Consider the following 53,167-nt stretch of genomic DNA (forward strand, 5'->3'; position numbering starts at 1 on the left):
TGGCGAAGAACTGCGTGGACAGCACCCCGAAAACGAGCGCGATCAGCGTCTGACCTGCCATCTTGGCGCGACTGCTCAGGCCTTGATTGTTCTGGGTGTAGACCTTGATGAAGTCGTCGAGGAACCCCACCACCCCGCAACCGAGGAACAGCAACATCAGGAGCCAGGCGCTGGCACTCGGCCACCTGCCGGTCAGGAGCGTTGCCGCCAGGTATGCCGCAGCGGCGCTCAGCAGGATGACGAGACCGCCCATGGTCGGCGTACCCCGCTTGACGTGATGTGTGGTCGGCCCGTCGTGCCTGATCGGCTGGCCGAAGCCGTGCCGGACGAACCAGCCGATCGCGATCCGGGTCCCCACCAGCGAGCAGACCACCGCCAACGCGCCGCTCAGCAGTATCGCCCGCACAGACGTTCAGCCCCTCTCGGCCGGTGGAGCCGTCCATTCTTATAGGCCCGAGGGGCGGGTGGCCGGTAGACACGGCGAAGCTGCAGGTTCCTGCAGACTGTGTCAGGGCGGGTAGGGCATCGTCGCTGGGTATGAGCCGCTCGGCCGATCTAAAACCGTGTGCGGGTGGGGTGGAGGGGCTTTAGCCTGCGGGGATGGAGCTGCGCGAGGAACTTGCGGGTGATGGGCAGGCTGTGCGTGAGCTCCACCTGCAGGCGTTTGGTGGGCATGGGGGTGTTGTTTCCGACCTGGTCGACTCGCTGCGGGAGGCGGGTGCGGGGAGTCTTTCGCTGGTTGCTGAGCGGGGCGGGCGGGTGGTCGGGCATGTGATGTTCACCAGCAGCCTGCTGGATGCTCCTCGGCGGCTGGTTGAGGTGCAGGTGCTCAGTCCGTTGGCGGTGCGGCCTGAGTTTCATCGGCACGGGATTGGGTCGGCACTGGTTCGGTACGGGCTGGGGATCCTTGCCGAGCGGGCGGTTCCGCTTGTGTGGTTGGAGGGGGATCCGGGGTATTACTCGCGGCTCGGTTTCGAGGCCGGGGGTGGACTGGGGTTTCGGAGGCCGTCGTTGCGGATCCCTGAGGGTGCCTTTCAGGTCTTCAGGCTTCCGGAGTACGAGCGGTGGATGACGGGGACGCTGGTCTACCCGGATACGTTCTGGCGGCATGATTCGGTCGGCCTCCGGAGCCCCGACGCCTAGTCAGGACGAGGAACAGGCCTGCGGACAGACAAGCTGCGGCGGCGCCCAGGATGAGGGGCCGGTAGCCGGTGACGGTGGCTAGGGCGGCCGCGCCGAGTGGGGCTGTTGCGCGGCTGATGGTGGTGGGGGTGCCGAGGATGCCGGCGATGGTGGCGTAACCGTGGTCGCCGTAGCGGTCGAGCAGGATCGCCGGTGTTGCGATCGAGGCGACGCCGAAGCCGAGGCCGAAGAGGACCAGGCTGATTGCAGCACCGGCGACAGCCCGGCCGATGAAGGGCAGTAGGGCGAGGGCGACGCCTTGCAGCGCGATGATGCCTGCGGCAACAAGATTGATGGGAAGCCATCGCCTGGCCGCGGTGGTGATGATGCGGCCGGTGACGGAGAGCAGACCCAGTAGGCCGGTCAGGCCGGCGGCGGTGGTCGGTGAGTGGCCGAGTTGCGTCAGGTAGGTGACGAGGTGAACCGCCATGACGGCGAGGGCTGCGCTGTGCAGGATGAAGGCGCAGGCGATCAGCCAGAATCCGGCGTCGCGTAGTACTCGGGACTGTGACTTGGGTGCGTGGTGTGTGGGCGCTGCTGGGCGGGTATTGCGGAGTCCGACTGCGTGCAACGGCAGTGTGATGAGCGCGACGACGGCGGCCAGGATGATCAAGGCATTGCGCCATCCGTAGGCCTGGATGAGCTGGCCGGTCAGTGGGATGAAGATCGAGCTGGCGAAGCCTGCCACGAGGGTGATGCTGAGCAGGGCGTTGCCGCGCTTCGCGGGTCCGGTGACGGCAACGATGATGGCGAAGGCCGGTTGATACAGGACCATCGCCGAGGCGGCGCCGATTGCCACGAAGACGACGTAGAGCTGGGCTGCTGTATGTACCTGCGACCAGGCGAGCACGGCGGCGCTCGCCAGCAGGGAGCCGGTCGTCATGACGCCATGGCCGCCGCGGGTGTCGAGCCAGCGGCCGATGGGGATGGCCATGGCGGCGCTGACGAGTACGGCGGTGGTGAGTGCTCCCGTGGCTGTGGTGGTGGAGATCCGGAGGTCGTGGGTCATCGGTGCGAGTAGGGCGCTGAAGGCGTAGTACAGGACGCCGTAGCCAATGGTGGTGGTGATGGCGAGGGCGGCGACTACATCGCGGCGCTGACCGTTGCGGCGATCGCCAAGGCCGATCGCCGCACCGGTGTGGTTCATCAGTTGCAGCAGGTCGACTGGTTCGTGGTGGTTGGGGCGTTGTCGATGACGGTCAGCAGGCCGCCGCTGATTCCGGTGGCCAGGCCGCGGCTGGGTGGTACAGAGATGGCTTGTGGTGTGGGGCCGCAGCAGCCGCCGGCGGCCTCTCCGTTGGAGTCTCCGTATGCGAGGTTGGAGGAGCAGACGCCGGTTTCGGGGAGGTCGAGTTGGAGGTCGCGTGCGGCTTCCCAATCACCGGCAAGTGCGGCGACCACCGACCGGGCCTGCTCGTAGCCGGTGGCCAGCAGGAAGGTCGGCGCCCGGCCATAGGACTTCGCGCCGATCGCGTAGTAGCGCGGCTCCGGGTGGGCGAGTTGGTCGGCGCCGTGCGGCGGTACGGTCCCGCAGGAGTGCTGATTCGGGTCGATCAGGGGTGCCAGGGCGCGCGTCGATCCCATGATCGAATCGAGATCCAGGCGCAGTTCGCTGACCATGTCGTGATCGGGGCGGAAGCCGGTGGAGTTGACCACTATGTCGGCGATGACGTGTTGGTCGCCGGCGGTCAGTTCGATGCTGCCGTCGGGGGTGCGGGAGACGGTTTCGGTGCGGAAGTTGCTGACGAGTTCGACTCGTCCGGAGTGGACGAGCTTCTTCAGGCGGCTGCCGAGGGCGCCGCGGGCGGGTAGTTCGTCGGCGTCGCCGCCGCCGTAGGTACGGGCTTGGTCGGAGCCGCGTACTACCCAGACGATCTCGGTGCCGGGTACCTGCTCGGCGAGTTCGCCTAGGTCGAGGAGGGTGGTGGAGGCGGAGTGGCCGGCGCCGACAACCGCAGTACGGCGTCCTGCGAAGCGGTCACGGTCGCGGCCGAGTACGTCGGGCAGCGCGTGAGCGATGCCATCGGCGACTGAGGCCTCGCCGCGAGCGGGGATGCCGGATCCGCCGAGCACGTTCGGGCGTCGCCAGGTGCCGGCGGCGTCGATGACGGCTGACGCGAGGATTTCGGTACCGTCGGCCAGGCGGATCAGGAACGGTGCTTGCTCGCGGCCCGCGGTACGGAGGCGGTCGAAGCCGACCCGAGTCACCGCGGCGACGGGCGCGTTGTAGCGGATCCGGTCATTCAGCTCGGGCGTTTTGGCCAGGGGTTCGAGGTAGGAGTCGATCAGGTCGCCGCCGGTGGGCAGCTTGGCAAGGTCCGGCTCGAGCCAGCTGGACTGTTCGAGCAGGCGACGGGCGGCGCTGTCGATGTCGTAGCGCCAGGGGCTGAACAGCTTCACGTGCCGCCATTCCTCGATCGCGGCCGCGACGCCGGGGCCGGACTCCAGTACGAGGAAATCCACGCCACGCTCGGCCAGGTGGGCGGCCGCGGCCAAACCGATCGGGCCCGCCCCGATGACCACGACCGGTCCGGTCGGTCCCGCAACGACGGCGATGTCCTGCTCGCTCACGATGGATCTCCTGTCTCGACAACTGTCTAATCAGCGATCCCCACCTTGCCTCTTGATTCGATAAGAGTCAAGATAGACGCATGTCGAAACAGAAGATCGCCGTTCAGGTTGCCGGGGGTTGCTGTGCGCCGATCTCCGAGGCGGCCCTCGATCCAGAGGGTGCGGCCGAGGGTGCGGCGGTCTTCAAGGCGCTCGCCGATCCGATCCGGCTCCGGCTGATGTCGATGATCGCGTCCGCCGACGGCGAGATCTGCGTGTGCGATCTGACCGGGGCGTTCGATGTGAGCGGACCGACCATTTCGCACCACCTGCGGGTACTCCGTGAGGCCGGCCTGGTGGACTGCGAGCGGCGGGGCACCTGGGTCTACTACTGGCCGATGCGCGAACGACTGCAATGGGTTTCCGCCCTGCTTGCCACATCGGTCCAGGCGCCGGCCTAGCTTCAGGTGGCTTGACTTCCCTGGTTTAGCTCAGTGATCATTGAGTCAATGACTACTGAGCGATCGACCTTGACTGCGCGCGCCCGGATCCATGCCGCGCTCGGCGATCCGGCCCGCCTGGCGATCGTCGACACCTTGGTTGCCGGTGACGCAGCTCCGGGTGAACTGAGCGCGGTACTGGACCTGCCGACGAACCTCATCGCCCATCACCTGAAGGTGCTCGAGGAGGCCGGCCTGGTCGCCCGGTCGCGATCCGAAGGCGACCGCCGTCGTACGTACGTGCGGCTGGTCACCGAGGCGCTGGAATCGGTGGCCACCCCATCGCCGGCCACGGCGCCACGAGTCGTCTTCGTCTGTACGCGGAACTCGGCGCGCTCGCAGTTGGCCGCGTCGATCTGGTCGCGGCGAAGCCACATCCCCGCCCTGTCGGCCGGTACGGAACCGGCGGCCAGGCCGCATCCCCGCGCCGTACGGGTCGCCCGCAAGCACGGTCTTGATCCGACCGGTTGGCGTATGGCCCACGTGCGTGACGTGGTGGAGCGGGACGATCTGGTCATTGCGGTGTGCGACATCGCGTACGAACATCTGCCGGCGGAGTCTCGGCCGCGACTGCATTGGGCCGTGTCCGATCCCGCGGCGGTCGACACCGACGCGGCGTTCGAGAACGCCTATGCCGAGATCGCCGACCGGATCGACCGGCTGGCGCCCGTTCTTTCGCCGACTGAAGGCAAGCTCGGCGAGCTCGGCAAGCTTGGCGAGCTTGGCGAGCTGCCCGTGGCGCGCCGGTGAGCAACAGCGCGGCGCTGTGGCGACGAGCGGTCGGGGAAGCAGTTGGTACCGGGCTACTGGTGACCGTTGTCGTCGGGTCGGGCATCGCGGCGTCTGCGCTGTCGCCGGGGGACGTTGGCTTGCAGTTGTTGGAGAACTCGTTTGCGACGGCGCTAGGACTCGCAGTGCTGATCCTGATGTTGGGGCCGGTGTCCGGGGCGCACTTCAACCCGGTCGTGTCAGCCGTCGACTGGTGGCTCGGGCGGCGTACCGGTGCCGGCTTGACGCCACGCGAGTTGGCCGCCTACGTGCCGGCCCAGATCATCGGCGCCGTCGCTGGGGCGGTGCTGGCGAATTTGATGTACGCCAAGGGTGCGGTGTCGTGGTCGACGACGGATCGCAATACCGGGCACCTGTGGCTCGGCGAGGTGGTGGCGACGGCGGGGCTCGTCGTACTGATCTTTGCTCTCGGCTGGTCCGGGCGAGCGGCCGTGGCGCCGGCTGCTGTCGGTGCGTACATCGGAGCGGCGTACTGGTTCACCTCGTCGACCTCGTTCGCCAACCCTGCGGTGAGTATCGGGCGAGCCTTCAGCGACACCTTCGCCGGGATCGCGCCCGGATCCCTGCCCGGGTTCATCGTTGCGCAACTCTTCGGTGCTGTGGTCGGAGTTGGCCTGCTCGCTGTGCTGTATCCCGATGCAGGCAAGGCGGCCGACGAGATCGTCACCCCACATACCGACACCACTGGAGTAACCACATGACCAAGCCTGTTGTCTTGTTCGTCTGTGTCCACAACGCCGGGCGGTCTCAGATGGCGGCTGGATGGCTTCGGTACTTGGCGGGTGACGCCGTCGAGGTCCGGTCGGCGGGCTCCGAGCCGCGCGACCAGATCAACCCGGTCGCTGTTGAGGCCATGCGTGAGGTGGGTATCGACATCACCGGTGCGGTGCCGCAACTGCTCGAGACCGAGGCGGTCCGCGGGAGCGATGTCGTCATCACCATGGGCTGTGGTGACGCATGCCCGATCTTCCCTGGTAAGCGCTATGAGGACTGGCAACTCACCGACCCCGCGGGCCAGCCGATCGAGCTCGTCCGCCAGGTCCGCGACGAGATCCGCGCCCGCGTAGAAAAGCTCGTCGGAGAACTCCAGATCACCTGATCCAGTAGGTCTTTGGGGTTCAAATCGGCCATTCGTTGGATGGCAGGAGATCTCGGAGACGCGAGGTTCGGTCCGTGCCCAGCACTACCTCGGTGTCCAGGTTTGCGGGGTCTATTTGGCGAATGAATTCCCGGCAGCGGCCGCACGGGGGTACCGCGACGACGCCGTCGTGACCTTGGGAGACGGCGACTATTTTGGTGATTCTGTATTCGCGAGCGGTGACCATGGTGGCGATGGCGGCGGTTTCCGCGCAGAAGCCTGTGCCGCAAGGGGTGTCGACGCAGACGCCGACGTACATGGTCCCGATGTCGGTGACCAGGGCCGACGCAACATCGCCGAAGCTTCGGCCGTCGACGTGATGGGGGTGCAGTACGGCTCCAGCGGTTTCGATGAGGGCTTCATTGCTCGGAACAATCATGCTCGGGAACCTAGCAACATCGCTCCGGTGCGGCGATTGAGTTTTCAGCACGCGCGGTGGCAGGCCTCGAAACTACTGCTCTGAGCGCCAATTTGCCTTTGAAAGCCCTGTGATTCAAGCGTTTCATCCCTTGGTGAGGTCTTGCCAGGGCGGTGTGGAGCAAGCAAAATCGAGCACGGTGAGCGATCTGAAGCTCATGGGGGTTGTATCCAACGAGGGGGGAATTTGGCATGCGCTTTTTTCGATCACGTCGGATTGTCGGAGCTGTTGCCGCGGCTGGATTGTCGCTGGGTCTGGTAGCTGCCGGTAGTGGGCAGGCCTGGGCGGCGTACTCGGGGTTCGGCTGGGAGAGCGGTGGCGTCCAGGGGTGGGCGGTCGACTGGGACGGGACGACGATCTCGTCGTCGACTACGTACAAGTTCGCCGGCACCCGCTCGCTGAAGCTTCCGCAGTCGGGCGAGCAGTACGCCGGTTACCGTTCGGGTTCCGACCTGACCGGAATCGGGGTCGGCTCGGTGGTGACTTTCAAGATGTACCTGCCCGCGAGCGCCAACCACCCGATCGAGGCCAAGGGCTACGTGACGGACGGCAACAACGGCTCGTTCATCGAGCGGTTCGGCCAGCACATTGTCCTCACGCCGGGGGCCTGGAGCACGTTCACGCTGACCATTCCGGCCGTCACCAGCATCGAGGGCATCGGCGTAGAGGTGGACAACCCGGGCTGGACCGGCGCCGTCTACCTGGACGCCGTCACCTGGACCGCACCCTGATCCAGAACCAGCTGGACTAACCGCCCCCGGCCGCGCGCACCAGTCGCCGCGACCGGGGGCGGTTCAGCGTCACGTAGTACAGAGCCTGTACCTCAGTATGCTGACGCATCATGCGTGACTGGGATCAGTTCCTCAGCCAAACGCCTTGGTTCCTCGAGCCCGGCGATGTCGCAACGGTTGGCGAAGAGCATCCGTGGAGCGGTGCAGCGGTCGACGGGTTGCCGCAACTCACAGCTCTTCTGGGGTCCGCGACCGTCACACCGGTATCGATCTCCGGTACGCCGTACGAGCTGCTCGCCTGGGGACCGTCGGGCGATCGGCGCGGGTGGCTCGGGTATCCACCGCTGGATGCGGATGTCGAGGTCCATCCCACCCACAGGAGTTTCTGGCGCCTCTCCGGCGGAATCGTCGATCGCTTCGGCGAGCCCCACTCCTGGTGGATGAACCAGAACGAGATCCTCACCGTCGCCGCCGCGCAGCTGTCGGATCTTCTCGCCGACTATTCGTGGCTTTGGCAGGACGCCGACCTGACGCTCCCGATCCAGCCCGACGAGTACTACGTGGTGGCGGTCGAGGCCAACGGCAACCTCACCCTTGCTCATCGGCGTACAGGCCAGCTCCTGCTCTTCGCCCCAGACCACGCCTTCACCGGAGTCACACCGCTTGACGGTTGCCCGCCCTACTCCCTCCACACCTTCGACCGCGAGCCAGACCTGGCCACCTGGATCGAAAACTGCGCGGCCGCCTGGCGAGATGTGTGAAGACGTGGAATCTGAAGAGGTACTGACCGGAGGCAACGTGGCCGCGGAGGTCGTCCGGGTTGGGGCGACTGTGCGGAAGCCCTCACTTGCCCAGACGGTGGGGGTCGAGGCTGTGCTTACACATCTCGCAGAGTTCGAAGGTGCGCCGCCCACGTTGGGGCGGGATGAGCGTGGGCGACATGTTCTCGAGTACATACCGGGTGCTGTCGCCGACACGATGCTTCCGTTCTCGGCGGACGAGTTGGGTCGGGTGGGGAGGCTGATTCGGGAGCTGCACGATGCGATGGAGAGCTTTCAGGCGCCGCCTGACGTCGCTTGGCAGACATTGGTCCCGGAGCCTTCAGGTGGCGATCTGATCGGCCACAACGACCTTGCTCCGTGGAACCTGATCCGCGATGGACAGCGCTGGGTGTTCATCGACTGGGACAACGCCGGGCCCTCATCGCGGCTGTGGGACCTCGGGTACGCCGCAACGGGGTTCGTACCGTTTGCGCCGGGAGGCGATGTCGCGGTGGACGGTCCGCGGTTGCGTGCCCTGGTGGACGGCTATGGGCTCGACCTGGAGCAGCGGCTGGCTTTCCCTGCGCAGATCGCGGCCCGTACTTCGGGATCGTACGAACTGCTGGTTCGCGGCCACCGTACGGGCGAACAACCCTGGGCACGCCTCTACGCAGAAGGCCATGCGGACTACTGGGGCCCGGCCGCCGCATACATCGAAGAACACCACGACGCATGGGTCGCAGCCCTCATCGCGAACTACCCCAGCTCCTAGGCAGTGGGTCAGTTGGTGTCCAGGGGGTTGGTGGTCATTCGGGTGTGGAGGTTGGAGTTGATGGCTCGGGCGGGGGTGCTGGTGGGTTTTCTGGTGGCTTGGGATTTGAAGCAGGTCAGGAATTCTTCGACGAGGTCCAGGCGGGGGTGTCGGGTCAGGACTTCGGCGCGGAAGGCAGGGGTGAAGTCGTCGGTGTTTCTGCCGGCTATGTCCAGGGCGGCTGCTCGGGAGATCAGGTGGCCTTCGGGGTCGGCCGCGGCGTCTACCTCGGGCCACATGTGGCGGACGATGACCTCGGCCAGGCGGTCGCGGCGGGCGGGCGGCCAGCCGGCGCCGGTGGCGAAGACCCGGGCGATGTGGCCGGCCGCGTCTTCGAAAGAGAAGGTGTGGTTGTCGAACTCGGGGACCAGGCCGATGTCGTGCAGCATCGCGGCCACGAACAGCAGCTCCGCGTCGTACGCGATGCCGTGGTCCCGGGCGTAGGCCGCCGCCCAGACGAAGACGCGGTGCGAGTGGCTCTGCAAGGACGGTGACTGGTACGCCGAGGCCAGCTCCAGGGCCGCCGTCGAGGCGGTCGTGGACGGGATCACGAGGTCATTCAAAACGATCATGCTTCGACGGTACGACCGGGAAGGCCTGCCTGACTGGTCCATTCCGCAGCCAGTTCGGTGGGCCATTTACCGCGACAATTGGCCCAGAACAGGCGCCGGCAAGTGGACCACCGATGCTGAGCCAGCGGTGAGTACCGTCGAAGGCAGAAGCAGAAACGACTACCGCAAGGACCATCATGCGTGCCATCACTGTCCGGGATCGCGAGGCCGGTGTCGCCGGGCTGTCCCTGACCGAGCTGCCCTATCCGCACACCGCCGAGAACGACGTCGTCGTGCAAGTCCACGCCGCCGGCTTCACCCGGGGCGAGCTCGACTGGCCGGCGACGTGGACCGACCGCGCCGGCCGCGACCGCACCCCGAGCGTCCCCGGCCACGAGCTCTCAGGCGTCGTCGCCGAGGTCCCGGTCGGTACTACCGGTCTCACCGTGGGGCAGCGGGTCTTCGGGCTGGCCGACTGGACTCGCAACGGTTCGCTCGCGGAGTACACGGCCATCGAAGCCCGCAACCTGGCCCCGCTCCCCGGGGGCGTCGAGCACGTCGAAGCGGCCGCGCTGGTGATCTCCGGCCTGACGGCTTGGCAGGCGCTGTACGACCATGCGCAGCTCAAGGCAGGGCAGACCATCCTCATCAACGGGGTCGGCGGTGCCGTCGGTTCACTCGCCGTACAGCTGGCCAGCGAGATCGGCGCCGAGATCGTCGGTACCGGCCGTGCCGCGACCGAGGACCTCGCCAAGCAGTTGGGCGTCCACAAGTTCGTCGCCGTCGAAGAACTGGAGAAGGCCGGCCAGGCCGATGTCGTACTGGACGTGATCGGCGGCGACGTCCTCAACCGCTCCACGGCGCTGGTACGACCCGGTGGCACCCTCATCACGATCGCCCAACCGCCGACCATCCAGCCCACCGGCGGCCGTGCCCTGTACTTCATCGTCGAGCCGAACCGCGACCAGCTGATCCAACTGGCCGAACGGCTGCGCGACGGCCGCGTGACCCCGCTGGTCAGCAGCGTCCGACCTCTCGACGAAGCCCCCGACGCGTTCGCCGCGCGCGGCCGGACGATCATCAAGGTCACCGAGGACTGAGACACTTGCCGGACGACCGGCGAGTAGTGGAGGCGATCGGATGACCCGTGCGGTGCTTGCCTTGGGCTCCAATCTGGGCGACCAGGAACTCAACCTGCGCAAGGCGCTCGATGGGCTCGACGAGTATCTCGTCGAGGTGTCCGGGACTTACTGGACACCGCCCTGGGGGGATCCGGATCAGCCTGAGTACTTGAACGCGGTGGTGCTGGTCGAGGGGGATGTGACGGCGGGCGGCTGGCTCGAGTTGGCGCACGGGCTCGAGCAAGCCGGCGGCCGGGTCCGGGATCCTGAGCGGAGGTTCGGGCCGCGGACCTTGGATGTCGACGTGATCGCGGTTTGGGACGGCGATGAGCAGGTCGTACAGGATGATCCGGTACTGACCCTGCCGCATCCTCGTGCGCACCTGCGGGCATTCGTGCTGGTGCCGCTCGCGGAGATCGCGCCAGAGGTCGAGCTGGCCGGGCACGGCGCGATCACCGAGTTGCTGAAGACGGACGAGGTCGCCGCGGACGTACCGAACGTACGACCTGGCCCGCCACTCCGATAGCCGCTCCCATCACCTCGCCAACGTGATGATTTCGGCTCCGTCCGGGGTGATGGCGATGGTGTGCTCGCTGTGGGCTGTGCGGGAGCCGGTCGCGCTGCGGAGGGTCCAGCCGTCGTCGTCGGTGACGAGTTGGTCGGTGTCGACCATCACCCACGGCTCGAGGGCGAGCAGCAAGCCGGGGCGCAGTTTGTAGCCGCGACCCGCGCGACCGGTGTTCGAGATGTGCGGGTCCTGGTGCATCGTCGAGCCGATGCCATGGCCGCCGAACTCGGTGTTGATCGGGTATCCGGCCGCGCTGAGGACCGTACCGATGGCGTGGGAGAGGTCGCCGATGCGTGCGCCTGGTTTGGCAGCGGCGATCCCGGCGGCCAGTGCGCGCTCGGTCGCCTCGATCAACGCGACGCTCTCGGCGGGCTTCGAGTCGCCGACGATGAAGCTGATCGCCGAGTCCGCGGCGACACCGCCGAGGAGGACGGCGAGGTCGAGGGTGACCAGGTCGCCGTCGGCGAGGGAGTAGTCGAACGGCAGCCCGTGGAGTACGGCGTCGTTGACGGAGGTACAGATGTAGTGGCCGAACGGTCCGCGTCCGAAGGACGGCTCATAATCGACGTAGCAGGACTGGGCGCCGGCCTCGTCGATCATGGTGTGGGCCCACTGGTCGATCTCCAGCAGGTTGGTCCCGACCGTGGTCCGGCTCTTCGCCGTCTGCAGGATGGTGGCGACCAGGGCGCCGGTGTCCTTGGCTCGGGTCACTTCGCTGGGGGTCAGGATCTCGATCATGTGGCGCCCTTCATCACGCAACCAATAACTATCCCGGTAATAGTATCCCGGTACTATCATTGGATCATGGTCAGACTGCCGCTCACCCCCGGTGAGGTCGAACGCGGACAACGCCTCGGCGCGCTGCTGCGTCGCGCCCGCGGCGAGCGCTCGATCCTCGAGACGGCGCTCGAAGCCCACGTCTCCCCCGAAACCCTGCGCAAGATCGAGACCGGCCGGGTAGCCACCCCCGCCTTCCCGACCATCGCCGCCATCGCCGACGTCCTCGGCCTCTCCCTCGACGCAGTCTGGACCGAAATCAACCCACCCGAACCGACCAGCCCCCAACACGCCACCAGCTTGGCCTCGTAAGTCCTCTAAATTCTCCGGATGGCAACCGGAGATTCGACGACGCGACTGGCGGTACTCCGGGGCAACTCAGGCTCGGGAAAGAGCACGACGGCCAAAGAACTCCGCAGGCGGGTCGGGACCGGAGTGGCCTGGGTCGAGCAGGACTACCTGCGCCGAACCCTCCTGCGAGAACACTGCCGGGACGGGGCCCCGAACATCGGGCTGATCGACCTGGCCGCGCGCTATGCCCTCGACAGCGGGTACCACGTGGTGTTGGAGGGTGGGCTCTACGAGCCGCAGTACGGCGAGATGGTGCGGCAACTCGTGGCGGACCATCTCGGCGTCACCGGCGTGTACTACTTCCAGATCCCGTTCGAGGAGACCGTCCAGCGACATCTGACCAAGCCGTTGGCCAGTGAGGTCATGGTGGAGAAGCTGCGCGAGTGGTACCAGCCGGAGGACTTTCTGGGTGTGCGCGGTGAACAAATCATTGGCGCGGCCAGCACGGTGGAGGAGACAGTGGATCGGATCGTCGCCGATCTCGACTGGCGGAGCGGCGGCGGGGTCAGCAATCCGGTCGAAGGCTAGGAGACGCAGCTGTGGTGCAGGTCGAGTTGAGCGTGCGGGATCTTGTCGACGCGGACCTCGTTGAGTGCGGCTTCGCCGGTACTGCGCTGCATCTGGAGCAGGTTGCCAAGGAGCTCGAGCGGGCTCGGCGTGGAGAGGTCGACTACCTGGCCGTGTGCGCGAAGGCGGACCTGCCGATCGCTGTCGGTGGAGTCGACTACGTGCCCCATCCCGGCGCGGGATACCTGTGGCAGTTCGCCGTTCACCCGGCCCTGCAGTCCTGCGGGATCGGCAGCCTTCTCATCGGGGCGGCCGAGCAGCGGATCAAGGACCGAGGATTGGACCGGGCCGAGCTCGGCGTCGAGCTGAGCAACCCACGGGCCCGGGCGCTGTACGAGCGCCTCGGCTACGTCGCCTACGACGAGCGGCTCGAGGCCTGGGATCAGCAGTCGCCGGACGGTTCGATCACCCGGTACGAGACCCTCTGCACCCAACTACGCAAGCAGTTGCGCTAAGCGCGAGGCAGGACGTACCGGAGCATGCGGCCGGATTCGCCGTACTCCGAGGGGTCGGCGACTGCTTCAAAAAGGAAGCCGGCGCGTTCGGCGGTGGAGCGAGAGGCGGTGTTGAGTTCGTCGATGACGGCTACGGCTCGCGTGATCGGCCAGGCGGTGAAGGCCCAGGTGGTGACCAGGGGGATCGACTCGGCAGCGACGCCTTGGCGGCGGCTGGGTGGGAAGACCACGTAGGACAGGTAGGCGCTGCCTTGGCCGCGGTCTTCGATGTCGATGCCGCCGGCAAGGATGCCGTCCAGCCAGATGGCCCAATGGCGCTTGGGGCCTGAGGTCTCCCAGGAATTGCGTGAGGTTTCGACCAGGCGGACGACGTTCTCTCGCGGTGCCGGGCCGGGAGCCTCGAACCAGCGCTGTTGTGCCTCGTCATCGCCGGCGAGCCACGCGTCGACGTCGGCCATGGTGAGTACCCGCAGCGTCACCCGCGGACCGGTCAGCACGGGCCAGCTCACAGGAACTCCCTCGAGACGGCAGCAAAGGTAGGCATGCTTTCAGCCCCCTCCGCCTCGAGCAACCGGATTAGCTCGTACCCGATGGGGCCACCGTTCTTCGAGGTGTTCGACGATCGCGTCGACGGTCGGCTCGGCGGCGAAGAGATGGGTCTCTGCGCGGCCGATCATCGAGCGCGTCCCCGCGCCCGCCTCCAGAGCCCGTCGGGCCAACTGGCCGACCGGAAGTTCCTCGGAGTACGGCAGAACGCCGTAGAAGGTATCGATCGTGGTGAACTCCCGCAAACCTGTCTGGGTTGGCATCTGGTAGGTGCGCCGCCGCTTGCCGGGGACATCGGCGATGGCTTCGGCGTGATGGCTGAGGGTGAGTTTGTCCAGCGGGGCTCCGAGCAACAGCGCTTGGCCCTTGGCGGCCACGAGCCGTCCGAGCGGACCGTCCTTGCCCCAGGGATCTTGCTCGTCGCTCGCCGCGAGAAGGCTGGACGCTTGCGGGCCGATGGCGGCGAAGCTGACCTCCGGGTGGGTACTGCGAAGCGCGCCCGGCCAGGTCCGGAGTCGCTCCGGGAAGCGGCCGAAGTCGCGGCGTGATGACGAGGTCTCGGGGTCGAAGGCGGGCATTTCGGCGTACGCCGTCTGCCACCGTTCGGGCCAGAGGTCAACGTGGTAAGGGCTGTCGTCCCAACCGCAGAAGGCCATCAGCGTCCCATCGGGTCCGACGGCATCTCGCAATGCATGGACGACGGTGTCGATTCCGCCGACCACCCAGCCGAAGGCCGACAGCCGGACGTGCACCATCAACGTCCCGCCCTCGACCACTCCCGTGTCGCGCAGGCCTTGGGTCAGCTTGCTTCTGGTGATGGGCGAGAAGCTTGCGTCTTGCAACAACTCGGCACTCGGGAAGGCCATGCCGGCCATCTCATCACAGGCCGGGGACCGCTGAAGCGGAGCACCGAGGCGACGAATCCAAGGAAGCCCCGGTGCTCCGCGTGTTTCCCACGATGCCCCCATCCGTCCCACAACGCAAAACGCGGCGCGGGTGAGTCGCCACCTGTCCGGAGCGTCGCAGGCGGGGGAGTCGATCAGTTCCGGGCGACACCTAGTGCGGTAAGGAGGTCGTCGACAACCTCCTCCACCGGGCGGTCCGCGTCGACGAGGTGCGCCCCGAAACGGGCGTTGGCGGACTCCGCTCCTGTATGCCGGCCGAGAACGCCTTCGAGTTCAGCACCTGCCGACCCGAAGCCACCGCGCTGGATCAGCCGGCGCCGCAGCGTGTCGGCGCCGACGGTGAGGAAGGCCACCGCCGTGAACAGATCCCAGACCTCGCCCTCGTTACCGGTCGACCCGCAGATGAACCCCGCGCCGTCGCCCACTTCTGCCGCGATCCGCCGGACCGTGCTCGGCGGCAGGCGCAGTACGCCGTCGGACCAAGCTGAGAGCTGGTCCAAGTCCGTGTCGTAGGCGATGAAGCCCCGACGGTTCAGCTCCGCGCAGGCGGTCGACTTCCCGGCGCCAGGGGAACCGTTGACCAAGTACAGGGGCATGGGGTGATCCTCCGATGTGCCGCTGGGGTGGAACATCTCGGGGGTGGGCGGGGTTGGTGGCAGAGTGGGGGTAGGTATGGGTGACGAGACGGGAGCAATGGTGAGCATTCGGGTCGGGTACAAGGCGTCTGCTGAGCAGTTCGGACCGCGGGATCTGGTGGAGTACGCGGTACGGGCGGAGGAGCTCGGGCTCGACAGTGTGACGGTTTCTGATCATTTCCTGCCGTGGCGTCATGAAGGCGGGCACGCTCCGTTCGCGCTGTCGTGGATGGCTGCGGTCGGCGAGCGGACGAATCGGGTGCTGATCGGCACCTCGGTGCTGACGCCGACCTTCCGGTACAACCCCGCGGTGATCGCGCAGGCGTTCGCGACGATGGGGCTGCTCTACCCGGGCCGGATCATGCTCGGCGTCGGTACCGGCGAGGCGCTGAACGAGATCGCCGTCTCGGGACGCGAGTGGCCGGAGTTCAAGGAGCGGTTCGCGCGGCTGCGGGAGGCGGTCGAGCTGATCCGCAACCTGTGGACGCAGGACGAGGCTGTCAGCTCCGACGGACCGTTCTACAAGCTGGTCGACGCGTCGATCTACGACCGCCCGGAGACCCCGGTCAAGGTGTACGTCGCGGCCGGCGGCCCTGTCGTCGCCCGGTACGCCGGTCGTACCGCCGACGGCTTCATCGCCACCTCGGGCAAGGGCATGGACCTGTACACCGAGAAGCTCATCCCGGCCGTCAAGGAGGGCGCGGAGAAGGGCGAGCGGTCCTTCGACGACGTGGACCGGATGCTCGAGGTGAAGATCTCGTACGACCGCGACCCCGCGCTCGCGCTGGAGAACACCCGGTTCTGGGCGCCGCTGTCGCTCACCCCGGAGCAGAAGCACAGCGTCCAGAGCGCGACCGAGATGGAGCGCCTGGCCGACGAGCTGCCGATCGAGCAGGTCGCTCAGCGCTGGATCGTCGCCTCGGACCCCGAAGAGGTCGTCCGCCAACTGCAGCCGTACCTCGACGCCGGCTTCAACCACCTGGTGATGCACGGCCCGGGCCACGACCAGGAGCGCTTCCTCACCCAGTTCACCTCCGACGTCCTGCCGCTGCTTCGTAAAATCTGACACATGGAGCGCTGGGCGGATACGCAGTACCGGGTCGGGATCTCCGGTTGGCGCTATCCGCCTTGGCGCAAGGTGTTCTACCCCGACGGGCTGCCGCAGCGGGCCGAGCTGGAGTACGCCTCCCGCCGGCTCAACTCGATCGAGCTCAACGGGTCCTTCTACTCACTGCAACGACCGACGTCGTACCAACGCTGGTACGACGAAACCCCACCCGGGTTCGTCTTCTCGGTCAAGGGCCCGCGCTTCGTCACGCACCTGAAGAAGCTGGCCGACGTGGAGGCGCCGCTGGCCAACTTCTTCGCCTCCGGCGTGCTCGCGCTGGCCGACAAGCTCGGTCCGGTGCTGTGGCAACTTCCGCCGACGCTCGGCTACGAACGCGACCGGCTGGCAGCGTTCTTCGAGTTGTTGCCCAGGTCAACAAAGGAAGCGGTGAAGGTTGCCAAGGGCCACGACGAGCGGATGGAAGGCCGGAGCCTGCTGACCAGTTCGGTCGACCAGCCGCTGCGGCACGCGTTGGAGATCCGGCATTCGTCGTACGAGAACGAAGAGTTCCTCGAACTGCTGCGCGAGCACGACATCGCCGTCGTCTGCGCGGACACGGCGGGCAAGTGGCCGATGATGGACTCGGTCACCACTGACTTCGGGTACGTCCGGCTGCACGGCGCCGAGGAGCTTTATGTCAGCGGCTACGACGACAAGGCGCTCGACACCTGGGCCGAGAAGATCGTCGCCTGGCAACGACCCGTCTACGTGTACTTCGACAACGATGTGAAGGTCCGGGCGCCGTTCGACGCCGAAGGACTGGCTCGACGATTGGGGATCGGTTGACGGTCGAGGTTGTACGAGACGACGATCCGCGGTGTGCGGAGCTGGAGGCTGCGGGGTATCGGGTCGTCGGGGAGTCCTGGGCTGCTCGGTTGCGGGACCCGGATCCGGCGGTGCTCGAGCAGGCCGTACTCCGAGCGGCCGGCGTGACCGTCCGTGAGTTGGGACCCGAGTGCGCCGCCGCGTGGCACGAGTTGGAGACAGCAAACGAGAAGGACTACCCGTACACGCCCGCCACCCATCGCGTGGTGCAGCCGGTCGACGAGTTGGCTGAGCTGTGGACGACCGGGCGGGTGTTCGGCGCCTTCGACGGTGAGCGGCTGGTCGGGGCGACGTACATCAGCCTGCAAGGCGACCCGCCGAGAGGCGAGACTGCGTTCACCTCGGTGCTCGACGGGTACCGCGGACGAGGGATCGGGCAGGCCGTGAAGGCGGCGTCGATTCTCGCGCTGTACGCGGACGGCGTACGGGTCTTCGGTACCGGCGGCGCGGCGCTCAACGAGGGCAGCCTCGGCGCCAACCTCGCCCTCGGCTACGTCATCACCGAACGCTGGCGAAGCTACGCGCCACCGGCGGGCGGCGACGGTTAGGTCGGGATGCTCTTCGGCCACCACGGCGGTACGTTGGCGGGGCAGATGCCGGGCAGCGTCGCCGGCGTACCGGCCCAGGAGAAGAGGGCGAGGTCGGCGATCGCGATGGCGATCAGTGCGGCCAGCAGCGGCATCGTCCATCGGCCGCCCTTGCCGCGGCGCATGAAGCGGAACACGATGTTGAACAGCCCGATGTTGACCACGAGGGCGACCGGTACGCCGACGAAGAACAGCGTCGGCCCGTTGCCGACCGGCCCGGTCAGGTCGACATGGCAGACGTCCCAGGCCCGCCGGGTCAGCACGAGCAGCCCGAACCCGGCCGCCCCACCGATCACCACCGACAGGAACGTCTCGCCCTTACTACTTTTCGCCACGCCGTCACCCTAGAGCGTCAACGGTGACAGTTCTCGCGAGAACCTGGCCCGGGGTGTCGCATACCCTCCGATCATGACGGCCCGTACGCCCCAGTCCTACGCGCGCGGCGAGCTCGTCATCGTGCTCGATGCGGCTGATCTCGAGCGGGCGGCGGACTTCTGGAGTCAGGTGCTCGGGTACCGGAGAGCGGGCGCGTCCGGCAAGTACCTGAGTCTGATCCCGGCAGACGGGGTCGGGTGTGAACTGGTGGTGCAGCGGGTGGACGACGTCAAGCGCGAGAAGAACCGGCTGCACCTCGACCTGCGGACGGCCGACCTCGAGGCGGAGGTCGCCCGGGTGGTCGCGCTCGGGGCGACGGTGCTGACGGCTGAGCCGATCGTCGAGGACGGCTGGCGCTGGCACGTGCTCGGCGACCCCGATGGGAACGAGTCCTGCGTGTTGCAGCCGCCTAGGTAGTGATGGTTACGGGGCGGTTCGGGGGGTTGAGGGGGTCGGCGGCCAGGCGGGCGTGGCGTTCTACGTCGTAGCGGGCGCCGTCGTAGGTGAGGCGTTGGCGTTCCAGGCCTTCGTAGAGGAAGCCTGCGCTGGCGGCCACCCCGCAGGAGGCCGGGTTGTTGGTGCGGTGGCCGAGTTCGAGGCGGAACAGGCCGGCATCGTGGTGGGCCCAGTCGACGAGGGCGCGGAGGGCGTCCCGGGCGATTCCCTGGCCGCGGACCTCGGCGATCGTCCAGTACCAGGTCCAGCCGACCTGATGACGGTCGATGTTGGTCACCGCGACGCAGCCGACGGGGTGGTCGTCCGCATCCGCAACGGCATACACGTGCCCGTTGTCGAGGTCCGCCACCCGGCCGATCCAGTCCACCGCGCTCGCGGTGTCCCGGATGCCGCCCTGGTTGGCCATGTCCGGCTCCCGATGGGCGTCGGTCAACCGCAATGCGTCAGCTACCCGCCACCGCCGCAGATCCAGCCTCGACACGTCATAGCCCATCCATCGAGGCTACCGCCGCCTACGCCACCGCAAACGTCCACACGGCGCGTACTCACAACCCTCTAACCAGTCACAGCCAGTGCGATCCCCGCCGCGTCGACCAGCGCGACCACGCCCAGTACGACGTACTCCGCCCGCGGCTTCTTGCCTTCGTCGACGTCATAGGTGGTGTCCGGGTCGAAGATGAACGTCACGCCGGAGCTCACCGCGTAGGTCAGGAACAGGCAGCAGCTCGCCCCGACCGCCAACCCGATCGGCGCCGCGACCCGCGTTCCCGTCGCGGTCGTGGCGATCACCAGCGCCAGCAGCCAGGTGCCCGCACAGACGAGGATGAACCGGGTGCGCACTCGCGAGATGATCGCGGCGACCAGGGCCGCGACCGGCCATACGGCATACAGGGCGATCAGGAGGCCGGTGCGCATGAGGCTCACCCTAGGGTCCCGAGCCGGATGCTTCGGTGCCTAGGGTTGGGCGTATGGGTTTTCTTGATTTCAGGGATCAGGTCGTTCTTGTCACCGGTGCCAGCAGTGGGATCGGGGCTGCGGCCGCGGTCGGGTTCGCTGAGGCCGGGGCGACGGTTGCGTTGCACTACCACTCGAACGAGGAAGGCGTGCAGCACACCGCGCAAGCAGTGAGCACTGCAGGTGGTACTGCGACAGTGCACCAGGCTGACCTCGCTGTCACCGACTCGGCCGCCGCGCTGGTCGACGAGGTGCTGGCGAAGCATGGCCGGATCGACGTACTGGTCAACAACGCCGGCGACCTGGTCAAGCGCACGCCGGTGGTCGACGTACCGGACGACGAGTTCCACCGGATCATGGACGTCAACCTGACCTCGGTCTTCGCGATGAGCCGGCGGATCGTCCCGGTACTCCGTGCGCAGGGCGGCGGCGCGATCGTCAACGTCACCTCGATCGCCGGCCGGCACGGCGGAGGCGGCGGCTCGGTCGTCTACGCGGCCAGCAAGGGCGCCGTCAGCACCTTCACCCGCGGCCTCGCCAAGGAGCTCGCGCCAGACGGTATCCGCGTCAACGCGATCTCACCCGGGGTCATCCGCACGCCGTTCCACGACCGGCATACCGGTGAGGAGCAGCTGAAGGCGATGCTCACGACGATCCCGATGGGCCGGACGGGCACTCCGCACGAATGCGTCGGCACCATCCTCTACCTCGCCTCCGACCGGATGTCCGGGTACGTCACCGGCCAAATCATCGAGGTGAACGGCGGCCAATTGATGCCGTGAGCACAATGGGCTCCATGGACGACGACATCGAGCCGGTTCAGCTGGACCGCTCGGGCTGGGTCGACTGGGACTGGTTCGCCGGCGGCGACGGCGGCGAGATCGCCGTCTTCGTCTTCATCCTGCTCTTGGTGCCCGCGACGCTCCTGGTCAATGTCTTCACCCATTTCGTGGTCTTCCGCGGCGGCTGGACGATCCGGGTGAATGTCGGAGAGGTGTTCTGGAAGACCCGCTATCCCTCGAAGAAGGCTGCCCTGGCCGACCTCGATCGGCAGCGCGAGCTCGCGGCCGCAGTACCGCCGGTGGCACCCGTGGTGCCGACCCGGCTGCCCACCCGCGGCGGAACCCTCCGCCGCCACTGGTAACCGGCCCGCGACCGGCTGATCAGCGGAGTGAGTGGCGGCGGAGGACTTCGCGGTCGGTGCGGTCGGGGCGGAACAGGGTGTTGTGGTCGAAGGTGACGCCGGTCGAGCGGTAGCCGAGTTCGTCCAGCGCTGTGTGGAGCCGACGCCTGAGGGCGGGGTTCTTGTCTTCGACCAGTACCGCGCGGGGCTTGAATCGGACGAGCGTCCTGGTCGCCCCGGCCAGCGCAGCAGCCTCGGATCCCTCGACATCCAGCTTGACCACGTCCACCCGGTCCAGCCCCTGCTCGCGAACCCAGTCGTCCAGCCGGATCACCGGTACGTCCTGGACGACCTCGCCATCCGCCTGCAGCGACCGCACGCCGGAGTCGGCCGGGTCATACCGGGAGTCCGCATGCAGTGCTGCCTGGTACTTCCGTTCGCCGAGCGCGACGGGCACCAGCGTGATGAGATCGGCCAGCCCGTTGAGCTCCGCCGCCGCCCGCAGCTTGTCCATGGAGTCCGCCGCCGGCTCGAAGGCGATCACCTTGCCGCCGCCGAGTTCGCGCAACTGCCTGGCCGCGCCGAGGCTGTGCAGCCCGATGTTCGCCCCGATGTCGAGTACGACGTCGTCCGGCTTCAGCTCGGCTCGCAGGAAGCGCGTCACGGCCGGCTCGTAGCGGCCGGCGTAGTACAGGACCGCCTGCAGGTTGTCGCGCAGGTCGAGTCGCCAGCGCAGGCCTTGCCGGCGTACTGCGATGTCCGTTGCCGCCCACTCCGGGGAGATCTTCACCAGCCGCGGATTCTGGTCCGCGACCCGCGGCGAGATCCGGTTGGCGATCCGGGTGACGCCCGCCTCGGTCAGCCCCTCCGCGGACCCCATCAGCCGTGCCAGCCGACGGGCCGAGGAGCTCCCGAGCGACCGCCCGGCAGCGTGGGGAACCTCCCACGCCGCCCGGCGGACGACTCCATCGCGATACTCCATCCCCCATCGTTACCCGTTTACGGGCAGAATTACGCACTTATCCGGGTAAGGATCAGTACAAGATCCGCAGCGTGGCCTGAGGTTGCTCAGCGCGACAACCGGCGGAAGCGGACTGCCGACAGCGGCAAGAAGATCGCAGTCAGCAACAAAGGGCCGATGATCGCTGCCGCCAGCGCGTGGTCACCGATCCAAGATGCCGCCGACGGATCCGGGTTGCCGAACAGCGATCTGGCCGCGGTCGCCGTCGCCGAGAGCGGGTTCCACTGGGCGATCGTGCCGAGCCAGTCCGGCATCGTCGAGGTGGCGACGAACGCGCTGGACAGGAAGCCGATCGGCCAGACCACGACCTGCACGGCGACGATGCTCTGCGCGTTCTTCACCGTGAGCCCGATGAAGATCCCGATCCAGAGCAACGCGAACCGCAGCGCAAGCAACAGCCCGAACGCCGCCACCGCCTCGACCACACTGCCGTGCCACCGCCAGCCGAGCGCGAGCCCGGCGCCGCTCAGCACGATCAACGTGACGGCCGAGTCGATCAGATCCGCGATGCACCGGCCGAGGACGACGGCCGCCGAACTCATCGGCAGGGAGCGGAACCGATCGGTGATCCCCTTCGCCACGTCGGTGGTGACCGCCGTCATCGTCGACTCGAGTCCGAACAACATCGCCAGCGCGAAGATGCCCGGCACCAGCAGCTCGTAGTACGAATCTCCGGACGGCATCTCGATCGCGCCGCCGAGCAACGCGCCGAACATCAGCATCATCAGCACCGGGAAGAGCCAGCCGAAGATCACCGGCCCGGGCTGCATCCGCCAATGCAGCAAGGCGCGCCGCGCGATCGTCCAGCCGTCCGCCAGGGCCCAGCCCAGTCGCGCCGTCATTCCGGCACCCCCGCTCCGGTCAGGTGCAGGAAGACCTCGTCGAGGGTCGGTCTGCGCAAGGTGATGTCCGCTGGTTCGATCTTTGCCTCCTGCAACATTGTGGCGACCTCCACGAGGGCTCTCGTGCGGTCCTTGACGGGGATGCTCACCTTCAGATCGTCGACCTGGACATCGCCGTCGGCCAGCCGCTCGGTCAGTTGCAGGACCAGCGGTACCTGATCTGTTGCCGTGAGCACCAAGTCGAGCCAGTCCGCGCCCAGCTGGGCCTTCAGCGCGTCCGGCGTCCCCTCAGCCACGACCTTGCCCGCCTTGAGCATCGAGATCCGGTCGGCCAACTGATCTGCCTCGTCCAGGTACTGCGTGGTCAGCAGCACCGTCGTTCCTTGCCTGACCAGCTCCCTGATGGCTGACCACACCCCAGCGCGGCCGGCCGGGTCGAGCCCGGTGGTCGGCTCGTCGACGAACAGCACCTTGGGCGCGACGATGAGGCTCGCGGCCAGGTCGAGTCGCCGGCGCATCCCGCCGGAGTACTTCGAGGCCGGCAAGTCGGCCGACTCGGTCAGGCCGAACCGCTCGAGCAACTCGTCGGCCCGGCTTGCTGATCTGGTGTGGCCGAGATGGTTGAGCCGGCCGAACATCACCAGGTTCTGCTTCCCGGTGAGGATTTCGTCGACAGCGGCGTACTGGCCGACCAGGCCGATCGTGCGCCTGACCTCCGCGCCCTGCCGGCTCACGTCGTACCCGGCGATCCGCGCCTCGCCGGACTCCATCCTGAGCAGGGTCGCCAGGATCCGTACCGCCGTCGTCTTGCCCGCTCCGTTCGGCCCCAGCAGGCCGGTCACCGTGCCCGCGCTCACCTCCAGGTCGAATCCGTTCAGCCCCGCCCCCTCCGTGCCTCCGGCGTAGTTCTTCCGTACGTCGAACGCCTCGATCATGCGCTCAGTCGTCACGTGCCACCTCTCGTCCGGGTCTGCGAACCGTAGACTGTACCGTACAGCGTACGGCTCAGGTACGATCGGGTCAACGACGACCGGCTGGAGTTTGTTCCCGTGAGCGGAGCTCTATGAGTGGCAAGAGGGTGGCGCCACCCGACCCGGCGCGCAGTCTGGCGCTGCTGTGGGGCAGTCACACCAAGCCGGGCAGATCCGGGCTGACGGTGCGCGCGATCGTCGACGCCGCAATCGAACTGGCCGACTCCGGCGGGCTCGAGGCGCTGTCCATGCGGCTGGTCGCCGAGCGGTTGAAGGTCGGCACGATGTCGCTCTACACGCACGTACCGGGCAAGGGCGAGCTGACCGACCTGATGTTCGACACCGTCTACGCCAACCTGTACGCCGACGCCGACGAGCCTGGCAGGCAACCGGGTGGCTGGCGAGGGGCGCTCGAATTCATCGCCCACCGCAACTGGGACGTACTGACCAGCCATCCCTGGCTCCACGACGTGCCCGCCGGCCGGATGGCCCTCGGCCCGAACATCACCCTCAAGTACGAAGCCGAACTCCGCCCCCTGGACGGCCTCGGCCTGACGGATGTCGAGATGGACTCGACCCTCTCCCTGGTCCTCACCCACGTACTGGGCACGGCCCGGGCAGGCGCCGAGCAAATCCGCACCCAACAGGAATCCGGCCTCTCAGACCAGGAGTGGTGGCTCAACACCGCCCCGGTTCTCGAGCGCTACATGGCAGGCCTGGCCGACCGCTTCCCGGTCGCCGGCCGAGTAGGCACCGCAGCCGGCGAGCACTACCAAGCCACCGTCGACCCAGCCCACGCCCTAACCTTCGGCCTCACCAGAATCCTCGACGGCACAGCCCTCCTGATCGCCGACCGCAAGTAGATCCCCCACGCAGCCTCCGGCGCCTGCTCCTGCGTCGCATGCTCGTTCTCCCGCTCCGCCCGCCCCGGTGTCTTGGCGCTCATCCGTCGCGCGGTGCGACCGCATTGCTAGCTAGCCGGGCTTGGTAGGCGGGATGTGGTGGGTCGGCCCGAGCTCAGATCGCGCATTGATCGGTTTCCTGCGCCGAGCCGATCTGGTCTGCCGAGGCCGGCCCATATCCGGAGCGCGAGGAGCTGATCGGCGCGGGTCCCAGCGAGTGCCTCTGCCGTACAGGCGCCGGGGGAGAAGCTGGTGAGAAACTCTGCCAACGACCTGTCGGATCCGGAGTGCGACGTTCGTAGTAGGGGTGACCTGCGGCCGGCGAAAGGCCGCCGGACTGACAGAGAGGCGTGCGCCATGCGGAAACTGATCTACGGCATGAACATGACCCTGGACGGCTACATCGCCGCGCCCGGCGACGACCTCGGCTGGAGCGCGCCGAGCGACGAGCTGTTTCAGTGGTGGCTCGACCAGGAGTTGGCGATCGGGATGTTGCTGTACGGGCGCAAGCTGTGGGAGGCGATGAGTTCCCACTGGCCGACCGGCGACCAGCAGCCCGACGCCACCCCGGCGCAGATCGAGTTCGCGCGGAACTGGCGGGACACGCCGAAGGTGGTGTTCTCCTCGACGATCGACAAGGTCGACTGGAACACCCGCCTGGTCACCGGCGACGCGGTAGCGGAGATCACCCGGCTCAAGGCGGAGAACGGCGAGCCGATGAGGGTCTGTGGCGCCACGCTCGCTGGGGCGGCCATGCGGGCCGGGCTGGTGGACGAATACGAGATCGTCACCCACCCGGTGCTGGTGGGCGGGGGCACCCCGTTCTTCACCGCGTTGCACAGTTGGGTGAACCTGAACCTGGTGGAGACGCGGACCTTTCCCGGCGGCGTGATCATGACCAGGTACGAGACGAGGCGTTGAGAGGTACTACGACCAAGGTCCGATGGCTGTTGCCCGTGGTGGCGGGTGAGGCTCGGGGTATGAAAACTGATGAGCAGAACGAAGGCATGGGGCAGCAGCCGAACGTGGGGCGGCGGAAGTCGCGGCGGTACTTCGCTTGGGCCGGCAGCGGTGCAATTGCCGTTGTTGCGGTGACGGGTGTGGTGGCCGGCGGGACGCTTGCCTGGTCAGCTGTGACGACCGGCGACGACAAGGGTGGCGACCACCGCACTCCCAGCACGCAGACCACGCAGACCACGCAGATCGGTGACGACAAGGGTGGTCTTCGTACGCCGTCCACTCGCGCGACCGCCGAGCCGGGCGATGACAAGGGCGGTTTGCGTACGCCAACGGCCCGCAAGACGTCCGAAGCTGGCGATGACAAGGGTGGATTGCGTCGCCACGCAGAGCCGGGTGATGACAAAGGTGGCCTACGCCGGCACGTCGAGCCCGGTGACGACAGGGGCGGTCTACGCCGCCACGCGGAGCCAGGCGACGACAAGGGCGGTCTGCGCCGTCACGTGGAACCCGGTGACGACAGGGGCGGCCACGACGGCTCTGGCTCCGGCTCAGGTTCCGGCAAGTCGAGATCAGGCCACTCCGGTTCGGGCTCGTCTGGGTCCGATTCGTCCGGGTCGGGTTCCGGTCACTCCGGATCGGACGGTTCGGGTTCCGGTCACTCTTCGGACGATGGGTCCGGCCACCACTAGTCGGGGCCGAGGTGCACCGAGGGGCAGGTAGTAGTGCTCCATGGAGGCTCGGCTCCAGCCGGATCGCGCTCAGGCGGTCTGGCTGAGCAGGACTACTACCTGTCCTTCTGCACGCAAGCGGTCACGCCCAGCAACACCGAGTCGACGCAGGCCAAGCGCCGACACCCGCTACAAGCGGTCGGCCCGCTATGCCAACAACAGTCCGCCACCGGAGGCGGGCTCCCACCACCGTGGTCGCACCGCGCGACGCAGGAGCGCAATCCGCGGGGTGGGCGGGAGCGGCCGAACGAGCATGCGACGTAGGAGCAGGCGTCGGAGGTCGCGTGGGGGACTGGGTGGGTCAGCTGTTGAGGAGGTCTTCGAACGACGTGGGGTTGGTGTACGGGTCGACCGCGGCTGGACGTTCGTTGCTCATGGCATCGACCAGTTCAGTCGCGGCTCGTTCGATGCGGGTGTGGAGTTTCGCTGCGCCGGTGCCCCAGTCGGAGGAGGCGGCGTAGACGCCGGTGGGCATGACGATCGCTTTCAAGTAGGAGAAGAGCGGGCGCAAGGCGAAGTCCAGGACGAGCGAGTGGCGTTCGGTGCCGCCGGTTGCGGCGATCAGGACCGGCTTGCCGGCCAGGGCCTGGTCGTCCAGGACGTCGAAGAACATTTTGAAGAGGCCATTGTACGAAGCGCTGAAGGTCGGTGTCACCGCGATCAAACCGTCGGCGGCTACGACGGTCTCCAGCACCTTCCCGAGTTCCACTGAAGGGAAGCCGGTCAGCAGGTTGTTGGTCAGGTCGTGCGCCAGTTCGCGGAGTTCGATGATCTCGATCTTGTACGCCGTACCGCGGCCGTCCAGCTGATCTCGGACGGCGGCGGAGAGGCGATCGGCGAGCAGCCGGGTCGACGAAGGCGTCGTCAACCCAGCAGTCACCACCGCGATCGTTCGCGAAGTCATCGCGTTCCCTCCAGCCCAACAGCCTCCGGGCTCACACTCTCCAACGCAGCGGCCCGCTCGGCCGCGGCCTTCAGCGATTCGTGCGTCGGCGCCTCCGGCACGTGCGCCGGCCGCAACGCGTCAAACTCCTTGCGCAGCACGGGAACGACCTCAGACCCGAGGATGTCCATCTGCTCCAGCACCGTCTTCAACGGCAGACCCGCGTGATCCGCGATGAACAGCTGCCGCTGGTAGTCGCCGAACTTCTCCCGGAACGTCATCGTCCGGTCGATGATCTCCTGCGGACTCCCGACCGCGAGCGGCGTCTGCTCCATCGTGTCCTCCATCGACGGCCCGCCACCGTAGATCGGCGAGTGGTCGAAGTACGGCCGGTACTCCGAGCGCGCATCCTGCGAGTTCTTGCGCATGAACACCTGGCCGCCCAGCCCGACGATGGCCTGGTCAGCAGCCCCGTGGCCGTAGTGCTCGAACCGCGAACGGTAATGCTGGATCAGCCGGGCAGTGTGGTCGGCCGGCCAGAAGATGTTGTTGTGGAAGAAGCCGTCGCCGTAGTACGCGGCCTGCTCGGCGATCTCCGGGCTGCGGATCGAACCGTGCCAGACGAACGGCGGTACGCCGTCCAGCGGCCGCGGTGTCGAGGTGAAGCCCTCCAGCGGAGTACGGAACTTGCCTTCCCAGCTGACCACGTCCTCGCGCCACAACCGGCGCAGCAGGGCGTAGTTCTCGATCGCGAGGTGGATGCCGTTGCGGATGTCCTGGCCGAACCACGGGTAGACCGGGCCGGTGTTGCCGCGGCCCATCATCAGGTCGACCCGGCCCTCGGCCAGGTGCTGCAGCATCGCGTAGTCCTCGGCGATCTTCACCGGGTCGTTCGTGGTGATCAGCGTGGTCGAGGTCGACAGCAGGATCTTCGACGTCTTGGCGGCGATGAAACCGAGCAGCGTGGTCGGTGACGACGGCACGAACGGCGGGTTGTGGTGCTCGCCGGTCGCGAACACGTCCAGACCGACTTCCTCGGCCTTCAAGGCGACCGTCACCATCTGCTGGATCCGCTCGCCCTCGGTCAGCGTCTTGCCGCTCACCGGGTCCTTCGTCACGTCTCCGACGGTGAACACACCGAACTGCATCTCGACTCCTCGATCTAGCGTTAGTTCACAATTAAACTATTCTGCCCGTCGTAACGCCAATCCTCGGCGAGTCATTCCATCACTGACCAGGCCCTTGTCAGATCGATCCCGTCCGGTGAAACTGAGTCCCGCCATGTGAAACCTCACCGCCCCGAGGAGCACCTCATGCGTCAGGACCGTCCTTTGCTCAGCCGCCGCCTGGTACTGGGGTCAGCGGCCGCAATTCCAGCGGCCGCGGCACTGCCCGCTGCCGCAGTCCCATCAGGCGGAACCACGGCCCGCAAATCAGCAGACCTCTCCGCCGAGCTCCTCGACCAATGGGCCGAGGCGCCCGGCGCACATCCGCTCATCCCGGACATCTCCCACGCCGGGTACGGCGGAGGAGAGCGTCCACGACGGCCGCGCGTCGTCGCCCGGGTCACCGATTTCGGTGCTCGGCCCGGGACCGGTGTCGATGACGCAGCCGCCTTCACCGCAGCAGTCCGGTACGCCGGTGAGCGCGGCGGCGGCACTGTCGTCGTACCGCGAGGCACGTACCGCCTCGACTCGCCGCTCTGGATCCAGTGGTCCAACGTCGTCCTGAAAGGGTCTGGTCCGGACGACACCATCCTGCACTTCACCCGGCCGCTCGAGGAGTCGTACCGGCCCAACCTGCAGCCGAGCCTGCAGAGTCGATGGTCGTGGACGGGTGGCCAGATCTGGGTGATCGCGCCCGAGCGGAAGGCCAAGTCCGAGGCTGAGGACTTCGCGACGTCGGAGGGGTGGTTGCTCGGCGACACACTGACTGCGGTCGGCTCGGGGTCACGGGGTCAGCGCACACTCCTCGTGTCCGACACGAGTCGGCTGGCGCCGGGCGATCTCGTCGTACTGGAGACTGACAATCCCGCCGATGCAGGAGTCTTGCGGCATGTGGCTGGGGATGTCGCCGGAGTGAGTGCGTACGACTGGCCGGTGAAGGCGCCGCAGCTGACGACTGGGTCTGGTGGGCAGTACATCCAGTACGCGACGCTGCAGTGGCCGGTCCGGATCGAGGCTGTGCTGGGGGACCGCCTGGTGAGGTTGGCCCAGCCGTTGCGGTACGACCTGCGGCCGAGCTGGCCGTCGCGTCTGCGGGAGATCGGCCCGACCCTGCACGACGTCGGAGTGGAGTCACTGACGATCCGCAACGAGCTGCGGCCGATGACGATCCACAACCGGCATCCAGGGTCGAACGGCCTTTGTTTCCAGGCGGTTCATGACTGCTGGGCGGATGACGTACGGGTCGAGAACTGCGATCTGGGCTTCGGGTTCACCACCACGAAGGCGGTCACGCTGACCGATGTCGTGGTCGCTGGGCGATCCGCGCATCACAGTTTTGCCTGCCGGATGCAGTCGCATGACAACCTGGTCGACGGCTTCGAGATCGAGCAGTTCACCGTTCCGTTGCCGAGTGGCGCGTTGCATCACGGGCTCAACCTGGAAGGGTTGTCCGCCGGCAACGTCTGGCGTCGCGGCACGATGGCCGAAGGCACTTTCGACACCCACCGGGCGATGCCGTTCGAGAACGCCCGAACGGACATCACCCTGACCAACAACGGCCGGGTCGGCGGCTCAGCCGCGTCGGGGCCACTCTTCGGCGCGCGGATCGCGCACTGGAACGTCCGTGTCACCAGCGGGGTTCCGTATGCGATCGACCTGGCCGATGTGGCTCCGCGCAGCATCACCGTTGGCCTGCAGGGGTTGGCCGCCGCAGGCAGCGGCCTTCCCCGAGACTTCCCAGGCGACCTTGAGAACGGCACCTATCAACTGGCGTCGCGCCCATCAGTCGCCGATCTGTACGCCGCTCAGCGGGCCCGCAGCTAGTTCTTGGTGGTGCTGTAGCTCTGCGAGGCCAGGAGTGAATCGTCGCCGGTGAGGGCGGCGGCGATTCGGCGGTGCTTGATCGCTTCGTCGCCACGGCTGAGGCGTTCGAGCGTACGGGCCATCAAGAGATGGGCGTACGCCTCGGTCGGGTCGCGGTCGAGGATCACCAGCAGGTGTTCCTCGGCCGGCTTCAGCGAGGCGCTGTGGAAGTAGGCACGCGCCAGCAACAGCCGCGTGCCCACGTCTTCCGGGGTCTCCTCGACGACCGGGAGCAGTGCACGGATCGCGCCGCGATAGTCCCGCTCGTCGAAGTACTGCTGGCCAAGGCCATAACTCAACGCGCATGTCCTCCATGCGCCCCTCAACGCCGCCGGGCTGAGCTGATATTCCGAGGGGTGTCCTGATCAGGATGCGTCGAGGGTGGCTACCTGCTCCGGGGTGAGGGTGAGGTCGATGGCTGAGTAGGAGTCGCGGATGGTCTCCGGGCGGCTGGAGCCGGGGATCGGGATGACGACCGGGGACTTGGCGAGCATCCAGGCCAGGGTGAGCTTCTGCGGGCTGACGTTCAGCTCGGCGGCCAGTTGGTGGAACGCGGGGTGCTTGTCGCCGAGGTCGGAGGCGTTGGAGATGCCGCCGAGCGGGGACCAGGGCAGGAAGGCGATCCCCAGTTCGTCGCACAGCTCGAGCTCGGGTTCGCTGGAGCGGAAGGCCGGCGAGAACTGGTTCTGGACCGAGACGAGCCGGCCGCCGAGGATCTCGTTCGCCTGCCGGATCTGGGCCGGGTTCGCGTTGGAGATGCCGGCCATCCGGATCTTGCCCGCGTCGAGCAGGTCGCGGATCGCGCCGACGGAGTCCTCGTACGGCGTCTTCGGGTCCGGCCGGTGGAACTGGTACAGCCCGATCGCGTCGACACCGAGTCGCTTGAGCGAGTCCTCGGCCGCCTGCTTCAGATGCTCGGGCGACCCGTCCAGCGTCCACGCGCCGCCACCCGGGCGAAGGTGCCCGCCCTTGGTCGCGACCAGTACGCCGGAGGTGTCACCGCCGTACGAGTTGAGCGCCTTCGCGATCAGCGTCTCGTTGTGCCCGATGTCGGAGGAGTCGAGGTGGTAGGCGTCGGCGGTGTCGATCAAGGTGATGCCCCCGTCGAGCGCGGCGTGGATGGTCGCGATCGACCGGCTCTCGTCGTCAGGCCGTCCTTCGATCGACATCGGCATGGCGCCGAGACCGATCGCGCTGACCTGGGTGTCGCCGATCCTGCGGGTGGTTGAGGTCATACCTCTTAACCTCCCGCAGGTCGGCTCACCTTTCAAACAGCAATATCCACTGAGAGTCAGCAGTGCGGGTACTGAATCGGCTCAGGAGACGTGCACGTGCGGGTTGCGGTCCTCGACGACGTAGCTGGCGCGGGTGCTGATCGGGGCGTCCGGGGTGCTGACGTAGGGGAGGACGCGGAAGTCGGAGCGCCAGCGGTGCTGGTCGGCGGTGACGCGGACGTAGCCGCGCTGGGAGTTGAAGAACTTGAGGTGCGGGTTGGCGGCGAGGAACTGGTCGCCCTGGGGAGTGGTGTCGGCGCCGTCGCCGCCGCTGGTGATCGACGTACCGACGAACTCGGTGCCGACCGTGCGGGAGTTTGGGTCGGCGAAGTCGCGCTTGAGTTCGAGGGCGTAGTTCTGGTGGCGGTCGCCGGTGATCACGACCAGGTTCCGTACGCCGCTGTCCTGCGCTGCCGCGAGCACCTTGTTGCGCTCGGCAACATATCCGTCCCACGGGTCGAGCCAGACGTGGGTGTCCGGGCCGGGATCCATGTCGGTCTGGCCCATCGGGGTCTGGTTGCCGATCACCTGCCAGCGAGCGTTGGACTGACGGAACCCGTCGAGCAGCCACTTGCGCTGCTTGCCGCCGAGCATCGTGTTGTCCGGGTCGAACCGGTCGTCGCAGGTCGCCGAGTCCCCGTCGCCGCACGGCTGGTCAGAGCGGTACTGGCGGGTGTCCAGGATCGTGAAGTCGGCGAGCCGGCCGTACGGGAGGCGGCGGTGGTACCGGATGTCCGGGCCCTGCGGCATCTGCGCGTGCCTGAGCGGCAGGTTCTCGTACATCGCCTGGAACGCCTGCGCCCGGCGCTGCCGGAAGATCACCGGGTCCTGATCCGGCTCGGTGTCGGCCTGGGAGCGGTCGCCCGCCCAGTTGTTCTCCACCTCGTGGTCGTCGAACGTGTGGATCCACGGATGCGCCGCGTGCGCGGCCTGCAGCGGCGCCTCGGTCTTGTAGAGCGAGTACTGCAGCCGGTACCGGGCCAGGTCGAACGTCTCGGTGTGGAAGCGGGGGTCCGTCACCACGCCGCGCTTGTTGGTCTTCACGCCCGACTCGTAGAGGTAGTCGCCCAGGTGCACGACCAGGTCGAGATCCTCGTCCGCCATGTGCTGGTACGCGGTGAAGTACCCGTCCTGCCAGGCGTTGCACGAGGCGAACGCGAATCGCACCTCACGCGGCGAGCTGAGCGGATGCGGAGTGGTCCGGGTACGGCCGACCGTCGAGATCTCCCCGCCGGTACGGAATCGGTAGTAGTACTCGTGATCCGGCGCCAGCCCGTTGACCTCCGGGTGGACCGAGTGCCCGAGCTCAGGAGTCGCGACCACGCTGGACCGGCGTACCAGGTGCCGGAAACGCTCGTCCCGGGCGACCTCGTACTCCACCCGGACCGGCTTGGCCGGCATCCCGCCCTTGCCGTCGACGGCGAACGGGTCGAGCGCGAGGCGGGTCCAGAGCACGACACTGCTGTACTGCGGGTCGCCGGACGCCACGCCAAGAGTGAAGGGACAGCTAGGTAAACGGTTGCCGCCATTCGCTTGCTCCAGGTCAATGGATAACGCGGCAGGATGTTCGCATGCAGACTGACGACCGAATCCGCCGCGCCCAGCCTTCCGACGTACCGGCGATCGTCGAGCTGGTCTACGCGCTCGCGGAGTACGAGAAGGCCCCCGACGAGTGCCACCTGACCGCCTCGCAGCTGTCGACTGCCCTCTTCGGCCCGACTCCCGCGGCCTTCTGCCACGTCGCCCTGGCCGACGGCGAGGTGGTCGGCTGCGCCATCTGGTTCCTCAGCTTCTCCACCTGGCGAGGAGTCCACGGCATCTACCTCGAAGACCTCTTCGTCAGCCCCCTCCACCGCGGCTCCGGCCTCGGCAAGGCACTCCTCACCGCCCTCGCCCAAGAATGCGTAACCAACAACTACGAACGCCTCGAATGGTCAGTCCTCAACTGGAACACCCCCGCCATCGACTTCTACAAGTCCGTCGGCGCAAACCCCCAAGACGAATGGACCGTCTACCGCCTGACCGACCAGGCGCTCAACAGGCTGGGCTCGCTCGAGTAGCCGAGGACTGAGCGAGAATGAGCAGGTGGAACTGAAACCCCTGCTGATCACCCGCATCTCCAGCGCGCTCATCTGGCCGGTCCTGGCGGGTGTGCTGGTCGTTGCCCTGTACGGCGACGTGCATTTGAGCGTGGTCATCGGTGTCGGGTTGGTGAGCCTGGCTGTTGCCGCCTACATCGGTCTGTTCGGCTGGCGTCTCGGGGTGGTTGCCGACGACGACGGGATCGAGGTGCACGGCCTGTTCCGCAACCGCCGGATCGCCCGCGACGAGGTGACCTCGATCACCGACTTCCCCGCCGTCCGCTGGAAGTCGGAGGACGGCAAGTCCCACTGGACCCCGATCTTCGCCTTCACCAACATCCACCGGGTAATGCCCTTGGTCGACCGCCACAACGAGGCAGCAATAGCCCTCCTCCAACACTGGCACTCCGAACCCCAGCAACCCGCCAAGACGGACCGAAGACAACAACGCCGCCGCAGACAACGCCCCGCCCAGTAGCCCCCACGCGCTCCGCGAACAGCCCCACGCGCCCCGCCGCCTCTGCTGCTGCGTCGCTCCGGCTCTGGCCGCTCCCACCCGCCCGTGAAAGCGCTCCTCCGTCGCGCGATGCGAGAACGTCGCGCCGGTACTCGCATTGGGTGCTGGTCGCCGGGCTCGCCTCCCGTCGCTTGCACGACCTCGGGCCCGTCATTGCGTCATACCTACTGCCCTTTGGCGTCGCCCGTCATCTCAGACAGCAATCCTGTCGCCAACGACGCCCCGAACTGGCTGACTCAAGCCTCGGGATCCGCAGGCAGCACAGAGAACTGGCGAAGGTTGGACAGGCGCCGACGATTGCCTACGCGGGAAACATCACCGGTCGCCACGACGATCGCCCGATCCTCATGCGCGCGTACGGCAGCGGCGTAATCCAGATCAGAAAGCTCGACCCAGAAGTGACCAAACCGTTCCTCCCAGTCATCCTCCATGATGCCAGCGATTGTTACTTCGCCTGGGCGAAGCTCGCTCTCACGTACCAGTCTCACTACAGTCCCACGAATGGTCACGTTCTCTTGAGGCGCGCGGTTGCGGAAATCCCGAGCGGCGTCGACGAGTACGTCAAGCTCGGCGGGCACGAAGGCGATCCGATCCGTGGGCGGCCCCGCATGGGTCGCCGCCCAGCTGAAGTCGACGCTGTACGGGACGTGCGAGTCAGATGCCGCTTCTACCAATCCTTCGCAGAGATTCGCTGTGACACCTCGGCGGGTCCGACTGTTGAAAGCGTCTGAGACTGTCTCAGTCCCGTCGACTACAGCTGCAACAGCTTGCTTCACGGCCGACGTTGCCCGGTACAGCGTCAAGGTGACGCTTCGGCCGAAATCAACGGTGAGTTCGTCAGACTCATCTTCTTCCAAAGGCAAAGCAGTCTTGCCCCGCTGCCCGATCGGGGTGATGACGTTCCAGATGAAGCTCCCTTCGGAGGGCGCTGCCAGCTTGGACTCGCTCATGAAGGTTGTCACTGCCCCAGACCAGCGATTCGGCAGGACGAGTTGGTGATCTCCGAGCGCTGTAGCGATGGCGCCGCTGAGCACCCACTTCTTGATACCTGCTAGCGAGTCACTTCCGTCGACCAGTCCGACGGTTCCCGGCTCGCCATGCGGAAGAAGGCGCAACCTCTGAACGTCGTAGCCGGCATGAGTGACATCGAAGAGGACCTCACTCTCCGAGCGATCCTCCTGTTCGGACAGGACCCGGAGGATCTCAGCCACGCGAGTGGCGTAGCCCCGCATCTGTGGGCTTCTTGGCACCCATACAGAACCTGACCCACTGCCGAGAACCCACTCAGTTCCGCCGGCTTCCCTGAGCGCAGGTATCCATCCCTTGGCAGTCAAATAGACAGACCAGTCGTCTGCCGTGCGGGCATTCAGCGCATCGACATCGGTCACGTGGACATCCATCACGCAACCTCCTCGGAGTCGTCACTTACCAGAGCCAGCAAGGTGGCCGGTGTCAGCAGATTAGTGCAGGGGACCGACACAGTCAGACTCTGCTTCCCATCCTCCAGTTGCGATGGACCCATGAGATCGGCGAAGTAGGCGTGTCGGTGCAGGGTGAGGCAGTCCTCGCCGATCACAGCCCACTGATCCATCTCCGGTGGAACGACCACCAGCGCGAGATAGCGAGGAATGTCCAGTTCAACACCGACAGTCCCTGTCAACGAGAGGTAGTCTGCCCGCCGCATCACGTATCGGATATGTCCGCCATTGGTGGCGATCGAGCTTGTTGTCTTGACCTGAAACTCCGCCCGAGCGCGCGCTCGATGCTCTCCGGGCAAGACCCGTGTGATGAGGAGATCTATTCCCTCTGGCTCGGGCTCCTCCTTGGAAACTCTCAACCCGGCAGATGCGGCAATGACGCGCATATAGGCCTCGCCATAGTTGCCTTGAAGCCGGGAGTGATGTCCTCTCGCACTGTTGTCGGAAAGCGACATCGATACTCCGAGTCTCTGGCGGTAGACGTCGTGTAAGCATGCCAGTGATCACCGTTCGTAATCAACTGCTCTTCGCGTGCTGCTGTCACTTCGTGGCTCGGTAGTGCATTTTTGCTTCGTACATGGCGTTGTCGGCGGTTCGGAGGAGTTCGTCGAGGTCGGCGACGTACCGGCCGACAATGGCGGAGCCGATGCTGGCTGTGACCGGTGGGCCTGCGCGTGTGTCGTGTGGTTGAGCGGGCGGTGGTTCGGGTGGGCTGGTCAGCTTTGGCTGGCTCGGTAGGTGCGTTTGGCTTCGTACATGGCGTTGTCGGCGGTGCGGAGGAGTTCGTCCAGGTCGGCGGCGTACGGGCTGACGACGGCTGTGCCGATGCTGGCGGTCACGGGGACGTCGATGCCTTCGAGGGGGCGGCTGATGGATTCGTCGATTCGGCGCATCAGGACGTCGAGGTCGTCGCCGTCGATGTCTTCGGCGAGGATGGCGAATTCGTCGCCGCCGAGCCGGGCCACGGTGTCGCCGTGGCGGACCTCGGTCAGGAGGCGGTCGGCGATCTCGCGGAGGGCCTTGTCGCCGGCCTCGTGGCCGTACTTGTCGTTGACCTGTTTGAAGCGGTTGAGGTCGCAGAACAACAGCACCCCACGACGCCCGCTCTGCCGCGACCGTTGCAGGGCGGCGTTGAAGCGATGCTGGAGCAGTCGCCGGTTCGGCAGGCCGGTGAGTGGGTCGTGGGCCGCGTGGTGGCGGAGTTCGCGTTCCTCGTCCTTGCGGGCGGTCACGTCGTCGATCTGGATCAGGATGATCCTCGGCTGGTCGACACCTTGGTCGACGATGGCGGCGGTACCGCCCAGCCAGATGTCGTTTCCGTCGGTACGCCGGAAGGTGCGCTCGAACCGGTACGGACCGCGCCCGGTGGCAAGCTGCTCGATCTCCCGTTCCGTCTGGCCGGTCTCCTCGTCACGCAGGTAGTCGACGAAGGTCGTGCCGATCAACTGGGCCGGCGTGTACCCGGTGATGTGGCAGAACGCATCGTTGACGCGCAGAATCCGCCCGGCCTCCGGACCGTCGAAAGCAATCGTCGCCATCCCGTTGCCGGCCCCCTCGAACACCAGCCGGAAAGTCGTCTCGCTCGCCTCCAGCCGCGCCTTCTCGGCGAGCAGTTGATCGGTCAGCCGGGCCTTGTCGATCGCGATCCCGGCCTGGGTCGCGAAGATTTCCAGCAGCTCGCGATGGATCTGCCCCGGTCGCCGCTGGTCCTCGGGCAGATCGACGGAGAGCATCCCGACCAACTCGCCATCAGACGAGTGCAGCGGCGCGAACAACGCGTCCAGCGGATGCCAGGCGTCCACTGCGGTCGGTACCGGGATCTCGGGCACCCAGCCGACGATCTCGCCGCCCACGGGCAGCCGCTCGTGCGGTACGAACCGCAGCCCACCCCACTTGTCCGCGATCGCGAACTCCGCGTCGAAGATGTCGGCCGCGCTGACCGTGCCGAGCAGCGCCTCCCGGGCCTCCGGCGAGCCGGCCACGGCGATCACCTCGAACTTGCCGTCGGCCTGTCGCAGGTTGAGCACGGCGATACCGAAGCCGAGGCCGTTCACGACGCCGTCGACGACCGCCTGCAGCGTCTCGGCCAGGCTCCGCCCGGCGCCCATCCGGGCGCTCACCTCGTACAGACGGCGCACTGCCGTCATCCGTACGGTGGGCTCGTTCTGCACGTGCGATCTCTCCGGCGTCACGGCGTCGGCGGCCTCACGGGACCCCGCCGTGGTGAGGGCCCTCTTACAGGGTGACAGACCATTCACACCGGAAGACGCTCTCCAGCGCGACACGGACGACCGAATACGCCGGACGGGAGTCGACCGCCTGCTGTCAGTGACGAGAATACGCCTACCGGTACGTACGGTGAGAAATCGATCGGCAGCGAATGGAGCTCAGTAGCGAATGGAAGCGAGCGCCCGGTACGACGTACGCGCCGACTCCCACTCGTCGGTCGGCGCATCGTGCTCGACCAGCCACTGCTGGACCCCACCCGATTCGGCCTCGGCGAAGATCGCCGCGAAGTCGAGCGTGCCAGTGCCGACGTCCGCGAACGAGCCGTCCGGGGCCATGTCCTTGACGTGGAGTGCCGGGAAGCGGCCGGGGTGGTGGCGGAAGTAGTCGATCGGGTCCTTGCCGCCGTTGACCACCCAGTACAGGTCGAGCTCGAAGCCGAGCAGGTCCGCGTCGACCTCGTCGAGCAGGATGTCGAACAGCACCTGGCCGTCGACGTCGTCGAAGTCGTGGCCGTGGTTGTGGAAGAGCAGCTTCAGCCCCTCCTTCTTCGCCAACTGTCCGGCGCTGTTGAAGGCGCGAGCAGCCTCCCGGAAACCGTCGAGCGTACGCAACTCGACCTGCAGCGACGGTACGACGATCCACCGGCCACCGAGCGTCTGGACGTCCGCGAGAGCGCCCTCCCAGTTGTCGGTCAGCCGGGGATAGCCGACGTGCTCGAGCACGATCTGCAGGCCGGCCGCGTCGGCGTACGAGCGGATCTCCTCGGCCGAGTGACCGAAACGGCCGCTCACGCCAACAGTTTTGTAGCCGATCTCGGCAAGGCGCTGGAGGGTGCCGGGGTAGTCCGCGGCCAGCGCCTCGCGCATCGTGTAGAGGTGCATGCCGATCCCGCCCGCGGGAATGGTCCGGTCGCTCATGGGGAGGTAGCTCCTTCGAGTTTCTGCAGAGATCAGGCGACGTGCTCGAGATAGCGCGCCAGGGCGAGGTCGAAGACTTCCTGGCCGGGCGCGTCCCACAGTTGCTGGTTGAAGATCTCGACCTCGACCGGGCCGTCGTACCCGGCCGCGTCGCACGCCTCGCGGAGCCGGCGCAGTTCGATCGCGCCGTCGCCCATCATGCCGCGGCCGAGCAGGTTGTCGGCGGGTAGCGGGGTGGTCCAGTCGCTCACCTGGTACGAGCAGATCCGGGCGCCCGCGCGTTCGATCTGGCGGTAGATGTCGGCGTCCCACCAGAGGTGGTAGGCGTCGACGATCACGCCGACCTGCTCGACGGGGAACTGCTCGGCCAGGTCGAGAGCGCCGCTGAGGGAGGAGACGACGCAGCGGTCGGAGCAGAACATCGGGTGGAGAGGTTCGACCGCTAGACGGACACCGCGCTCACCGGCGTACGGGGCGAGTTCGGCGAGGCCGTCGCGGATCATGCCGCGGGCGCCGTCGATGTCGCGGGAGCCGGGTGGGAGGCCGCCGCTGACGAGGACCAGTACGTCGGTACCGAGAGTGGCCGCCTCGTCGATCGCGCGGTGGTTGTCGTCGATCTTCGCCTGGCGTTCGGCGGCGTCGGTGGCGGTGAAGAAACCGCTTCTGCACAAGGAGGAAACGCGCAGGCCGGCGTCGGCGACGAGCTTGGCCGAGCGCTCGACGCCGTACTCCTGGATCGGCTCGCGCCACAGGCCGATCCAGTCGAGGTCGGCTTTGGCGCTGGCGGCAACCACTTCCTCCAGCGGCCAGTACTTCGTGGTTGCCTGGTTGAGGCTGTAGCGGTTCATGCGTCGATCCCGCCGACTGCGAGCAACTGCCTGAAGCGATCGACAGCCAGCTCGGGAGAGGTCAGTACGCCGGCCGCGTCGGCCAGCCGGAAGGTGTCGGCCAGGTGCGGCAGGGAGCGGCCGGTCTGCAGGCCGCCGACCATGCCGAAGCCTGGTTGATGCCCGTTGAGCCAAGCCAGGAAGGCGATTCCGGTTTTGTAGTAGTACGTCGGAGCCGAGAAGATCTGCCGCGCCAGCGGGACGGTCGGCGCGAAAATCTCCTCGTACTTCGCCGGCTCACCGTCGTCGAGCGCCTTCAACGCGGCCGCGGCGGCCGGCGCGATCGCCGCGAAGATCCCGAGCAACGCGTCGCTGTATCGCTCGCCGTCACCCCGAATCAGCTCGGGGTAGTTGAAGTCGTCGCCCGTGTACAGCCGGACCCCGTCAGGCAAACGCTTGCGCAAGGCAACTTCCTTGGCGGCGTCGAGCAACGAGACCTTGATGCCGTCCACCTTGCTGACGTTCTCGTTGATCAGCTCGACCACCACGTCAGCCGCGATGTCCAGGGAGTCGCTACCCCAGTAGCCGTCCAATGCCGGATCGAACATCGACCCAAGCCAGTGCAGGATCACCGGCCGAGCCGACTGCCCGAGCAGCCGGTCGTACACCTTGCGGTAGTCGTCCGGTGAGTTGGCGGCCGCACACAGGGCTCGACTGGCCATGAGGATGGGTTGGGCGCCAACCTCTTCGGCAAGTGCCAATTGCTCTTCGTAGGCGGCGATCACGGCGTCGAGTGGGTGAGTACCCGCGGGCAGTTGGTCTGTACCCACGCCAACTGCAATACGCCCAGCTGGTGCTTCGGCGGCGGATCGCCTGATCAGCTCCTGGGTGGCGGGCCAGTCGAGGCCCATACCTCGTTGGGCTGTGTCCATTGCTTCGGCTACTGACAAGCCGAGGGACCAGAGGTGTCGACGGAAGCCGAGGGTGTGGTGCCAGTCGATGGCCGCGGGGGCGCCTGGGGAGTTGTCGGCCAACGGGTCCGAGACGACGTGGGCGGCGGCGAAGGCCAGGCGGGTGCGGGAGGGCTCATAGTTGCTGGCGGCAATCGGCGTACCGGTTAGTTGGTACGTCTCCAAGGTGCCGTTGAGGGGGAGCCGGAGGGACAGGGTCATGGGCGGGACTCGATGTCGAGGGCCGGAACCTCCAGTTTGCGGCCTTCGCGCCAGGACTGGAGGCCCAGTTCGGCCAGCTGGACGCCCTTGGCGCCTTCGACGAAGTCCCAGGTGAAGGGGGCGTCGTCGACGACGTGGCGGAGGAACATCTCCCACTGGACCTTGAAGCCGTTGTCGAAGACCTCGTTGTCGGGGACCTCCGACCACTGGTCGCGGAAGGAGTAGGCCGCAGGGAGGTCCGGGTTCCAGACGGGCTTGGGGGTGGCGGAGCGGTGCTGGGCGCGGCAGTTGCGCAGGCCGGCGACGGCGCTTCCCTCGGTACCGTCGACCTGGAACTCGACCAGCTCGTCGCGGAACACCCGCGTCGTCCAGGAGGAGTTGAGCTGGGCGATGATGCCGCCCTCCAGTTCGAAGATGCCGTACGCCGCGTCCTCGGCGGTGGCCTGGTACGCCTGACCCTGTTCGTCGTACCGGGTCGGGATGTGGGTCGCGCCCTGGCAGTAGACCGACTTGACCGGGGCGAAGATCTGGTCGAGCACGTACCGCCAGTGGCAGAACATGTCGACGACGATGCCGCCGCCTTCCTCGGTCTTGTAGTTCCAGGCGGGCCGCTGTGCTTCCTGCCAGTCGCCCTCGAAGACCCAGTAGCCGAACTCGCCGCGGACCGAGAGGATCTCGCCGAAGAAGCCGCCGTCGACGAGCCGCTTGAGCTTGCGCAGGCCGGGCAGCGAGAGCTTGTCCTGGACGACGCCGTTCTTCAGGCCGGAGTCGCGGACCAGCCGGGCCAGGTCGACGGCCGCCTCGAGGCCTTCGGCGATCGGCTTCTCGCAGTAGATCGCCTTGCCGGCCTCGACGGCGGCGCGGACGCCCTTCTCGCGGAGCTGGGTGAGCTGGGAGTCGAAGTAGATCTCGACGTCGGGCTCGGCCAGCGCCTCGGACAGGTCGGTGGTCCAGCGGCTCAGACCGTACTGGTCGGCGATGTTCTTCAGCTTGAGCTCGTTGCGGCCGACCAGGATCGGCTCGGGGATGATCATCGTCCCGTCGGCGGCCGGGATCCCGCCCTGCTCGCGGATCGCCACGATGGAACGCTCCAGGTGCTGGCGCAGGCCCATCCGGCCGGTGACGCCGTTCATCACGATGCCGACGCGTCGATCGTTCACAGTTCTACCTCTCTTCGGCGCAGTCCGCGCGGGGTGTGGGGCGGTTTCACGGTCGTTCGTTCAGGTCGTAGACATCGAGGCGGCCGCACATGCCGTGGCGGGCGTACTCGGTGGGGGCGGGGAGCTCATGCAGCTCTGCGTTCTGGAGGTGAGGAGCTTTGCCGGACTCCAGGGCCTCAAGGGCAGCGCCGGTCTCGTCGGCCAACCGGCGGGCGCCCGCTTCCCAGCGTTTGCGCCAGTCGGCGAGCTGGGGCTGGACGATGCGGATGGCGGCGGCGTAGAAGGCGTCGAGGGCGGTGGGGCCGTCGGCGGCGTAGGCGTCTCGTAGTACGGCGAAGCCTTCGAGGGCGAGGTTGCGGCGGGCCATCGCGGACGGCGTACGGGCCTCGCCTTCGCCGGTGAGCGTGGTGGCCTTGAGGTAGGTCTCGCGGTCGGTGAGGTGCTCGGGTGGGAGCGTGAGGACGGCGTCGCCTGCCTCGGGGAGGCCGGAGTTCGACATCAGGGTGAGGATCTGGAGGCCGCCGCCGTTGATCAGCCGGTGGATGGTGCCGGGATCGAACCAGACGACGGTGCCCGCCTGCAGCGGGGTCTCGGTGAAGCCCTTTGGGTTGAGAGTCTGGACCGCGCCGGAGCCGGCGATCACGTAGTACCCCTCGGAGCAGGCGAGGTGGACGTGCGGGGTGCCGCCGACGAGGCCGTCGGGCGCCTCGATGTCGTACACGGTCAGCCGCGAGATGCCGATGCCGCCGGGCAGCGCCGCGGCCGGGCCGAACTCACACATGCTCGTCTCCTTCACCTCGGCGCACGCCTTGGAAAGGGCTTTCCGAGGCTCGTGACCGCAACCTTAGGTGGGCGGTCACGGCGAGTCAACCTGTCGGGAAAGTCGGCGGAAAGCGATTGCAGGCCGATTCCGGACAGCCCGCCCGCGGACCGGTGCCGATCGGCGGATGGGGTACGGCGAGGCGATGGGCGTTAGCGTCGTTTCAGAACACGAAAGGAGCACGGTGGCCAAGCGCGGCGATTCGGCAGCCGACGGGGGCAAGACAGGCCCGCCGTCGCTCGACGTCACCCTCACGGAGGACCTGCGGCTGGGTGAACGCCGGCAAGCTGAGCGTCGCCGGGCCGAGCGGCGACGGCATGATCGGCGGGAGTCGGAGCCGACTACTGGGGAGTTGTCTGTCGATGAGTTGTCGGCCGAGTTGCAGGCTGCTGAGGAGCGCGCGCGGGACGAGCAGCGTGAGCTTTATCGCACCCTCGATCTCGCCCTGCGGATCGGTGAGGTCGTGCTATCCAGCGGCGCCGGCACCGCGGACGCCACCGCCACCATCCTCAGCGTGACCGCCGCCGCCGGACTGCGCGGTTGCGAGGTCGACATCACCTTCACCTCGATCGCGATCTCGTACCAGGCCGCGCCCGACGTCGCCCCCGAGACGCACATGCGCATCGTCCGGTACCGCGGCCAGGACTTCTCCCGCCTGACAGCCGTCGACCAACTCGTACGCCGCTTCGTCCGCGCCGAACTCACCCGCGAGGAAGCCAGCCGCGAGCTGGCCCGGATGGTCTCGGCCGGCCCGCCGTTCCCCCGCTGGAGCTCGGTGGTCGCCTGGGGCGTGATGGCCGGCGGCGCGACCCTGTTGCTCGGCGGCGGCTGGCTGATCACCCTCGTCGCCGTCGTCACCGCCTGCTTCATCGAGCTCAGCAACCGCTGGTTCAACCGCCAGCGCCTTCCCGCCTTCTACCAACAGGTCGCGGGCGCGTTCGTCGCCACCGCCGTGGCTCTGATCCTGTACGCCGTCCACGCCCCGGTGAAACCATCGCTGGTAGTTGCCGCCGGCATCATCATGTTGCTGGCCGGCATCGCCCTCACGGGTGCCGTCCAAGACGCGATCACCGGGTACTACGTCACCGCCGCCGCCCGAAGCCTGGAAGCGATGTTGCTGACCGGCGGCATCATCGCCGGCGTCTCGCTGGGCATCAGCCTCGGCATCAAGCTGGGTCTCCCGGTAGCCATCGAGGCCCAGACGATCCAGCTCAGCAACCTCCCCATCATGGTCGGATCCGGTGCGCTGATGGCCGTCGCGTTCGCCTACGCGTCGTACTCGCCGCTGCGTTCCCTGCTTCCGATCGCGATCGTCGGCGGACTCGGTTCGCTCGTCTTCACGCTGATGTCGCGCGCGGAGTTCGGCCCGGCGTGGTCGACCGCGGCAGCCGCCTTCACCGTCGGCCTCACCGGCTACTCCCTGGGCCGCCGCTCCGGGGTCCCGCCCCTGGTGGTCGTCGTCTCCGGCACGGTCCCGCTGCTTCCAGGACTGACCATCTACAAGGGTTTGCTCGAGTTGATGAGCCTCGGCAACCTGATCGGCATCGTCTCCCTGGCCACGGCGGTCGCGATCGGCGTGGCCCTTGCGTCGGGCGTGATCCTCGGCGAATACGTGGCTCAACCGATTCGGCGTGAGGCCCGTCGGCTGGAGGACCGGTTGGCCGGTCCTCGCCTGGTGGGTCCGCGGCGGCCGGTACGGCGTCGTACCGAGCGCTCGCGGTCCCATCGCTCGCGGCGCACCCGCAGTAGCTAGGGAATGACGACCACCTTGCCGGTGGCTTGGTTGTTCTCCATGTAGTCGTGCGCTTTGGCGATCTCGTCCAGGGTGAAGACGCGGTCGAGGTTGGGTCGGTAGATGCCGGCTTCGACCTCGTCGACGATGCGCTGCAAGGCGGTGGTACCCGCTGCGTCCTTGCTGTGGAACGTGGTGAGCCGGGTGCCGGACGGGATCATCGCGATCGGCTCGAAGTCCGGGATCGACCAGCCGCTGAGTGATCCGGACACGCAAACCGCGCCGCCGCGACGTACCAACCGCAGCGAATCCACTGCGGTCCTTGCGCCCACGAGGTCCAGAACGTAGTCGGGGCCGTCGGGCCAGATCGCGCGCACCGCCTCGGCCAAGGACTCACCGTCGTCGATGAGGACGTGATCGACACCAGCCGCGGTCAACGCCTCGGCCTTGTCTGTACTCCGGGTAGTCGCCGCAACCGTGATTCCGTGGCCGGCGGCAATCGACGCGGCCGCCATGCCCACCGACGAGGTCCCGCCGCGAATGAGCAACCGGCCCTCGGTGATCTCCAGCGCGTCCAGTGAGCCCTGCGCGGTGAGGTACGTCTCGGGGAGTGCCGCCAAGATCTCCCAAGGCAGATTCGTCGTGATCGGCATCAGCAGCGAGTTCGGCAGCAACGCGTACTCCGCGTAGCCGCCGTCGAAGGCCCGGCCCATCTCGCCCATCACCGCCGCGACGGTCGCGCCCTCCGGTACCCGCGGATCCGTCGACGCCGTCACGATCCCCACGCACTCGATCCCGAGCACACGAGGGAAGCTCACGCTCGGCGAGTGTCCCTGGCGCGTCCGCAGCTCGGACCGGTTGAGCCCAGCGCCCTTCACCTGCACCAGACTCCAGCCGTCACGGACCTCAGGCATCGGCACCTCCCGGATCTCCAGTACTTCGGGATCGCCCGCTCTGACACAGACCGCCGCTCGCATCGTCGTTCGCATGCCTCAACTGTCGCCGCGGGCTCTCGTGGCGGGCCACCGGTAAACCGCCAACTCATGCCCGTTGGCCGCCAATCTCCGTCGTCTCCCCAAACGCTGCATCTGTGGCCGTCCGGAGGAGTACACGTCTGGCCGTCGGGCGGGACGAGTTCGGCGCACTCGCACCCGCGGGGGCATCTGGTGTACGCGGCACGCGGCGTCCTGTCGGTCCATACCGAAGAAGGCACATCGGTGGTCCCGGCGAATCGAGTCGCGTGGACGCCCGGCGGGTTCACCCACTATCACCGGGCTCACGGCGATACCGACATGCGAATCCTGTTCCTGACCGCCGCGCAGGCCCGGCTCGTGCCATCCCGTCCGTCGGTGTTCACCGTCTCCGACCTCGCCCGCGAAGTACTGCTGACACTCACCGGCCCGCGCAGCTATGAAGCGGACGGCCATGCCAGCGCCGCCCAGGCCCGACTCGTACGTGTCCTCATCGACGAACTCGACCAAGCTCACGAGCAACCCCTGCAACTCCCCGAGCCCCACGACGACCGGCTCCGCGCCCTCGCCCAGCTCCTGTACGACGACCCCGCCGACAACACCTCATTGACCGAACTCGGCCGCACGATAGGCGCCAGCGCCCGCACCCTCAGCCGCCTACTCCGCGATGAACTCGGGCTGACCTTCTACCAATGGCGCACCCACCTCCGCATCTGCCACGCCCTCATCCTGCTAGCCGAAGGCCACGACACGACCCACACCGCCCACGCCTGCGGCTGGTCCAACCCCAGCAGCTTCATCACCGCCTTCACCGCCCTGGTAGGCACCACCCCCGGCCGCTACCGGAGTTCGTCCAGCGGCTAACGCAGATAGCCGAGTTCGTCGATCACCCGAGGTGGAGGGCCGAGGAACAGCCTCGGATCGGTGGTCGCATAGCCGATGTTGAAGGTGTCGAGCTGGTAGATCCATTCACCGCTGTTGTAGTGCACCAAGCGGTAGTTGAGCTGCCACCGCAACCACTCGCCGACCTCGAGCTGCACGGCCGGATGCCGGCTGCGCGGCGGCATCGGATAGTAGGTGCTCGGGAACACCCGCAATCGGCCGTTGTCCTCGCTCAGCTCCAGCCCGAACAGGTCGAGGTCGCCCGTCGACACCCTGGGCCGATAGTCCGACCACTGCTCCATCTCGACGCTGTGAAAGATCGGGCCCGGCCCGGGCGGCACCGCGAAGGCCAGCGGGATGCCGTTCCGCGCCGCCGCATTCGGCCCACCTCGGGACTCCTTGCCCCACCGGGTCCGTACCCGCTGTACCACGACATCCACAAGCGAATGGTGGCATCAGCGCAGGGTCACCGAACCTCCTCGAGTACCACGTCGTCGAGCTGAAGCCAGACATCTTGGCCGTGTCCGAAGAAGCCTGCGTAAAGCTGGATCAGGGACTCTCGGCCGGTGTTGAAGACAGTGCTTACTTGCGTGTACTGCGGGCGGGGGCCGCTGGTCTTCTGGGTGAGGGTTTTGCCGCGAAGGGTTCGGGCGCCGAGCATGGTCTCGGTGTTGTTGTCGGCGGTTCGGAGCCAGGCGGAGAGTCTGTAGCGGTGGTGGGGGCGGACGGCGACGGTTTGCTGGAGTTGGTGCTGGCCGATCGAGTCACGGACGAAGGCGTTGTTGGTGCCGGTATGGCCCAGGTTGGTGCGGTCGATGCCGCCGTGGCCGTTGAGTTGCCACGGGGGTGAGGGGGCCGGGCCGGTTTGGGCTTCGAAGCCGGGATCCGTTATCAGGTTGGTGATGGCGCCGTCGTCGGTGAGTTTGGTGTGCATCAGGAAGACGTTGTACGGGTCCCATTGCGACATCGTGAAGTAGAGGTCGGGGCCGGTGGACCACGGGTGCATGAAGGTTCCGTACAGGCCGGGGAAGTCGGTGCCTCGGGCAACCACTTGCTGACCGGACCACGGGCCGGTGAGGGATGCGGCGGAGCGCAGTACGACGGAGGCTCGTTGCTCGTCGAGGTACATCATCAGCCACTTGCCGAGATAGGCGTTCCACTGCACGGACACCTCGCTGATCGGCCCGGCAGCGATCGGTACTGCGGAACGCTCGTCGCGCGACCAGTTGCTGCCGTTCCAATAGCGCCACGCGTTCTTCGACAACACCTGCTTCTCCGGTACGCGAGCCAGGTGCGCGTTGCCGAACCGGCCGTTCGGAGTACCGATCAGGTAGACGTAGCCGCCCGACCGGACCAGCGCGTTCATCTGGAAGTTGTCGTCCCAGGCGGCCGTGTTCTTCCAGATCGCCTTCGGATCCTTCGTCCAGGTCTCGCCGTTGTCGTCGGAGTAGGCGAAGCCCGAATGGTTCGTGAACCAACTGCCGGCCGGACCCCAGTAGTTGACCGACATGTACTGCACGTACTGCCGCTTGCCGACCGAGATCCCCGCGGTCGGGATGACGGTGTGCTCGTCGCGATCGATCTTCTTGCAGCCGAGGAACTCCTTGGCGTGACCGGGCCGGTCCTCGGCCGCGCTGTCGAGCGTCATGCCGTCGGCGAGGTTGCGGTCCTTGCTCCGGAACAGCAGGTTGCAGCGCCAGTCGATGGTCGCCGGGTCGCCCGCGCCTCCACCGGGACCGGTCCAGCCGCTGCCGTAGCTGTCACCGAACGCGGTGAGGATCTCGCCCGAACCGTTGTCCCAGAGAATGCCGAGGTCGGTCGCCTTGAGACCGAAGCGGGCCTCGGTGTCGTTGATCGACCCCGGTCCGGTGAGCTTGGCGACCCGCTCGGCAGGGGACGGTACCGCCGAAGCGCGGGCGTCCGGTGCGGGGTTGGCCGGCAGCAGCGCGGCTCCGAGCAGCACGGGCAGGATGAGGACCAATCGCTTCCGCATGGCGCGTCTCCTTGGCGGTCTGAGCGCGAGAAATCGATTTCCCAGACACCGTAGCCAGGTCGGCGGATCAGGTCAACGCTTCAGTGGCGCAGGGACTGTTCGAAGGCGTCGGCGGTCTGGGTGACGGGGTCTTCCTCGCGGAGCAGGAGGGCGAGTTCGGCCGCGCGTTGACGGGGGCCGTCGGCAAGCATCGATTCGAGGGCCGCGAACAGGGTGGGTTCGCTCAGGTCGGTGAAGCGCAGGGTGCTGCCGACGCCCATCCGCTGGAGTTGCGCGCCCCAGAAGGGCTGGTCGGCGAAGACGGCGCAGACCACCGTCGGCAGGCCGGCGCGCAAGGAGGTGGCTGACGTACCGGCGCCGCCGTGGTGGACGGCTGCCCGGCAGCGCGGCAGGACGACGTCGTGGTTGAGATTGCCGACGACGCGGACCGCGCTGTTGTTCGTGGCACTGGCTCTGAGGGTGACGAGCGCGCGGACGCCGAGAGTGTCCGCGACCTTCTCGATCATCGTCAACGCGGCGTCGGGGTCGAGTACAGGCATGCTGCCGAAGCCGAAGTACACGGGTGGTTCGCCGTCATCCAGCCAGGCGTCCAGCTCGGGATCGACCAGGTCGTCGAGCAATCTGCGCTGCTCGGCCGATGGTGCGAGGAAGCCGGTCAGTGGCCGCCGGGCATCCCAGTCGGCCAGCTCTGGTACGACGTGCCGGCTGTAGGCCTGGATCTCCAGGGCGCCGGAGCTGGCGAGCCGGCTGCCGGTGGTCTCCGTGGTCTGGGCCAGGCCGACGCGGGCGCGGAGCTTGTTGACGTAGGGCTCGAAGAGCGGCCAGTTGGCTCTGTCGATCTCGGCGTACGTCTCCAGGTTCTTCTCCGGGGAGAAGATGTCGGTGGAGACGAGCAGGTGCGGGAAGGCGCTGTTGCTGCGGATCGGGGCGTGGTAGACCGACGCGTAAGGGATGCCGGCCGCTTCGGCGATGATGGTGGATTCGAGTTCGGTCGCAGTACCGGAGATCAGGGCATCGGCGTCGGCTACGAGGTCGATCAGGTCGGCCTGGAGTTGGTCCGCGACCCGGTTCTTGTGGTCCATCAGCCAGCGGACGTAGGACTGGAAGTCGCCCGCGGCCAGCCATTTCTGGCCCTGTTCGGACTCGAGGAACTCCCGGGCGCTGGTGCGCAGATCGATCGTCCGCAGACCGAGCGCCTCCCCGATCCAGACCAGATCGGACGACAGTCCGAGCGTGACCTCGTGCCCTCGCGCGGCCAGTTCCGCGCCGAGGACCGCCATTGGTTGCGCGTCTCCCCGGGTCCCCATCCCCACCATTGCTATTCGCATGCGCCCACCCCTGAGCTTGGTACTACGGACCCTGACTCTAAGGGGCGAACCGCCATTACGTCGCCTTCCTGCCCAACCCCTGGTCGGTGCTGGTGTGACCCCGGTACGAATCAACCGTTAGAGTTACTGACTGGAAACATCGGCCTGCTATCGCTGGGTCAAGGCCCGGCGGGCTCGGAGGATCGTTGTGGCACTGGGTAGGACGTCCCCGCGGGACCTGCCGCTGTTCGCGGACCTGTCCGGCCGGGAGATCAAGGACATCTTCCGGGCCGGCGAAGAGGTCTCGGTTCCGGCCGGCTGGTCGCTGATCCTGGAGCAGACGCCACCCGACGCGGCGTACCTGATCCTGAGCGGCACCGCCTCGGTCCGGGTCAAGGGCGAGGAGATCGCCGTCCTCGGCCCGGGCGACATCGCCGGCGAGGTCGCGGTCCGGCAGAACCGGTTGCGGACGGCAACGGTCACGGCGAAGTCGCGGCTGCAACTGCTGCACTTCACCCGGGAGAAGTTCGACGACCTGACCACCCGCCTGCCCAACTTCCGCAACGCCATCGACGCCACCATCACCGAGCGCCGTGGTCCCCAGACGAACTGACCGCTCCGGAACCGGCGCCGCTCCCGGAGCGACGCCGGCCTCCCAAGCATCCGAAGCGACGGCTTCCGGGCCGGCATCCGAGCGGCCGGCTCCGTCGGCATCCCAGCCGGGCGGGACGGCATCGGAGCCCGAGCCGGATCTGGGGTTGTTGCAGCAGGAGTTTGAGCAGGCGTTGCTGGGTGGGGAGCGGAAGTTCACCCGGATCGAGGTGTCCGAGCGGGCCGGGATCTCGATCGAGCGGGCCGAGCAGATGTGGCATGCGCTCGGCTTCGCGACCGTACCGGACGACGAGATCGCCTTCACCGACGGTGATGTCGAGGCGCTCCGGCTGGTCGCCGCGCTCGAGGACGACGGCTTCATCGATCCCGCGGTGGAGTCCTCGCTCGCCCGCAAGCTCGGCCAGACCCAGTCCCGGCTGGCGTCCTGGCAGTCGGCGATGTTCCTGGAGCGACTGGCGGGCGCCAAGCTGTCCGCCGACGACGCGATCGAGGTCGCGACGCTGTTGCTTCCAGCAATGGAACGGTTGCAGACGTACGTCTGGCGGCGACATCTGGCCGCGGCGGCAGGGCGCGCCGTGGCCGGCTCCGACGAGTTGTCCCGCGGCGTCCGGGTGGTGGGTTTCGCCGACATCGTCAGCTACACCAGACTGACCAGGCGCCTGTCCATCGTCGAGCTGGGCAAGCTGATCGAGCGCTTCGAAGGGCTGGCCGCCGATGTGGTTGCGCTGAACGGCGGGCGGGTGATCAAGTCGATCGGCGACGAGGTTCTCTTCGTGACCGACACACCCGCGCAGGGTGCCGCGCTCGCGTTGGCCTTGCAGGACAAGGTGCTGGAGGCCGGTGACATGCCTGAGCTACGGATCGGGCTCGCGTACGGCAGCATCCTGATCCGCCTCGGCGATGTGTACGGCGAGGTCGTCAATCTGGCGTCGCGGCTGACCTCGGAGGCGAAGCCCGGACGGGTCCTGGTCGACCGGGAGTTGGCTGCCGCGCTCGACGGCAATCCGGCGTACCGGTTGCGGAAGCTGCGGCGGGTCTCCGTGCGCGGGTACCACCATCTGTCGCCGTACGCGCTGCAACGTGCCTCCTCCTCCGAACGACCCTGACGTCTCAGGGACAATGGCTGCGTGCATGAGATCGCAACCGCTGGGGAGTTGGCGGCGAGAGCCGATTGGGACGCGTTGGTGGTGTGGGGCGGCCAGGGGCTGGTGGGCGATCGAGCCCGCGCCTGGTACGCCGGTGACGCGGTTGCGGTAGCCGTCGCCGATCTGTCGAAGCATGATCGGCTGGTGGTGCGCGGGCCGTTGGCCGACCTTGTCCCGCTGGTCGGTTCGCTGCTTGGCGAGCTGGGGACGGGCTTCCGGCCGTTTGGTGAGGAGGCGTTGATCCGCGAGTTGGTTGCGCGGGTGCCGGAGTTGTCGCTTCGGGCGACTTTCGGGTGGATGGAGACGGCGGCCGTACCGTCCCAGCCGACGACGGCTGCCTGGCTGGACGGCGACGATGGGGTCGAGGCGTTGTTGAGCGAGGCGTCGCCCGAGTCCTATGCGTGGCCGGGGGCTTCCGGCGTACTGCGGTGGGCCGGTGTTGTGGACGAGGCCGGTGAGCTGTTGAGCATCGCGGCGGATGGGTGGAGTGCGCCGGAGGTCGGGTTCATGGCCGGCGTGGCGACTCGGCCGGATGCTCGGGGGCGGGGGTTGTCGCGGGAGGTTTGTGCGTTCGTGACGGCTGAGTTGGTGAAGCGGCATGGGCGGACCGGGTTGATGGTCCACGGGGACAACGAGGCCGCGATCGCCGTGTATCGCAAACTGGGCTACACGTATCGCGCGGTTGCCGCGGCGCACATGTAGCCCAGTTGCTTTGGGGCAATTCAGCGAGTTGGCGTGATGGTGAGCGTGACGCCTGGCTTGCCTGTGGTGGGCGGCCCGGTCGGGGTGGGCTTGCCAGACGAGACCGGGACCGACGGCTTGGCGGTCGGGGTGGGCTGAGGTGTCGTGGTCGAGCCCGTGGTCGGGGTGGTGGCCGGGGCCGGCGGTGGGACGAACGGGGCCTTGTCGGTCTCAGTGCACGGCGTGATGTCGTTGCCGTTGGCATCCGTTTGGGTCGGCTCGTCGGTCCGGACGATGGCCAGCGGGTACACGTTGCTGACCGATTCGTCGCCGCCGAGGGTGCCGTTGCCGGCGGCGCAGTTCCGCAGCGGCAGGCTGATCGGCTTGCCGTCCTGGTCGTAGAGGCGGACCTTCACCTGGCGGCCCTGCTCGTCGAACGGGTATACGTTGCTGATCGAAGTACCGTCCAGCGTCAGACCGCTCTGGGAGTAGTAGTTGTTGCTGCTCGGGGTGCTGCGGTAGTTGGTGAAGGGGCCCGCAGAGCCGCCGACGAAGCTGTATGCCAGCCAGAGCGGGACGATGATCGTCGCGACCACGTTCAGCGGTACGACGTACCAGAGCCAGCGACGGTCCTGCTGGGTCTTGCGGCCGATCCAGACCGAGACGATGGCTCCGGCCAGCGCGCCGACCACCACCACGGCGGCCGCGCCGGACATGGCGAAGACCGCGCCGCCGCCGACGATGCCGCGGGCCACCCACCAGACGGGCTGGCCGATGGTGACCAGGTCACGTCTGACGTTCGGCGGGATCTGGTCGATCAGGTTGCGGAGCTGCTCGGCGGCTTGCCGGCCGCGACGCGTCTCGAGGACGATGTGCGGATCCCTGCCCTGCAAGGCGCGCACGCCCATGAAGGCGGCCCCGGCGAGCAGGATCACTCCGATCGTGCCGAAGAAGGCGGCTTCGCTGATGCCGTTCGTCAGGCCGATGATCAGGAACAGCGGCCCGGCGATCGAGGCGATGATTCCCCAGGTGAGAGCGGCCTCGGCGCCGGTGCGCTCCGGCTTGGGCGCTTTCGTGCGGGGTGGGTAGCCGGCCGCGGTGCGGAGCTCATCGGCGTACTGGGTGGGAGTGCCGAGGCGGTTCTGCAATGCGGCGGCCGTCGGCTCTTCCTCGAACTCGGCGGCGACCTCGCTCAGATGGCCGGTCACGTCGTCGAGAACCTCGGCCAGTTCGCCCGGCGGCAGGTCGC

General features: G+C 67.3%; 63 protein-coding genes (2 of these 63 running past the window's edge). 30 read left to right on the top strand and 33 right to left on the bottom strand.

All coding sequences use genetic code 11. The features are described 5' to 3' along the window. Positions 1 to 406 carry the start of a phospho-N-acetylmuramoyl-pentapeptide-transferase gene (gene mraY / locus ACIA12_RS22295; RefSeq protein ID WP_396368948.1) on the bottom strand. It extends 680 nt beyond the left edge of the window, so only the first 406 of its 1,086 coding nucleotides appear in the window; it begins with the start codon at positions 404 to 406; its stop codon lies beyond the left edge, outside the window. A gap of 194 nt (positions 407 to 600) precedes the next feature. Between mraY and ACIA12_RS22300 the strand changes: the two genes are divergently transcribed. Continuing rightward, positions 601 to 1,143, top strand: coding sequence for a GNAT family N-acetyltransferase (locus ACIA12_RS22300; RefSeq protein ID WP_396368949.1), 543 nt, complete (start codon positions 601 to 603; stop codon positions 1,141 to 1,143). On the opposite strand, the gene ACIA12_RS22305 is transcribed toward ACIA12_RS22300, so the two are convergent. Together ACIA12_RS22305 and ACIA12_RS22310 are read right to left on the bottom strand one after the other, a co-directional pair. Then, positions 1,043 to 2,329 (bottom strand): MFS transporter, encoded by a 1,287-nt coding sequence (locus ACIA12_RS22305; RefSeq protein ID WP_396368950.1) that lies wholly within the window; start codon positions 2,327 to 2,329, stop codon positions 1,043 to 1,045. The genes ACIA12_RS22300 and ACIA12_RS22305 overlap by 101 nt on opposite strands. Continuing rightward, positions 2,329 to 3,753 carry an FAD-dependent oxidoreductase gene (locus ACIA12_RS22310; RefSeq protein ID WP_396368951.1) on the bottom strand — a complete coding sequence of 475 codons (1,425 nt, stop codon included), beginning with the start codon at positions 3,751 to 3,753 and terminating at the stop codon, positions 2,329 to 2,331. Before ACIA12_RS22310 ends, ACIA12_RS22305 begins: the two co-directional genes overlap by 1 nt. Before the next feature lie 80 nt (positions 3,754 to 3,833). Between ACIA12_RS22310 and ACIA12_RS22315 the strand changes: the two genes are divergently transcribed. The 4 genes from ACIA12_RS22315 to ACIA12_RS22330 are packed head-to-tail and all read left to right on the top strand — an operon-like array spanning position 3,834 to position 6,120. After that, positions 3,834 to 4,193, top strand: a complete 360-nt coding sequence (locus ACIA12_RS22315; protein WP_396368952.1) for a metalloregulator ArsR/SmtB family transcription factor — start codon at positions 3,834 to 3,836, stop codon at positions 4,191 to 4,193. Positions 4,194 to 4,241: 48 nt separating this feature from the next. After that, positions 4,242 to 4,982, top strand: a complete 741-nt coding sequence (locus tag ACIA12_RS22320) for a helix-turn-helix domain-containing protein (protein WP_396368953.1) — start codon at positions 4,242 to 4,244, stop codon at positions 4,980 to 4,982. Beyond that, a complete protein-coding gene (locus tag ACIA12_RS22325) occupies positions 4,979 to 5,722 on the top strand; it encodes an aquaporin (RefSeq protein WP_396368954.1) in 744 nt (247 codons plus the stop codon). The genes ACIA12_RS22320 and ACIA12_RS22325 overlap by 4 nt, the downstream gene beginning before the upstream one ends. After that, positions 5,719 to 6,120 (top strand): arsenate reductase ArsC, encoded by a 402-nt coding sequence (locus tag ACIA12_RS22330; RefSeq protein WP_396368955.1) that lies wholly within the window; start codon positions 5,719 to 5,721, stop codon positions 6,118 to 6,120. Before ACIA12_RS22325 ends, ACIA12_RS22330 begins: the two co-directional genes overlap by 4 nt. Before the next feature lie 19 nt (positions 6,121 to 6,139). On the opposite strand, the gene ACIA12_RS22335 is transcribed toward ACIA12_RS22330, so the two are convergent. Next, positions 6,140 to 6,538: a cytidine deaminase family protein gene (locus tag ACIA12_RS22335; protein ID WP_396368956.1), complete on the bottom strand. Its 399-nt coding sequence runs from the start codon at positions 6,536 to 6,538 to the stop codon at positions 6,140 to 6,142. A 230-nt stretch (positions 6,539 to 6,768) separates the two neighbouring features. Here ACIA12_RS22335 and ACIA12_RS22340 point away from each other — a divergent pair, with 230 nt between their 5' ends. From ACIA12_RS22340 to ACIA12_RS22350, 3 genes are all read left to right on the top strand, one after another. Then, positions 6,769 to 7,308 (top strand): hypothetical protein, encoded by a 540-nt coding sequence (locus tag ACIA12_RS22340; protein ID WP_396368957.1) that lies wholly within the window; start codon positions 6,769 to 6,771, stop codon positions 7,306 to 7,308. A gap of 110 nt (positions 7,309 to 7,418) precedes the next feature. Continuing rightward, positions 7,419 to 8,069: a hypothetical protein gene (locus ACIA12_RS22345; protein WP_396368958.1), complete on the top strand. Its 651-nt coding sequence runs from the start codon at positions 7,419 to 7,421 to the stop codon at positions 8,067 to 8,069. Between the two features lie 4 nt (positions 8,070 to 8,073). Beyond that, positions 8,074 to 8,841 (top strand): phosphotransferase, encoded by a 768-nt coding sequence (locus ACIA12_RS22350; protein ID WP_396368959.1) that lies wholly within the window; start codon positions 8,074 to 8,076, stop codon positions 8,839 to 8,841. 8 nt (positions 8,842 to 8,849) lie between these two features. On the opposite strand, the gene ACIA12_RS22355 is transcribed toward ACIA12_RS22350, so the two are convergent. Further along, the gene (locus ACIA12_RS22355; protein WP_396368960.1) at positions 8,850 to 9,452 is read right to left on the bottom strand and encodes an HD domain-containing protein; all 603 of its coding nucleotides are present in this window, start codon (positions 9,450 to 9,452) and stop codon (positions 8,850 to 8,852) included. Positions 9,453 to 9,628: 176 nt separating this feature from the next. Between ACIA12_RS22355 and ACIA12_RS22360 the strand changes: the two genes are divergently transcribed. Then, positions 9,629 to 10,531: an NADP-dependent oxidoreductase gene (locus tag ACIA12_RS22360; protein WP_396368961.1), complete on the top strand. Its 903-nt coding sequence runs from the start codon at positions 9,629 to 9,631 to the stop codon at positions 10,529 to 10,531. A 40-nt stretch (positions 10,532 to 10,571) separates the two neighbouring features. Continuing rightward, the gene (folK, locus tag ACIA12_RS22365) at positions 10,572 to 11,078 is read left to right on the top strand and encodes a 2-amino-4-hydroxy-6-hydroxymethyldihydropteridine diphosphokinase (protein WP_396368962.1); all 507 of its coding nucleotides are present in this window, start codon (positions 10,572 to 10,574) and stop codon (positions 11,076 to 11,078) included. 9 nt (positions 11,079 to 11,087) lie between these two features. Here folK and map read toward each other — a convergent pair whose 3' ends face one another. Next, complete coding sequence (gene map, locus ACIA12_RS22370) at positions 11,088 to 11,858, bottom strand: type I methionyl aminopeptidase (protein ID WP_396368963.1); 771 nt, start codon at positions 11,856 to 11,858, stop codon at positions 11,088 to 11,090. A 66-nt stretch (positions 11,859 to 11,924) separates the two neighbouring features. Between map and ACIA12_RS22375 the strand changes: the two genes are divergently transcribed. Genes ACIA12_RS22375 through ACIA12_RS22385 form a run of 3 tightly spaced genes read left to right on the top strand, consistent with a single transcriptional unit; the run spans position 11,925 to position 13,270 of the window. Continuing rightward, positions 11,925 to 12,209, top strand: coding sequence for a helix-turn-helix domain-containing protein (locus tag ACIA12_RS22375; protein ID WP_396368964.1), 285 nt, complete (start codon positions 11,925 to 11,927; stop codon positions 12,207 to 12,209). 18 nt (positions 12,210 to 12,227) lie between these two features. Then, positions 12,228 to 12,776: an AAA family ATPase gene (locus ACIA12_RS22380; RefSeq protein WP_396368965.1), complete on the top strand. Its 549-nt coding sequence runs from the start codon at positions 12,228 to 12,230 to the stop codon at positions 12,774 to 12,776. Positions 12,777 to 12,787: 11 nt separating this feature from the next. Beyond that, positions 12,788 to 13,270, top strand: coding sequence for a GNAT family N-acetyltransferase (locus ACIA12_RS22385; protein WP_396368966.1), 483 nt, complete (start codon positions 12,788 to 12,790; stop codon positions 13,268 to 13,270). Here ACIA12_RS22385 and ACIA12_RS22390 read toward each other — a convergent pair. From ACIA12_RS22390 to ACIA12_RS22400, 3 genes are all read right to left on the bottom strand, one after another. Beyond that, the gene (locus ACIA12_RS22390) at positions 13,267 to 13,779 is read right to left on the bottom strand and encodes a GNAT family N-acetyltransferase (protein WP_396368967.1); all 513 of its coding nucleotides are present in this window, start codon (positions 13,777 to 13,779) and stop codon (positions 13,267 to 13,269) included. The two genes, ACIA12_RS22385 and ACIA12_RS22390, sit on opposite strands and share 4 nt — an antisense overlap. 39 nt (positions 13,780 to 13,818) lie before the next feature. Beyond that, positions 13,819 to 14,682, bottom strand: a complete 864-nt coding sequence (gene aac(3) / locus ACIA12_RS22395) for an aminoglycoside 3-N-acetyltransferase (protein WP_396368968.1) — start codon at positions 14,680 to 14,682, stop codon at positions 13,819 to 13,821. A gap of 173 nt (positions 14,683 to 14,855) precedes the next feature. Beyond that, complete coding sequence (locus tag ACIA12_RS22400) at positions 14,856 to 15,317, bottom strand: hypothetical protein (protein WP_396368969.1); 462 nt, start codon at positions 15,315 to 15,317, stop codon at positions 14,856 to 14,858. Positions 15,318 to 15,417: 100 nt separating this feature from the next. Between ACIA12_RS22400 and fgd the strand changes: the two genes are divergently transcribed. The 3 genes from fgd to ACIA12_RS22415 are packed head-to-tail and all read left to right on the top strand — an operon-like array spanning position 15,418 to position 17,837. Further along, on the top strand, positions 15,418 to 16,422 hold the full coding sequence (gene fgd, locus ACIA12_RS22405) for a glucose-6-phosphate dehydrogenase (coenzyme-F420) (protein WP_396369386.1): 1,005 nt from the start codon (positions 15,418 to 15,420) through the stop codon (positions 16,420 to 16,422). A 3-nt stretch (positions 16,423 to 16,425) separates the two neighbouring features. After that, positions 16,426 to 17,250: a DUF72 domain-containing protein gene (locus ACIA12_RS22410; RefSeq protein WP_396368970.1), complete on the top strand. Its 825-nt coding sequence runs from the start codon at positions 16,426 to 16,428 to the stop codon at positions 17,248 to 17,250. Beyond that, complete coding sequence (locus ACIA12_RS22415) at positions 17,247 to 17,837, top strand: GNAT family N-acetyltransferase (RefSeq protein ID WP_396368971.1); 591 nt, start codon at positions 17,247 to 17,249, stop codon at positions 17,835 to 17,837. The genes ACIA12_RS22410 and ACIA12_RS22415 overlap by 4 nt, the downstream gene beginning before the upstream one ends. Here ACIA12_RS22415 and ACIA12_RS22420 read toward each other — a convergent pair. Beyond that, positions 17,834 to 18,211 (bottom strand): hypothetical protein, encoded by a 378-nt coding sequence (locus tag ACIA12_RS22420; protein ID WP_344844862.1) that lies wholly within the window; start codon positions 18,209 to 18,211, stop codon positions 17,834 to 17,836. The two genes, ACIA12_RS22415 and ACIA12_RS22420, sit on opposite strands and share 4 nt — an antisense overlap. Before the next feature lie 73 nt (positions 18,212 to 18,284). Between ACIA12_RS22420 and ACIA12_RS22425 the strand changes: the two genes are divergently transcribed. Then, positions 18,285 to 18,668, top strand: coding sequence for a VOC family protein (locus ACIA12_RS22425; protein WP_396368972.1), 384 nt, complete (start codon positions 18,285 to 18,287; stop codon positions 18,666 to 18,668). On the opposite strand, the gene ACIA12_RS22430 is transcribed toward ACIA12_RS22425, so the two are convergent. Together ACIA12_RS22430 and ACIA12_RS22435 are read right to left on the bottom strand one after the other, a co-directional pair. Then, complete coding sequence (locus ACIA12_RS22430) at positions 18,661 to 19,200, bottom strand: GNAT family N-acetyltransferase (protein ID WP_396368973.1); 540 nt, start codon at positions 19,198 to 19,200, stop codon at positions 18,661 to 18,663. The two genes, ACIA12_RS22425 and ACIA12_RS22430, sit on opposite strands and share 8 nt — an antisense overlap. A gap of 62 nt (positions 19,201 to 19,262) precedes the next feature. Further along, entirely contained in the window at positions 19,263 to 19,622 is a 360-nt protein-coding gene (locus tag ACIA12_RS22435; protein WP_396368974.1) for a hypothetical protein, read from the bottom strand. Between the two features lie 53 nt (positions 19,623 to 19,675). Between ACIA12_RS22435 and ACIA12_RS22440 the strand changes: the two genes are divergently transcribed. Further along, complete coding sequence (locus ACIA12_RS22440; RefSeq protein WP_396368975.1) at positions 19,676 to 20,443, top strand: SDR family NAD(P)-dependent oxidoreductase; 768 nt, start codon at positions 19,676 to 19,678, stop codon at positions 20,441 to 20,443. Positions 20,444 to 20,457: 14 nt separating this feature from the next. Beyond that, positions 20,458 to 20,805: a hypothetical protein gene (locus ACIA12_RS22445; RefSeq protein WP_396368977.1), complete on the top strand. Its 348-nt coding sequence runs from the start codon at positions 20,458 to 20,460 to the stop codon at positions 20,803 to 20,805. Positions 20,806 to 20,824: 19 nt separating this feature from the next. On the opposite strand, the gene ACIA12_RS22450 is transcribed toward ACIA12_RS22445, so the two are convergent. The 3 genes from ACIA12_RS22450 to ACIA12_RS22460 all read right to left on the bottom strand — a co-directional run bounded on the left by ACIA12_RS22450 (position 20,825) and on the right by ACIA12_RS22460 (position 23,582). Beyond that, the gene (locus ACIA12_RS22450) at positions 20,825 to 21,766 is read right to left on the bottom strand and encodes an FkbM family methyltransferase (protein ID WP_396368978.1); all 942 of its coding nucleotides are present in this window, start codon (positions 21,764 to 21,766) and stop codon (positions 20,825 to 20,827) included. Positions 21,767 to 21,852: 86 nt separating this feature from the next. Then, on the bottom strand, positions 21,853 to 22,647 hold the full coding sequence (locus tag ACIA12_RS22455; RefSeq protein WP_396368980.1) for an ABC transporter permease: 795 nt from the start codon (positions 22,645 to 22,647) through the stop codon (positions 21,853 to 21,855). Beyond that, on the bottom strand, positions 22,644 to 23,582 hold the full coding sequence (locus ACIA12_RS22460; RefSeq protein WP_396369388.1) for an ATP-binding cassette domain-containing protein: 939 nt from the start codon (positions 23,580 to 23,582) through the stop codon (positions 22,644 to 22,646). The genes ACIA12_RS22455 and ACIA12_RS22460 overlap by 4 nt, the downstream gene beginning before the upstream one ends. A 128-nt stretch (positions 23,583 to 23,710) precedes the next feature. Here ACIA12_RS22460 and ACIA12_RS22465 point away from each other — a divergent pair, with 128 nt between their 5' ends. The 3 genes from ACIA12_RS22465 (at position 23,711) to ACIA12_RS22475 (ending at position 26,169) form a co-directional block, all read left to right on the top strand. Further along, on the top strand, positions 23,711 to 24,481 hold the full coding sequence (locus ACIA12_RS22465) for a TetR/AcrR family transcriptional regulator (RefSeq protein WP_396368981.1): 771 nt from the start codon (positions 23,711 to 23,713) through the stop codon (positions 24,479 to 24,481). Between the two features lie 396 nt (positions 24,482 to 24,877). Continuing rightward, positions 24,878 to 25,441: a dihydrofolate reductase family protein gene (locus ACIA12_RS22470; protein ID WP_396368982.1), complete on the top strand. Its 564-nt coding sequence runs from the start codon at positions 24,878 to 24,880 to the stop codon at positions 25,439 to 25,441. A 59-nt stretch (positions 25,442 to 25,500) separates the two neighbouring features. Continuing rightward, on the top strand, positions 25,501 to 26,169 hold the full coding sequence (locus ACIA12_RS22475; protein ID WP_396368983.1) for a hypothetical protein: 669 nt from the start codon (positions 25,501 to 25,503) through the stop codon (positions 26,167 to 26,169). Positions 26,170 to 26,509: 340 nt separating this feature from the next. Here the strand turns inward: ACIA12_RS22475 and ACIA12_RS22480 are convergent, their stop codons facing one another. Both ACIA12_RS22480 and ACIA12_RS22485 read right to left on the bottom strand, forming a co-directional pair. After that, on the bottom strand, positions 26,510 to 27,112 hold the full coding sequence (locus ACIA12_RS22480) for an FMN reductase (RefSeq protein ID WP_396368984.1): 603 nt from the start codon (positions 27,110 to 27,112) through the stop codon (positions 26,510 to 26,512). Continuing rightward, a complete protein-coding gene (locus ACIA12_RS22485) occupies positions 27,109 to 28,239 on the bottom strand; it encodes an LLM class flavin-dependent oxidoreductase (RefSeq protein WP_396368985.1) in 1,131 nt (376 codons plus the stop codon). Before ACIA12_RS22485 ends, ACIA12_RS22480 begins: the two co-directional genes overlap by 4 nt. A gap of 165 nt (positions 28,240 to 28,404) precedes the next feature. On the opposite strand from ACIA12_RS22485, the gene ACIA12_RS22490 reads away from it, so the two are divergent. Beyond that, positions 28,405 to 30,081, top strand: coding sequence for a glycosyl hydrolase family 28-related protein (locus tag ACIA12_RS22490; protein ID WP_396368986.1), 1,677 nt, complete (start codon positions 28,405 to 28,407; stop codon positions 30,079 to 30,081). Here ACIA12_RS22490 and ACIA12_RS22495 read toward each other — a convergent pair. The 3 genes from ACIA12_RS22495 to ACIA12_RS22505 all read right to left on the bottom strand — a co-directional run bounded on the left by ACIA12_RS22495 (position 30,078) and on the right by ACIA12_RS22505 (position 32,882). Further along, positions 30,078 to 30,419, bottom strand: coding sequence for a tetratricopeptide repeat protein (locus ACIA12_RS22495; protein ID WP_396368987.1), 342 nt, complete (start codon positions 30,417 to 30,419; stop codon positions 30,078 to 30,080). The genes ACIA12_RS22490 and ACIA12_RS22495 overlap by 4 nt on opposite strands. Positions 30,420 to 30,485: 66 nt before the next feature. Next, positions 30,486 to 31,355 (bottom strand): aldo/keto reductase, encoded by an 870-nt coding sequence (locus ACIA12_RS22500; protein WP_396368988.1) that lies wholly within the window; start codon positions 31,353 to 31,355, stop codon positions 30,486 to 30,488. A gap of 81 nt (positions 31,356 to 31,436) precedes the next feature. Then, positions 31,437 to 32,882, bottom strand: coding sequence for an alkaline phosphatase D family protein (locus ACIA12_RS22505; RefSeq protein WP_396368989.1), 1,446 nt, complete (start codon positions 32,880 to 32,882; stop codon positions 31,437 to 31,439). A gap of 83 nt (positions 32,883 to 32,965) precedes the next feature. Between ACIA12_RS22505 and ACIA12_RS22510 the strand changes: the two genes are divergently transcribed. Next, positions 32,966 to 33,454, top strand: coding sequence for a GNAT family N-acetyltransferase (locus ACIA12_RS22510; protein ID WP_396368990.1), 489 nt, complete (start codon positions 32,966 to 32,968; stop codon positions 33,452 to 33,454). A gap of 25 nt (positions 33,455 to 33,479) precedes the next feature. Continuing rightward, a complete protein-coding gene (locus ACIA12_RS22515; RefSeq protein ID WP_396368991.1) occupies positions 33,480 to 33,953 on the top strand; it encodes a PH domain-containing protein in 474 nt (157 codons plus the stop codon). 275 nt (positions 33,954 to 34,228) lie between these two features. On the opposite strand, the gene ACIA12_RS22520 is transcribed toward ACIA12_RS22515, so the two are convergent. The 8 genes from ACIA12_RS22520 to ACIA12_RS22555 all read right to left on the bottom strand — a co-directional run bounded on the left by ACIA12_RS22520 (position 34,229) and on the right by ACIA12_RS22555 (position 42,556). Next, positions 34,229 to 35,392: a hypothetical protein gene (locus ACIA12_RS22520; protein WP_396368992.1), complete on the bottom strand. Its 1,164-nt coding sequence runs from the start codon at positions 35,390 to 35,392 to the stop codon at positions 34,229 to 34,231. Further along, positions 35,392 to 35,925: a DUF4365 domain-containing protein gene (locus ACIA12_RS22525; protein WP_396368993.1), complete on the bottom strand. Its 534-nt coding sequence runs from the start codon at positions 35,923 to 35,925 to the stop codon at positions 35,392 to 35,394. Before ACIA12_RS22525 ends, ACIA12_RS22520 begins: the two co-directional genes overlap by 1 nt. Before the next feature lie 261 nt (positions 35,926 to 36,186). Then, on the bottom strand, positions 36,187 to 37,641 hold the full coding sequence (locus ACIA12_RS22530) for a diguanylate cyclase domain-containing protein (RefSeq protein WP_396368995.1): 1,455 nt from the start codon (positions 37,639 to 37,641) through the stop codon (positions 36,187 to 36,189). Positions 37,642 to 37,857: 216 nt separating this feature from the next. Then, on the bottom strand, positions 37,858 to 38,616 hold the full coding sequence (locus ACIA12_RS22535) for a sugar phosphate isomerase/epimerase family protein (protein ID WP_396368996.1): 759 nt from the start codon (positions 38,614 to 38,616) through the stop codon (positions 37,858 to 37,860). Between the two features lie 32 nt (positions 38,617 to 38,648). Continuing rightward, positions 38,649 to 39,464, bottom strand: a complete 816-nt coding sequence (locus ACIA12_RS22540) for a sugar phosphate isomerase/epimerase family protein (RefSeq protein WP_396368997.1) — start codon at positions 39,462 to 39,464, stop codon at positions 38,649 to 38,651. Continuing rightward, positions 39,461 to 40,615, bottom strand: coding sequence for a dihydrodipicolinate synthase family protein (locus tag ACIA12_RS22545; protein WP_396368998.1), 1,155 nt, complete (start codon positions 40,613 to 40,615; stop codon positions 39,461 to 39,463). The genes ACIA12_RS22540 and ACIA12_RS22545 overlap by 4 nt, the downstream gene beginning before the upstream one ends. Further along, positions 40,612 to 41,775 carry a Gfo/Idh/MocA family protein gene (locus tag ACIA12_RS22550; RefSeq protein ID WP_396368999.1) on the bottom strand — a complete coding sequence of 388 codons (1,164 nt, stop codon included), beginning with the start codon at positions 41,773 to 41,775 and terminating at the stop codon, positions 40,612 to 40,614. Before ACIA12_RS22550 ends, ACIA12_RS22545 begins: the two co-directional genes overlap by 4 nt. A gap of 46 nt (positions 41,776 to 41,821) precedes the next feature. Further along, positions 41,822 to 42,556, bottom strand: a complete 735-nt coding sequence (locus ACIA12_RS22555) for a cupin domain-containing protein (RefSeq protein ID WP_396369000.1) — start codon at positions 42,554 to 42,556, stop codon at positions 41,822 to 41,824. 223 nt (positions 42,557 to 42,779) lie between these two features. On the opposite strand from ACIA12_RS22555, the gene ACIA12_RS22560 reads away from it, so the two are divergent. After that, on the top strand, positions 42,780 to 44,348 hold the full coding sequence (locus tag ACIA12_RS22560; protein ID WP_396369001.1) for a threonine/serine exporter ThrE family protein: 1,569 nt from the start codon (positions 42,780 to 42,782) through the stop codon (positions 44,346 to 44,348). Here ACIA12_RS22560 and ACIA12_RS22565 read toward each other — a convergent pair. Beyond that, on the bottom strand, positions 44,345 to 45,316 hold the full coding sequence (locus ACIA12_RS22565; protein ID WP_396369002.1) for a zinc-binding dehydrogenase: 972 nt from the start codon (positions 45,314 to 45,316) through the stop codon (positions 44,345 to 44,347). The two genes, ACIA12_RS22560 and ACIA12_RS22565, sit on opposite strands and share 4 nt — an antisense overlap. A gap of 54 nt (positions 45,317 to 45,370) precedes the next feature. Between ACIA12_RS22565 and ACIA12_RS22570 the strand changes: the two genes are divergently transcribed. Beyond that, positions 45,371 to 46,162, top strand: coding sequence for an AraC family transcriptional regulator (locus ACIA12_RS22570; RefSeq protein ID WP_396369003.1), 792 nt, complete (start codon positions 45,371 to 45,373; stop codon positions 46,160 to 46,162). On the opposite strand, the gene ACIA12_RS22575 is transcribed toward ACIA12_RS22570, so the two are convergent. From ACIA12_RS22575 to ACIA12_RS22585, 3 genes are all read right to left on the bottom strand, one after another. After that, entirely contained in the window at positions 46,159 to 46,620 is a 462-nt protein-coding gene (locus ACIA12_RS22575) for a hypothetical protein (protein ID WP_396369004.1), read from the bottom strand. The genes ACIA12_RS22570 and ACIA12_RS22575 overlap by 4 nt on opposite strands. Before the next feature lie 26 nt (positions 46,621 to 46,646). Further along, entirely contained in the window at positions 46,647 to 48,173 is a 1,527-nt protein-coding gene (locus ACIA12_RS22580; protein ID WP_396369005.1) for a DUF4185 domain-containing protein, read from the bottom strand. A gap of 80 nt (positions 48,174 to 48,253) precedes the next feature. After that, positions 48,254 to 49,501: a glycosyltransferase gene (locus tag ACIA12_RS22585; RefSeq protein WP_396369006.1), complete on the bottom strand. Its 1,248-nt coding sequence runs from the start codon at positions 49,499 to 49,501 to the stop codon at positions 48,254 to 48,256. Between the two features lie 187 nt (positions 49,502 to 49,688). Here ACIA12_RS22585 and ACIA12_RS22590 point away from each other — a divergent pair, with 187 nt between their 5' ends. The 3 genes from ACIA12_RS22590 to ACIA12_RS22600 all read left to right on the top strand — a co-directional run bounded on the left by ACIA12_RS22590 (position 49,689) and on the right by ACIA12_RS22600 (position 51,939). Then, positions 49,689 to 50,093 carry a cyclic nucleotide-binding domain-containing protein gene (locus ACIA12_RS22590; RefSeq protein ID WP_396369007.1) on the top strand — a complete coding sequence of 135 codons (405 nt, stop codon included), beginning with the start codon at positions 49,689 to 49,691 and terminating at the stop codon, positions 50,091 to 50,093. Between the two features lie 148 nt (positions 50,094 to 50,241). Next, positions 50,242 to 51,198 carry an adenylate/guanylate cyclase domain-containing protein gene (locus tag ACIA12_RS22595; protein WP_396369008.1) on the top strand — a complete coding sequence of 319 codons (957 nt, stop codon included), beginning with the start codon at positions 50,242 to 50,244 and terminating at the stop codon, positions 51,196 to 51,198. A gap of 21 nt (positions 51,199 to 51,219) precedes the next feature. Beyond that, a complete protein-coding gene (locus ACIA12_RS22600; RefSeq protein WP_396369009.1) occupies positions 51,220 to 51,939 on the top strand; it encodes a GNAT family N-acetyltransferase in 720 nt (239 codons plus the stop codon). Positions 51,940 to 51,959: 20 nt separating this feature from the next. Here ACIA12_RS22600 and ACIA12_RS22605 read toward each other — a convergent pair whose 3' ends face one another. Then, on the bottom strand, positions 51,960 to 53,167 hold the 3' portion of the coding sequence (locus ACIA12_RS22605) for an HAAS signaling domain-containing protein (protein ID WP_396369010.1). Its footprint extends 61 nt past the window's final position; only the last 1,208 of its 1,269 coding nucleotides appear in the window; its start codon lies off the right edge, out of view; it ends in the stop codon at positions 51,960 to 51,962.

Source organism: Kribbella sp. NPDC051620 (assembly GCF_044453825.1).
Lineage (GTDB): Bacteria > Actinomycetota > Actinomycetes > Propionibacteriales > Kribbellaceae > Kribbella.

Excerpts from the sequence above, each read along its gene's own strand:
- ACIA12_RS22460 (WP_396369388.1), bottom strand. The coding sequence starts at position 23,582 with ATGATCGAGGCGTTCGACGTACGGAAGAACTACGCCGGAGGCACGGAG.
- ACIA12_RS22375 (WP_396368964.1), top strand. The coding sequence starts at position 11,925 with ATGGTCAGACTGCCGCTCACCCCCGGTGAGGTCGAACGCGGACAACGC.
- folK (WP_396368962.1), top strand. The coding sequence starts at position 10,572 with ATGACCCGTGCGGTGCTTGCCTTGGGCTCCAATCTGGGCGACCAGGAA.
- ACIA12_RS22485 (WP_396368985.1), bottom strand. The coding sequence starts at position 28,239 with ATGCAGTTCGGTGTGTTCACCGTCGGAGACGTGACGAAGGACCCGGTG.
- ACIA12_RS22570 (WP_396369003.1), top strand. The coding sequence starts at position 45,371 with ATGCCCGTTGGCCGCCAATCTCCGTCGTCTCCCCAAACGCTGCATCTG.
- ACIA12_RS22410 (WP_396368970.1), top strand. The coding sequence starts at position 16,426 with ATGGAGCGCTGGGCGGATACGCAGTACCGGGTCGGGATCTCCGGTTGG.
- ACIA12_RS22455 (WP_396368980.1), bottom strand. The coding sequence starts at position 22,647 with ATGACGGCGCGACTGGGCTGGGCCCTGGCGGACGGCTGGACGATCGCG.
- ACIA12_RS22315 (WP_396368952.1), top strand. The coding sequence starts at position 3,834 with ATGTCGAAACAGAAGATCGCCGTTCAGGTTGCCGGGGGTTGCTGTGCG.
- ACIA12_RS22445 (WP_396368977.1), top strand. The coding sequence starts at position 20,458 with ATGGACGACGACATCGAGCCGGTTCAGCTGGACCGCTCGGGCTGGGTC.
- ACIA12_RS22585 (WP_396369006.1), bottom strand. The coding sequence starts at position 49,501 with ATGCGAATAGCAATGGTGGGGATGGGGACCCGGGGAGACGCGCAACCA.
- ACIA12_RS22520 (WP_396368992.1), bottom strand. The coding sequence starts at position 35,392 with ATGGATGTCCACGTGACCGATGTCGATGCGCTGAATGCCCGCACGGCA.
- ACIA12_RS22305 (WP_396368950.1), bottom strand. The coding sequence starts at position 2,329 with ATGAACCACACCGGTGCGGCGATCGGCCTTGGCGATCGCCGCAACGGT.
- ACIA12_RS22435 (WP_396368974.1), bottom strand. The coding sequence starts at position 19,622 with ATGCGCACCGGCCTCCTGATCGCCCTGTATGCCGTATGGCCGGTCGCG.
- ACIA12_RS22300 (WP_396368949.1), top strand. The coding sequence starts at position 601 with ATGGAGCTGCGCGAGGAACTTGCGGGTGATGGGCAGGCTGTGCGTGAG.
- ACIA12_RS22345 (WP_396368958.1), top strand. The coding sequence starts at position 7,419 with ATGCGTGACTGGGATCAGTTCCTCAGCCAAACGCCTTGGTTCCTCGAG.
- ACIA12_RS22525 (WP_396368993.1), bottom strand. The coding sequence starts at position 35,925 with ATGTCGCTTTCCGACAACAGTGCGAGAGGACATCACTCCCGGCTTCAA.
- ACIA12_RS22425 (WP_396368972.1), top strand. The coding sequence starts at position 18,285 with ATGACGGCCCGTACGCCCCAGTCCTACGCGCGCGGCGAGCTCGTCATC.
- ACIA12_RS22565 (WP_396369002.1), bottom strand. The coding sequence starts at position 45,316 with ATGCGAACGACGATGCGAGCGGCGGTCTGTGTCAGAGCGGGCGATCCC.
- ACIA12_RS22330 (WP_396368955.1), top strand. The coding sequence starts at position 5,719 with ATGACCAAGCCTGTTGTCTTGTTCGTCTGTGTCCACAACGCCGGGCGG.
- ACIA12_RS22440 (WP_396368975.1), top strand. The coding sequence starts at position 19,676 with ATGGGTTTTCTTGATTTCAGGGATCAGGTCGTTCTTGTCACCGGTGCC.
- ACIA12_RS22580 (WP_396369005.1), bottom strand. The coding sequence starts at position 48,173 with ATGCGGAAGCGATTGGTCCTCATCCTGCCCGTGCTGCTCGGAGCCGCG.
- ACIA12_RS22340 (WP_396368957.1), top strand. The coding sequence starts at position 6,769 with ATGCGCTTTTTTCGATCACGTCGGATTGTCGGAGCTGTTGCCGCGGCT.
- ACIA12_RS22545 (WP_396368998.1), bottom strand. The coding sequence starts at position 40,615 with ATGACCCTGTCCCTCCGGCTCCCCCTCAACGGCACCTTGGAGACGTAC.
- map (WP_396368963.1), bottom strand. The coding sequence starts at position 11,858 with ATGATCGAGATCCTGACCCCCAGCGAAGTGACCCGAGCCAAGGACACC.
- ACIA12_RS22500 (WP_396368988.1), bottom strand. The coding sequence starts at position 31,355 with ATGACCTCAACCACCCGCAGGATCGGCGACACCCAGGTCAGCGCGATC.
- ACIA12_RS22320 (WP_396368953.1), top strand. The coding sequence starts at position 4,242 with ATGACTACTGAGCGATCGACCTTGACTGCGCGCGCCCGGATCCATGCC.
- ACIA12_RS22355 (WP_396368960.1), bottom strand. The coding sequence starts at position 9,452 with ATGATCGTTTTGAATGACCTCGTGATCCCGTCCACGACCGCCTCGACG.
- ACIA12_RS22555 (WP_396369000.1), bottom strand. The coding sequence starts at position 42,556 with ATGTGTGAGTTCGGCCCGGCCGCGGCGCTGCCCGGCGGCATCGGCATC.
- ACIA12_RS22400 (WP_396368969.1), bottom strand. The coding sequence starts at position 15,317 with ATGCCCCTGTACTTGGTCAACGGTTCCCCTGGCGCCGGGAAGTCGACC.
- ACIA12_RS22510 (WP_396368990.1), top strand. The coding sequence starts at position 32,966 with ATGCAGACTGACGACCGAATCCGCCGCGCCCAGCCTTCCGACGTACCG.
- ACIA12_RS22480 (WP_396368984.1), bottom strand. The coding sequence starts at position 27,112 with ATGACTTCGCGAACGATCGCGGTGGTGACTGCTGGGTTGACGACGCCT.
- ACIA12_RS22335 (WP_396368956.1), bottom strand. The coding sequence starts at position 6,538 with ATGATTGTTCCGAGCAATGAAGCCCTCATCGAAACCGCTGGAGCCGTA.
- ACIA12_RS22535 (WP_396368996.1), bottom strand. The coding sequence starts at position 38,616 with ATGAGCGACCGGACCATTCCCGCGGGCGGGATCGGCATGCACCTCTAC.
- ACIA12_RS22475 (WP_396368983.1), top strand. The coding sequence starts at position 25,501 with ATGAAAACTGATGAGCAGAACGAAGGCATGGGGCAGCAGCCGAACGTG.
- ACIA12_RS22360 (WP_396368961.1), top strand. The coding sequence starts at position 9,629 with ATGCGTGCCATCACTGTCCGGGATCGCGAGGCCGGTGTCGCCGGGCTG.
- ACIA12_RS22465 (WP_396368981.1), top strand. The coding sequence starts at position 23,711 with ATGAGTGGCAAGAGGGTGGCGCCACCCGACCCGGCGCGCAGTCTGGCG.
- ACIA12_RS22450 (WP_396368978.1), bottom strand. The coding sequence starts at position 21,766 with ATGGAGTATCGCGATGGAGTCGTCCGCCGGGCGGCGTGGGAGGTTCCC.
- ACIA12_RS22430 (WP_396368973.1), bottom strand. The coding sequence starts at position 19,200 with ATGGGCTATGACGTGTCGAGGCTGGATCTGCGGCGGTGGCGGGTAGCT.
- ACIA12_RS22380 (WP_396368965.1), top strand. The coding sequence starts at position 12,228 with ATGGCAACCGGAGATTCGACGACGCGACTGGCGGTACTCCGGGGCAAC.
- ACIA12_RS22540 (WP_396368997.1), bottom strand. The coding sequence starts at position 39,464 with ATGAACCGCTACAGCCTCAACCAGGCAACCACGAAGTACTGGCCGCTG.
- ACIA12_RS22470 (WP_396368982.1), top strand. The coding sequence starts at position 24,878 with ATGCGGAAACTGATCTACGGCATGAACATGACCCTGGACGGCTACATC.
- ACIA12_RS22490 (WP_396368986.1), top strand. The coding sequence starts at position 28,405 with ATGCGTCAGGACCGTCCTTTGCTCAGCCGCCGCCTGGTACTGGGGTCA.